The organism is Agromyces luteolus, from assembly GCF_009729855.1.
GTDB classification, from domain to species: domain Bacteria; phylum Actinomycetota; class Actinomycetes; order Actinomycetales; family Microbacteriaceae; genus Agromyces; species Agromyces luteolus.
Genome location: NZ_WODA01000022.1, coordinates 54,903 through 109,202, shown reverse-complemented (window position 1 = coordinate 109,202; position 54,300 = coordinate 54,903). Strand labels below are relative to the sequence as shown.

57 protein-coding genes and 1 tRNA gene (2 of these 58 running past the window's edge) are annotated in these 54,300 nt (G+C 72.3%); 40 read left to right on the top strand and 18 right to left on the bottom strand.

The annotated features are described in order from the left end of the window. Both radA and GLX25_RS11200 read right to left on the bottom strand, forming a co-directional pair. A protein-coding gene (gene radA, locus GLX25_RS11205; protein ID WP_155842542.1) for a DNA repair protein RadA crosses the window boundary here: on the bottom strand, positions 1 to 1,123 show its 5' portion. 245 nt of this gene lie to the left of the window's left edge; 1,123 of the gene's 1,368 nt are visible here — the first part of the coding sequence; its start codon is at positions 1,121 to 1,123; its stop codon lies beyond the left edge, outside the window. A gap of 9 nt (positions 1,124 to 1,132) precedes the next feature. Then, positions 1,133 to 2,005, bottom strand: coding sequence for an SGNH/GDSL hydrolase family protein (locus GLX25_RS11200; RefSeq protein WP_155842541.1), 873 nt, complete (start codon positions 2,003 to 2,005; stop codon positions 1,133 to 1,135). 116 nt (positions 2,006 to 2,121) lie between these two features. On the opposite strand from GLX25_RS11200, the gene GLX25_RS11195 reads away from it, so the two are divergent. Further along, positions 2,122 to 2,211: transfer RNA gene (locus GLX25_RS11195), tRNA-Ser, on the top strand. Positions 2,212 to 2,270: 59 nt separating this feature from the next. Here GLX25_RS11195 and GLX25_RS11190 read toward each other — a convergent pair. Then, positions 2,271 to 3,353 carry a DNA polymerase IV gene (locus GLX25_RS11190; protein ID WP_155842540.1) on the bottom strand — a complete coding sequence of 361 codons (1,083 nt, stop codon included), beginning with the start codon at positions 3,351 to 3,353 and terminating at the stop codon, positions 2,271 to 2,273. A 120-nt stretch (positions 3,354 to 3,473) separates the two neighbouring features. Between GLX25_RS11190 and GLX25_RS11185 the strand changes: the two genes are divergently transcribed. After that, entirely contained in the window at positions 3,474 to 3,740 is a 267-nt protein-coding gene (locus GLX25_RS11185) for a GlsB/YeaQ/YmgE family stress response membrane protein (RefSeq protein WP_155842539.1), read from the top strand. 128 nt (positions 3,741 to 3,868) lie between these two features. On the opposite strand, the gene GLX25_RS11180 is transcribed toward GLX25_RS11185, so the two are convergent. The 3 genes from GLX25_RS11180 to GLX25_RS11170 all read right to left on the bottom strand — a co-directional run bounded on the left by GLX25_RS11180 (position 3,869) and on the right by GLX25_RS11170 (position 6,268). Then, the gene (locus GLX25_RS11180) at positions 3,869 to 4,690 is read right to left on the bottom strand and encodes a universal stress protein (protein ID WP_155842538.1); all 822 of its coding nucleotides are present in this window, start codon (positions 4,688 to 4,690) and stop codon (positions 3,869 to 3,871) included. A 115-nt stretch (positions 4,691 to 4,805) separates the two neighbouring features. Continuing rightward, a complete protein-coding gene (locus tag GLX25_RS11175) occupies positions 4,806 to 5,558 on the bottom strand; it encodes a glutamine amidotransferase (protein ID WP_155842537.1) in 753 nt (250 codons plus the stop codon). Then, positions 5,555 to 6,268, bottom strand: coding sequence for a LysR family transcriptional regulator substrate-binding protein (locus GLX25_RS11170; RefSeq protein ID WP_155842536.1), 714 nt, complete (start codon positions 6,266 to 6,268; stop codon positions 5,555 to 5,557). Before GLX25_RS11170 ends, GLX25_RS11175 begins: the two co-directional genes overlap by 4 nt. A gap of 140 nt (positions 6,269 to 6,408) precedes the next feature. Between GLX25_RS11170 and GLX25_RS11165 the strand changes: the two genes are divergently transcribed. Continuing rightward, positions 6,409 to 6,810, top strand: coding sequence for a DUF5997 family protein (locus GLX25_RS11165; RefSeq protein WP_155842651.1), 402 nt, complete (start codon positions 6,409 to 6,411; stop codon positions 6,808 to 6,810). A gap of 31 nt (positions 6,811 to 6,841) precedes the next feature. Here the strand turns inward: GLX25_RS11165 and GLX25_RS11160 are convergent, their stop codons facing one another. Beyond that, on the bottom strand, positions 6,842 to 7,474 hold the full coding sequence (locus tag GLX25_RS11160) for an alpha/beta hydrolase (RefSeq protein ID WP_155842535.1): 633 nt from the start codon (positions 7,472 to 7,474) through the stop codon (positions 6,842 to 6,844). Between the two features lie 93 nt (positions 7,475 to 7,567). Between GLX25_RS11160 and GLX25_RS11155 the strand changes: the two genes are divergently transcribed. After that, on the top strand, positions 7,568 to 8,149 hold the full coding sequence (locus GLX25_RS11155; protein ID WP_155842534.1) for an NUDIX hydrolase family protein: 582 nt from the start codon (positions 7,568 to 7,570) through the stop codon (positions 8,147 to 8,149). A gap of 33 nt (positions 8,150 to 8,182) precedes the next feature. On the opposite strand, the gene GLX25_RS11150 is transcribed toward GLX25_RS11155, so the two are convergent. The 4 genes from GLX25_RS11150 to GLX25_RS11135 all read right to left on the bottom strand — a co-directional run bounded on the left by GLX25_RS11150 (position 8,183) and on the right by GLX25_RS11135 (position 11,712). After that, positions 8,183 to 8,686, bottom strand: coding sequence for a GNAT family N-acetyltransferase (locus GLX25_RS11150; RefSeq protein WP_155842533.1), 504 nt, complete (start codon positions 8,684 to 8,686; stop codon positions 8,183 to 8,185). Between the two features lie 96 nt (positions 8,687 to 8,782). Continuing rightward, positions 8,783 to 10,345 carry a DEAD/DEAH box helicase gene (locus GLX25_RS11145; protein WP_155842532.1) on the bottom strand — a complete coding sequence of 521 codons (1,563 nt, stop codon included), beginning with the start codon at positions 10,343 to 10,345 and terminating at the stop codon, positions 8,783 to 8,785. 210 nt (positions 10,346 to 10,555) lie between these two features. Further along, positions 10,556 to 11,185 (bottom strand): DUF1684 domain-containing protein, encoded by a 630-nt coding sequence (locus tag GLX25_RS11140; protein ID WP_155842531.1) that lies wholly within the window; start codon positions 11,183 to 11,185, stop codon positions 10,556 to 10,558. Further along, positions 11,182 to 11,712: a hypothetical protein gene (locus GLX25_RS11135; RefSeq protein WP_155842530.1), complete on the bottom strand. Its 531-nt coding sequence runs from the start codon at positions 11,710 to 11,712 to the stop codon at positions 11,182 to 11,184. The genes GLX25_RS11140 and GLX25_RS11135 overlap by 4 nt, the downstream gene beginning before the upstream one ends. 112 nt (positions 11,713 to 11,824) lie before the next feature. On the opposite strand from GLX25_RS11135, the gene GLX25_RS11130 reads away from it, so the two are divergent. Then, complete coding sequence (locus GLX25_RS11130; protein WP_155842529.1) at positions 11,825 to 13,090, top strand: hypothetical protein; 1,266 nt, start codon at positions 11,825 to 11,827, stop codon at positions 13,088 to 13,090. A gap of 17 nt (positions 13,091 to 13,107) precedes the next feature. Here the strand turns inward: GLX25_RS11130 and GLX25_RS11125 are convergent, their stop codons facing one another. After that, positions 13,108 to 13,872, bottom strand: coding sequence for an SDR family NAD(P)-dependent oxidoreductase (locus GLX25_RS11125; RefSeq protein ID WP_155842528.1), 765 nt, complete (start codon positions 13,870 to 13,872; stop codon positions 13,108 to 13,110). A gap of 51 nt (positions 13,873 to 13,923) precedes the next feature. Here GLX25_RS11125 and GLX25_RS19375 point away from each other — a divergent pair, with 51 nt between their 5' ends. After that, on the top strand, positions 13,924 to 14,526 hold the full coding sequence (locus GLX25_RS19375; RefSeq protein ID WP_166548736.1) for a 2-phosphosulfolactate phosphatase: 603 nt from the start codon (positions 13,924 to 13,926) through the stop codon (positions 14,524 to 14,526). Here the strand turns inward: GLX25_RS19375 and GLX25_RS11115 are convergent. The 3 genes from GLX25_RS11115 to GLX25_RS11105 form a co-directional block, all read right to left on the bottom strand. Then, positions 14,513 to 15,133: a CGNR zinc finger domain-containing protein gene (locus tag GLX25_RS11115; protein ID WP_271192417.1), complete on the bottom strand. Its 621-nt coding sequence runs from the start codon at positions 15,131 to 15,133 to the stop codon at positions 14,513 to 14,515. The two genes, GLX25_RS19375 and GLX25_RS11115, sit on opposite strands and share 14 nt — an antisense overlap. A gap of 17 nt (positions 15,134 to 15,150) precedes the next feature. Then, entirely contained in the window at positions 15,151 to 15,648 is a 498-nt protein-coding gene (locus GLX25_RS11110; protein ID WP_155842527.1) for a SprT-like domain-containing protein, read from the bottom strand. Between the two features lie 68 nt (positions 15,649 to 15,716). Continuing rightward, positions 15,717 to 16,886, bottom strand: coding sequence for a PQQ-dependent sugar dehydrogenase (locus tag GLX25_RS11105; RefSeq protein ID WP_155842526.1), 1,170 nt, complete (start codon positions 16,884 to 16,886; stop codon positions 15,717 to 15,719). Positions 16,887 to 16,959: 73 nt separating this feature from the next. Here GLX25_RS11105 and GLX25_RS11100 point away from each other — a divergent pair, with 73 nt between their 5' ends. The 3 genes from GLX25_RS11100 to GLX25_RS11090 are packed head-to-tail and all read left to right on the top strand — an operon-like array spanning position 16,960 to position 19,249. Beyond that, a complete protein-coding gene (locus GLX25_RS11100) occupies positions 16,960 to 17,721 on the top strand; it encodes a LamB/YcsF family protein (protein ID WP_155842525.1) in 762 nt (253 codons plus the stop codon). Next, the gene (locus tag GLX25_RS11095; RefSeq protein WP_155842524.1) at positions 17,718 to 18,392 is read left to right on the top strand and encodes a 5-oxoprolinase subunit B family protein; all 675 of its coding nucleotides are present in this window, start codon (positions 17,718 to 17,720) and stop codon (positions 18,390 to 18,392) included. Before GLX25_RS11100 ends, GLX25_RS11095 begins: the two co-directional genes overlap by 4 nt. Further along, positions 18,389 to 19,249, top strand: coding sequence for a 5-oxoprolinase subunit C family protein (locus tag GLX25_RS11090; protein ID WP_155842523.1), 861 nt, complete (start codon positions 18,389 to 18,391; stop codon positions 19,247 to 19,249). The genes GLX25_RS11095 and GLX25_RS11090 overlap by 4 nt, the downstream gene beginning before the upstream one ends. Positions 19,250 to 19,276: 27 nt before the next feature. Here GLX25_RS11090 and GLX25_RS11085 read toward each other — a convergent pair whose 3' ends face one another. Further along, positions 19,277 to 20,131: a spermidine synthase gene (locus GLX25_RS11085; RefSeq protein ID WP_166548735.1), complete on the bottom strand. Its 855-nt coding sequence runs from the start codon at positions 20,129 to 20,131 to the stop codon at positions 19,277 to 19,279. A gap of 24 nt (positions 20,132 to 20,155) precedes the next feature. Beyond that, entirely contained in the window at positions 20,156 to 20,911 is a 756-nt protein-coding gene (locus GLX25_RS11080; RefSeq protein ID WP_155842522.1) for a spermidine synthase, read from the bottom strand. A gap of 297 nt (positions 20,912 to 21,208) precedes the next feature. Here GLX25_RS11080 and rpoB point away from each other — a divergent pair, with 297 nt between their 5' ends. The 19 genes from rpoB to GLX25_RS10985 all read left to right on the top strand — a co-directional run bounded on the left by rpoB (position 21,209) and on the right by GLX25_RS10985 (position 47,984). After that, entirely contained in the window at positions 21,209 to 24,700 is a 3,492-nt protein-coding gene (gene rpoB / locus GLX25_RS11075) for a DNA-directed RNA polymerase subunit beta (protein WP_155842521.1), read from the top strand. A 44-nt stretch (positions 24,701 to 24,744) separates the two neighbouring features. Then, the gene (rpoC, locus tag GLX25_RS11070) at positions 24,745 to 28,647 is read left to right on the top strand and encodes a DNA-directed RNA polymerase subunit beta' (RefSeq protein ID WP_155842520.1); all 3,903 of its coding nucleotides are present in this window, start codon (positions 24,745 to 24,747) and stop codon (positions 28,645 to 28,647) included. Positions 28,648 to 28,809: 162 nt separating this feature from the next. Further along, entirely contained in the window at positions 28,810 to 29,484 is a 675-nt protein-coding gene (locus GLX25_RS11065; protein ID WP_155842519.1) for a hypothetical protein, read from the top strand. A gap of 127 nt (positions 29,485 to 29,611) precedes the next feature. Then, positions 29,612 to 30,760 (top strand): hypothetical protein, encoded by a 1,149-nt coding sequence (locus tag GLX25_RS11060; RefSeq protein ID WP_155842518.1) that lies wholly within the window; start codon positions 29,612 to 29,614, stop codon positions 30,758 to 30,760. Between the two features lie 119 nt (positions 30,761 to 30,879). Then, positions 30,880 to 32,085, top strand: coding sequence for an RDD family protein (locus GLX25_RS11055; protein WP_155842517.1), 1,206 nt, complete (start codon positions 30,880 to 30,882; stop codon positions 32,083 to 32,085). Then, positions 32,082 to 36,563, top strand: a complete 4,482-nt coding sequence (locus GLX25_RS11050) for an FtsK/SpoIIIE domain-containing protein (protein WP_155842516.1) — start codon at positions 32,082 to 32,084, stop codon at positions 36,561 to 36,563. The genes GLX25_RS11055 and GLX25_RS11050 overlap by 4 nt, the downstream gene beginning before the upstream one ends. 79 nt (positions 36,564 to 36,642) lie before the next feature. Then, entirely contained in the window at positions 36,643 to 36,948 is a 306-nt protein-coding gene (locus tag GLX25_RS11045; RefSeq protein WP_155842515.1) for a flagellar protein FlgN, read from the top strand. Between the two features lie 8 nt (positions 36,949 to 36,956). After that, entirely contained in the window at positions 36,957 to 38,219 is a 1,263-nt protein-coding gene (locus GLX25_RS11040) for a hypothetical protein (RefSeq protein WP_155842514.1), read from the top strand. Then, positions 38,216 to 38,836: a hypothetical protein gene (locus tag GLX25_RS11035; protein WP_155842513.1), complete on the top strand. Its 621-nt coding sequence runs from the start codon at positions 38,216 to 38,218 to the stop codon at positions 38,834 to 38,836. Before GLX25_RS11040 ends, GLX25_RS11035 begins: the two co-directional genes overlap by 4 nt. After that, positions 38,833 to 39,393, top strand: coding sequence for a hypothetical protein (locus tag GLX25_RS11030; RefSeq protein WP_155842512.1), 561 nt, complete (start codon positions 38,833 to 38,835; stop codon positions 39,391 to 39,393). Before GLX25_RS11035 ends, GLX25_RS11030 begins: the two co-directional genes overlap by 4 nt. Further along, on the top strand, positions 39,390 to 40,280 hold the full coding sequence (locus tag GLX25_RS11025) for a hypothetical protein (protein ID WP_155842511.1): 891 nt from the start codon (positions 39,390 to 39,392) through the stop codon (positions 40,278 to 40,280). The genes GLX25_RS11030 and GLX25_RS11025 overlap by 4 nt, the downstream gene beginning before the upstream one ends. Positions 40,281 to 40,388: 108 nt before the next feature. After that, complete coding sequence (locus tag GLX25_RS11020; protein WP_240898312.1) at positions 40,389 to 40,679, top strand: WXG100 family type VII secretion target; 291 nt, start codon at positions 40,389 to 40,391, stop codon at positions 40,677 to 40,679. Between the two features lie 79 nt (positions 40,680 to 40,758). Further along, positions 40,759 to 41,235, top strand: coding sequence for a hypothetical protein (locus tag GLX25_RS11015; protein ID WP_155842510.1), 477 nt, complete (start codon positions 40,759 to 40,761; stop codon positions 41,233 to 41,235). Positions 41,236 to 41,308: 73 nt separating this feature from the next. Next, positions 41,309 to 41,956 (top strand): spermidine/putrescine ABC transporter substrate-binding protein, encoded by a 648-nt coding sequence (locus tag GLX25_RS11010; RefSeq protein ID WP_166548734.1) that lies wholly within the window; start codon positions 41,309 to 41,311, stop codon positions 41,954 to 41,956. A 313-nt stretch (positions 41,957 to 42,269) separates the two neighbouring features. Continuing rightward, complete coding sequence (rpsL, locus tag GLX25_RS11005) at positions 42,270 to 42,644, top strand: 30S ribosomal protein S12 (protein WP_022889720.1); 375 nt, start codon at positions 42,270 to 42,272, stop codon at positions 42,642 to 42,644. After that, a complete protein-coding gene (gene rpsG, locus GLX25_RS11000) occupies positions 42,644 to 43,114 on the top strand; it encodes a 30S ribosomal protein S7 (RefSeq protein WP_121477586.1) in 471 nt (156 codons plus the stop codon). Before rpsL ends, rpsG begins: the two co-directional genes overlap by 1 nt. A 95-nt stretch (positions 43,115 to 43,209) precedes the next feature. After that, positions 43,210 to 45,324 (top strand): elongation factor G, encoded by a 2,115-nt coding sequence (gene fusA, locus GLX25_RS10995; RefSeq protein WP_166548733.1) that lies wholly within the window; start codon positions 43,210 to 43,212, stop codon positions 45,322 to 45,324. Positions 45,325 to 45,437: 113 nt separating this feature from the next. Beyond that, on the top strand, positions 45,438 to 46,631 hold the full coding sequence (gene tuf / locus GLX25_RS10990; RefSeq protein WP_166548732.1) for an elongation factor Tu: 1,194 nt from the start codon (positions 45,438 to 45,440) through the stop codon (positions 46,629 to 46,631). Positions 46,632 to 46,769: 138 nt separating this feature from the next. Then, on the top strand, positions 46,770 to 47,984 hold the full coding sequence (locus GLX25_RS10985) for an acyltransferase family protein (protein ID WP_155842509.1): 1,215 nt from the start codon (positions 46,770 to 46,772) through the stop codon (positions 47,982 to 47,984). Positions 47,985 to 48,009: 25 nt separating this feature from the next. Here GLX25_RS10985 and GLX25_RS10980 read toward each other — a convergent pair whose 3' ends face one another. Continuing rightward, positions 48,010 to 48,459, bottom strand: coding sequence for an OsmC family protein (locus GLX25_RS10980; RefSeq protein WP_155842508.1), 450 nt, complete (start codon positions 48,457 to 48,459; stop codon positions 48,010 to 48,012). A 518-nt stretch (positions 48,460 to 48,977) separates the two neighbouring features. Between GLX25_RS10980 and rpsJ the strand changes: the two genes are divergently transcribed. The 12 genes in view from rpsJ to rplN are tightly spaced (at most 33 nt apart) and all read left to right on the top strand, a layout consistent with a single transcriptional unit that may run on beyond the window. Further along, on the top strand, positions 48,978 to 49,286 hold the full coding sequence (gene rpsJ / locus GLX25_RS10975) for a 30S ribosomal protein S10 (RefSeq protein ID WP_017201594.1): 309 nt from the start codon (positions 48,978 to 48,980) through the stop codon (positions 49,284 to 49,286). An 8-nt stretch (positions 49,287 to 49,294) separates the two neighbouring features. Next, positions 49,295 to 49,951, top strand: coding sequence for a 50S ribosomal protein L3 (gene rplC, locus GLX25_RS10970; RefSeq protein ID WP_155052789.1), 657 nt, complete (start codon positions 49,295 to 49,297; stop codon positions 49,949 to 49,951). A 1-nt stretch (position 49,952) separates the two neighbouring features. Beyond that, positions 49,953 to 50,612, top strand: a complete 660-nt coding sequence (gene rplD / locus GLX25_RS10965; protein WP_155842507.1) for a 50S ribosomal protein L4 — start codon at positions 49,953 to 49,955, stop codon at positions 50,610 to 50,612. After that, complete coding sequence (gene rplW / locus GLX25_RS10960) at positions 50,609 to 50,911, top strand: 50S ribosomal protein L23 (protein ID WP_155052791.1); 303 nt, start codon at positions 50,609 to 50,611, stop codon at positions 50,909 to 50,911. The genes rplD and rplW overlap by 4 nt, the downstream gene beginning before the upstream one ends. A gap of 18 nt (positions 50,912 to 50,929) precedes the next feature. After that, positions 50,930 to 51,769, top strand: coding sequence for a 50S ribosomal protein L2 (rplB, locus tag GLX25_RS10955; RefSeq protein ID WP_155842506.1), 840 nt, complete (start codon positions 50,930 to 50,932; stop codon positions 51,767 to 51,769). Positions 51,770 to 51,781: 12 nt separating this feature from the next. Further along, entirely contained in the window at positions 51,782 to 52,063 is a 282-nt protein-coding gene (rpsS, locus tag GLX25_RS10950) for a 30S ribosomal protein S19 (protein WP_155052793.1), read from the top strand. A gap of 25 nt (positions 52,064 to 52,088) precedes the next feature. After that, on the top strand, positions 52,089 to 52,454 hold the full coding sequence (rplV, locus tag GLX25_RS10945; protein WP_154346541.1) for a 50S ribosomal protein L22: 366 nt from the start codon (positions 52,089 to 52,091) through the stop codon (positions 52,452 to 52,454). Further along, positions 52,454 to 53,200: a 30S ribosomal protein S3 gene (rpsC, locus tag GLX25_RS10940; protein ID WP_155842505.1), complete on the top strand. Its 747-nt coding sequence runs from the start codon at positions 52,454 to 52,456 to the stop codon at positions 53,198 to 53,200. The genes rplV and rpsC overlap by 1 nt, the downstream gene beginning before the upstream one ends. A gap of 2 nt (positions 53,201 to 53,202) precedes the next feature. Further along, the gene (gene rplP / locus GLX25_RS10935) at positions 53,203 to 53,622 is read left to right on the top strand and encodes a 50S ribosomal protein L16 (protein ID WP_129233336.1); all 420 of its coding nucleotides are present in this window, start codon (positions 53,203 to 53,205) and stop codon (positions 53,620 to 53,622) included. Next, the gene (gene rpmC / locus GLX25_RS10930; protein WP_155842504.1) at positions 53,622 to 53,942 is read left to right on the top strand and encodes a 50S ribosomal protein L29; all 321 of its coding nucleotides are present in this window, start codon (positions 53,622 to 53,624) and stop codon (positions 53,940 to 53,942) included. Before rplP ends, rpmC begins: the two co-directional genes overlap by 1 nt. Before the next feature lie 2 nt (positions 53,943 to 53,944). Continuing rightward, positions 53,945 to 54,247, top strand: a complete 303-nt coding sequence (gene rpsQ, locus GLX25_RS10925; protein ID WP_129233338.1) for a 30S ribosomal protein S17 — start codon at positions 53,945 to 53,947, stop codon at positions 54,245 to 54,247. A 33-nt stretch (positions 54,248 to 54,280) separates the two neighbouring features. Further along, a protein-coding gene (rplN, locus tag GLX25_RS10920) for a 50S ribosomal protein L14 (RefSeq protein ID WP_129233339.1) crosses the window boundary here: on the top strand, positions 54,281 to 54,300 show its 5' portion. The gene runs 349 nt beyond the window's last position; only the first 20 of its 369 coding nucleotides appear in the window; it begins with the start codon at positions 54,281 to 54,283; its stop codon lies off the right edge, out of view.

The following is a 54,300-nucleotide window of genomic DNA, read 5'->3' as shown; positions in this document are numbered from 1 at the left end:
CGATCGCGAGGTCGGCCGCGGGTTCGACCAGGCGCACGCCGCCGACCGTCGACACGTACACGTCGTGCTCGCCGAGCTGTCGGAGGCCGGCCCGGCGCTCGAGCACGGCGATGATCATGGCGACGCGCGACGGGTCGACGCCGTTCACCACCCGCCTCGGCTGCGGCGCCTTGGTGCCCACGACGAGGGCCTGCACCTCGACCGGTAGGGCGCGGCGACCCTCGAGCGCGACGGTCACGCACGTGCCGCTCACGGCGTTGCGCGAGCGGCTGAGGAAGAGCCCGGACGGATCGGGCACCTCGGCGATGCCGTCGCCCGTCATCTCGAAGCACCCGACCTCGTCGGTCGGGCCGAACCGGTTCTTCAGGGCGCGCACGAACCGCAGGGCGGTCTGCCGGTCGCCCTCGAACTGGCACACGACGTCGACGAGGTGCTCGAGGAGGCGCGGCCCCGCGATCGTGCCGTCCTTCGTGACGTGGCCGACGAGGAGGACGGGAAGCTGCCGCTCCTTCGCGACGCGGATCAGCGTCGACGCGACCTCGCGCACCTGGCTCGGCTGGCCCGGCAGCCCGTCGGAGAGGGCGCTCGACACGGTCTGGACCGAGTCGACGATGAGCAGTTCGGGGGAGACCTGGTCGACCTGGCCGAGGATCGTGGCGAGGTCGGTCTCGGACGCGAGGTAGAGCTCGTCGTGCACCGCGCCCGTGCGGCCGGCGCGCAGGCGGACCTGCGCGGTCGACTCCTCCGCGCTCACGTACAGCACGCGGCGGCCCGCGGCGGCCACCCGTGCCGCGACCTCGAGCAGCAGCGTCGACTTGCCGACGCCCGGCTCGCCCGAGAGCAGGATCGCGGCGCCCGCGACGATGCCCCCGCCGAGCACCCGGTCGAACTCGCCCACGCCGCTCGGGCGATGCGACGCGTCGTCGCTCTCGACGATGGCCGAGATCGGCCGCGCGGCGCGCCCGGCGCTCGGCGCCACGGGCTGGAGGCTGCGGACGATGCCGGTCTCGACGCCGGCCTCGACGACGGTGCCCCACTGCTGGCATTCGGCGCATCGGCCGACCCATTTGACGGTGCTCCAGCCGCACTCGGTGCAACGGAACGCGGTCGTGGATTTCGCCATGCCCCGAGACTAGGTCCGGCTCCCGACATCCGCCGTGTCCCGCGCCGCGGCGGTCGTCGCCGGCCCCGAGCCATCCGTCGCGGGGTCGACCGCAGGAGTCGGAGCGAGCCCCTCATCGACGGGGAACCGCGCCTCGAGCGACGCGAGCACCGCGGGCCGGAACGCGTCGGCCCAGACCTGGTACCCGTGGTCGTTCGGGTGGAACCAGTCGTTCGCGAAGTGCGTGAAGATGCGCCGCCACCCGCGGACGCGGGTCTCCCGGTGCAGCCGCACGACCTCCAGCCCGGACTCGGCGGCCACCCGGCGGAGGATCAGGTTCGCCACCGCGACCTTCCGCTCGTTGTGCGGGAAGTAGAAGAACGGCAGGTCCGCGACGAGCGCGTGCGACGGCACGGCGGCGAAGATGGTCCGGAGGTTCTGCTCGAAGGCCTCCGCGTCCCACTTCGCGATGTCGTTCGCGCCGATCGAGACGGTCATCACGTCGGGGCGGTACTTCGCGAGCTTCGGCAGCTGGTCCTGCACGGCGAGGGTCGTCGTCGCACCCGAGACGCTGAGGTTCACGACGCGCACCGTCCGGCGCGTCGTGTCGCGGATGAGCCGCGCGAGCAGGCCCACGTAGCTGTGGTCGGGGCGGCTGGCGCCGATGCCCTGCGCCGCGCTGTCGCCGAGCGCGACGTAGAGGATCTCGCCGCGGACCTTCGCGTGGTCGCGCCACCACTTCGAGTGCACGGGCAGCGTCTCGTTGAGGATCAGGCTGTTCGCGGTGACCCGCGCCCGGAACCGTCGCCAGGCCGCGCGGAGCGCGAGCACGACCCCCGCGACGAGCGCGATCGGCACGAGCGCCGAGATGACGGATGCCGCGGGCGGGGGTTCGTCGACCATGGCGCGACGCTATGGCCGGTGACTGAACGGGCGCTGAACGAGGCGGTCCGGACGGCCCGTGGCCGCGGCATCCGCTCGTTTTGGCACCTCGCGGCAAGCCCGCTATCATCGATCTCGGTACCGTGTCCGAGCGGCCGAAGGTGCAACTCTCGAAAAGTTGTGTGCGTGAAAGCGCACCGTGGGTTCAAATCCCACCGGTACCGCCAACCGAACGCCCCGCATCCGAACGATGCGGGGCGTTCGTCGTTCCGGGGTCGGCGCCGCGTCACCACCCGCCGCGCGTCGGCGTGTGGCCGTCGCGGGCGTCCTCCGGCATCGGCATCTCCGCTCGGACGCCGAGCAGGCGCACCGCACGGCTCGCGTCGCGCTTCGCCGAGAGCTCCAGCACGTGCGCGAGCACCACCTCCCGATCGCTGGTCGGCGGGCGGATGCGTCGGCTGAACGTCTTCGTCGTGAACGGCACGTAGCGCACCTTCAGCGTGAGCCCGATGACGGGCCGGCCCTCGGCGGCGACGTCGGCGAGCACCTGGTCGACGAGCTCGCGCAGGGCCCGCTCGACCTCCTCGGGCTCGGTGAGGTCCTGCTGGTAGGTCGTCTCGCGGCTGTGCCCGCGGGCGACCCACGGGGTGTCGTCGACCACGCGCGTGCCCTCGCCGCGACCGAGCTGCCGGTACCACGGCCCCATCCGCGGACCGAACTCGCCGACGAGCACGTCGAGGTCGGCGTCGGCGAGCTGCGCCACGGTCTCGATGCCGTGCGCGGCGAGCCGCCGCCCGACGCGCGAGCCGACCCCCCAGAGCGCGGTGGCCGGGCGGTCGCCCATCACGCTCATCCAGTTCGCGGCGGTGAGGCGGAACACGCCGCGGGGCTTGCCGAAGCCCGTCGCGACCTTCGCGCGGAGCAGCGTGTCGCCGATGCCGACGCTGCAGTGCAGGCCCGTGCGCTCGAGCACGGCGCGCTGGAGGTCGCGCGCGGTCGCCTCCGGGAAGGCCGCGTCGACGCCGACGAACGCCTCGTCCCAGCCGAGGACCTGCACGATCGCGCCCGGGTACGCGCGGAGCGTCTCCATGACCCGGGCGGATGCCGCGGTGTACGCGGGCGCGTCCACCGGGAGGATCACGGCGTCGGGCACCTTCCGGGCGGCGAGGCGCAGCGGCATCCCCGAGCCGACGCCGAACTCGCGCGCCTCGTACGAGGCCGTCGAGACGACCGCGCGCTCGGTGGGGTCGCCGCGCCCGCCGACGATGACGGGCCTGCCGGCGAGCTCCGGATGCCGCAGCACCTCGACCGCGGCGATGAACTGGTCGAGGTCGACGTGCAGCACCCACGCGTGCGTCCGCGGCCCCATGCAGGCCAGACTCGCGCCGCGGGGCGCGGCTCGCAAGTACAGCACGTGAACACACCTGCACAACCTCTTGCACTCAGGAAGCATTCAGGAGGACAGTTGGCACCAACGGAAGGAGAATCGATGAGTTTCCTCGCATTCCTGCTCCTCGGCCTGATCGCCGGGGCCATCGCCAAGCTGATCCTGCCCGGGAAGCAGGGCGGCGGCTGGTTCATCACCCTCCTGCTGGGCGTCATCGGCGCCCTGCTCGGCGGGTGGCTCGGGAGCGTGCTCTTCGGGGTCCAGCTCGGCGAGTTCTGGAACCTGACCACCTGGCTGCTCGCCATCGGCGGCTCGATCATCGTCCTGCTGATCTACGGACTCATCGTCGGCCGCAGGAAGGCCGCCTGATCATCGAGGCCTGACCCCAGGGGCACGACTCGATCACGGTGAACCGACACGGCGGCCGCGATCCCCGGCATCGGGGATCGCGGCCGTCGCACGTGTCCGGGTGCCGCCCGGGCGCCGCTCCGGTCCCGCTACGAACCGAGCGGCGGCGGCACGACGATCGTCGGGCAGCGCGCGTTCGTCACCATCGCGTGGCTCACCGAGCCGAGGAACAGGCGCCGGACGGCGCCGAGCCTCCGCGAGCCCACGATCACCGTGTCGTGGTCCTGCGCTCGCTGCAGCAGCGTCGGCGCCGTGGGCCCCGCCACCACGTGCGTGACGATCTCGAGGTCGGGCCGATCGTGCCGGGCCGGCGCGAGCGCATCCTCGAGCTCCTGGACGTCGGTGTCGATCGTGTGCGATCGCGATCCGACGTGGACGGCGTCGAGGCGCTGGCCGACGGACGCGGCGAACGCCGCGGCGAATCGGCAGAGGTGCTCGGCCGCCGGTCCGTGATCGACCGCGACGAGCACGCCCGAGCGAGTTCGGACGTCGCCGGACGGGATCACCGCGACCGGACCGACCGCCATGCCGCACAGCCGGACGCCCAGGCGGGAGCTGTGCCAGAACTCGTCCGTCCGCCCGTTCTCCGCTCCGACGACGACCAGGCTGTCATCGCCGGTGCGCTCGCACAGCGCGTCGCCGGGCTCGTCGCGCACGACCTCGAACTCGACCTCGAGCGAGGGATGCTCCGTGCGGACACGTGCGGCGGCCGCCTCGCCCTCCGACTCGGCCACTCGGACGAGTTCCGCGATCTCGCGGTCATCGCCCGCGATCGAGTGCGGGTCCACCGTGCGCACGATGCGGAGCGACCGCGCTCCGGCCGGCTGCCGCTCGGCGCGCGCCACGCCCCAGGCGAGCGCCGTCTCCGAGGTCCCGCCGCCGTCCCATCCCACCACCGTCTTCTCGTGCATGTCGCGCCTCCGATTCCGGTACGCGACGAGCCTGCCCGAATCGGCCGATCCGCGCAGGGCCGAAGGTCCGCCGGTGCGCGGCCGGCGCGCCGGCGCCCGGCCGGCTCGGCGGCGGTCAGCCCGCGTCGCGGGCGTCGGCGAGCTCCACGAAGCGGCGCAGCATCCGCTGCGGCTCCGTGACCGACGCCGAGTTCACCCGATCGCGCAGTGCCTCGAGCTCGTGCGCCGGGAAGTACCCGTGGTGACGGTACACGCGGGCGCGCGCGATGAAGTCGGCCGCCGAGACCTCGGGATGGAACTGCGTGGCGTAGACGTTCGACCCGGCACGGTAGACCTGCACCGGGCAACCCGCGGAGCGGGCGAGGTGGACGACGCCGTCGGGGAGCCGGCTCGTGGCCTCCTTGTGCCCGACCAGCGCGTCGAAGCGCACGGGCAGGCCGCCGAGGAGCGCGTCGGTCCGCCCGGCGTCGGTCAGCGTGATCTCGACCGGGGCGGCCGCCTCGCCGTGGAGCGTCCCGACCTCGCCGCCGAGGACCCGGGTCAGGATCCCGATGCCGTAGCACGTGAACAGCATCGGATGGTCGGCGGTCAGGGCGCGCTCGGCGAGGCGGGCGAGGTCGGCCTCGACCCGCAGCTGCGTGGCGTGCTTGCCGTGCTCGGGCGTCGTCACGTTGTACGGGCTGCCGCCCACCACGACGCCCGCGTAGCGGCGCGGGTCGAGGTCGCCGATCGACTCGACGTCGAGGCGGACGTGGTCGAGCCGGCCGGCATCCAGCCCGGAGGCGCGGCGCACCGACTCGTACTCCGGGCCGACGGCCTCGACCTCGGGACGCGCCGAGAGGAACAGGAAGTCGCGCTGGGCGGTCATCGCCGCTTGCCGCCCTTCCGTCGGCCGTGCGCTCCCGCCCGGCGGGAGCCCCTGCCGGTGCCGCCGGCACCGCGACCCGTGCGCGAGGCCGTCCCGGAGGAGCTGCGCTCGCCGCGGCCGGCAGCGGGGCGGCGCCGATCGCTCCGCTCGTCGTCGCCCGTGGCATCCGCCGGCCCGCCGCCCCGCGAGCTGCGCGCCGTGCGTCCGCGGACGACGCCGACGAACTCCTGGATCTCCTCGTCGTCGCGCTCGACGCGCCAGACGAGCGCGATGCGCGTGGTCGGGGCATCCGTCACCGGGATCGCGACGACGTCGCGGCGATGATGCAGGCGTGCGACGCCGTGCGGCATCATCGCCCAGCCCGTGCCCGCGGCGACGAGCTCGACGGTCATCGCCGGGTCGTCCTGCCCGGGTGCGCGCGCCTCGTCGGCGAGGTCGGCCAGCGCGAGCTCCTCGGCTTCGGCGAGCGCGTGATCCTTCGGGAGGACGGCGACCGCGACCTCCTCCCAGAGCGGGATGACGTGCAGGCCCTCGTCGTCGACGGGCAGACGCACGAACGCGAGGTCGGCCTCGCCGGTGCGCACCTCGGCGAGCTGTGCACCCTCGTCGACCCGGGTCGCCTCGAGCGGCAGATCGGGCCGCCGGTCGGCCCACGCCCTGAGCCACTTCGCGGGGCTCACCCCGGCGACGTACCTCAGCCGCAGCGACACGTCCGACCTCGTTCCCGCCGCGCGCGCGGCCCTCTCAGGCTAGCGCCGGGCCGCGCGACGCGACGTCCCGTTGCGCGGCGGGACGCGCACGCGACTAGCGTGGAGGGGTGAACGCCGACAAGTCCCGCCAGTCCCAGTCGATGAAGCCGGAGACGGCGGCCAAGAAACTCGGCGTCCTGCTCGACGCGACGCCCGACGAGTTCCGCGCGTCGCCGGTCACGCGCGACGAGCTCACCGCGCTGCAGGCCGACCCGCCCGAGTGGCTCGCGACCCTCCGCCGAGAGGGCCCGCACCCGCGGAGCGTCGTGGCCGCGAAGCTCGGCGTCTCGAACTCGGGGCTCGCCCGGGCCGGCATCACCGACCCGCTGACGACCGCCGAGATCAAGGCCCTGCTCGAGGCGCCGCCCGCGTGGCTCGTCGAGGAGCGCGCGCGGCAGGCCGGCGTGCGCGCCGAGAAGCGGCGCATCGCCGAGCGCGACGCCGAGCGCGCCGCGCGCGCCGACGACGGTCGCGGCGGCGGCGGAGGCGGCGCCGGCGTCTGAGCCGAGGCCGCGGCCCTCGGGCCGCGAGGCGTCAGGTCGCGTAGCGCGCGGCGAGGAAGGCCCGGACGTCCCCGATCTCGCGGTCGGACACCGAGTGGCCGAGTCCCTCGTACACGCGCTGGTCGAGCGACGAGTGCGTCGGCAGCCACTCCTGCGTCCGGACCACCGACATCGCGGGAATCACCTCGTCGGCCGTGCCGCGCCCCCAGAAGACGGGCGGCGCGAGCTCCGCCATCCGCTCGTCGCCCGCTCGCCTGCCGGGCAGCGCGAACCCGGCGAGGCTCACCGCGAACGCGAAGCGCTCGGGCGCCCGGCGCAGCAGCTCGAGCGCGATCGCGCCGCCCTGCGAGAAGCCGAGCAGCCCGACGGATGCCTCGCCCGGCGCGACCCGGTCGAGCCACTCGATCACCGCCGTCGTCGCCTCCTCGGCGCCGGTCATCGCGAACTCCTCGCCCTGCGCGAGGAGCGGGAACCAGGCGTGACCGTACCCCGTCGAGATCGGCGCGCGGAGCGAGGCGATCGCCGGTTCGAGGGGAAGGTACGGGCTCAGCCCGAACAGGTCGCCCTCGTGCGAGTTGTAGCCGTGCAGCAGCACCAGGAGGGGCCGCCCGGCCCGGTCGGCCGGCGAGGCCGACCACATCACCGCCTCGTCGTCGATCCGCATCCGGGCATCGTACCCCGCCGCGACGACCCCGCCCCTCGTCGCCCGGAGCGGTCGGTCGGGGCGCTCCGGCGGCACGTGGGGCAGAATCGAGCCATGGCCGTACGCACTCCGGACCCGGACTGGAACCCCGACGACGAACCGGTCGTCCAGCCTCCCGCGAACCCGGGCTGGCTCTCCGACCTCGAGCTCGCCGAGATCCGCGGCCGGCTGCCGCTGCTCTACGTCGAGGCCGTGCCCGTGCGCGTCGACGGCGTCGGCCAGGTCACCGAGGTGGGCGTGCTGCTGCGCGCGAACGCGGTCGGCGAGATGACCCGCACGCTCGTGTCCGGCCGCGTGATGTACGGCGAGACGATCCGCGACGCGCTCTTCCGCCACCTCGAGAAGGACCTCGGCCCGATGGCCTTCCCCCTGCTGCCGTCGAGCCCGGTGCCCGCGACGGTCGCCGAGTACTTCCCGCTGCCCGGCATCACGCCGTTCACCGATGAGCGGCAGCACGCCGTCTCCCTCGCCTTCGTCGTGCCGGTCACCGGCACGTGCGAGCCTCGCCAGGACGCGCTCGAGGTCACGTGGGTGTCGCCCGCCGAGGCCGCGAGCGACGCCTTCGGCTCCGAGATGGAGGGCGGGCGCGGCGTGCTGCTGCGTCGCGCGCTCGCCGCGGTGGGCGCGCTGGTCTGAGCTCCGGCCCGAGCGGATGCCGAGCGGTGCGCGTCAGCGCACCATCCGCACCTCGTGGATGCTCTCGCCGAGGAACGGCTCATCGTGCGAGACGCCGTCGGCCGTGAAGCCGTTGCGGTCGTAGAAGTGCACCGCGCGCTCGTTCGCCGACGGCACCCAGAGGTAGACGGCGGCGTCGCCGACGGCCGCGTCGAACAGCTTCTGCCCGATGCCCTTGCCGTGGTGCGCGTCGAGCAGGTGGATGAAGAAGAGCTCGCGCTCGCGCGGGGCGTCCTCGTCGCGCGCGGGGCCCGCTCCGGCGAAGCCGACGATCTCGCCGTCGACCAGGGCGGCGACGTGCGTGAACTCCTCGCCCTGGCTCATCCAGTGCGTCCAGAGCTCGGCCATGCGCCGCGGCGAGAGGTTCTCGAGCGTCGCGGCGCTCACCAGCTGGTCGTAGTCCTCGTGCCAGCACTGCGCGTGGACCCGGCCGAGCGCCTCGGCGTCGGAATCGCGGATGGGACGGATGACGACATCGGCAGCGACCTCGGTGCTCATGCGGCACAGGCTAACCCGGGGTGCTGTCGCGGGCGAAATCGACGACGGCCCCGCCACCCTCCTCGGGTGCGGGGCCGCCGGAGCCGTCGGCGGGCCTCAGCCCTGCGCGCGGCGGTTGGTGCGCGTGTTGCGGTTCGGCGAGACGAGGCTGCCGACGCGCAGCGGCTGCTTCTGCGAGCCGCGGGCGGACGACGCGCGCTGCGCGCCCGTGGTCTGCGCGCCGCGCGACTGGCCGCCGCCCTGCTTGGGTGCGTGCGCCTTCGCCTCGGCGGGGCGGCCCGAACGGTCGCGACGCGGCGTCGCGGGCGCGACATCCGCCTGCCCGCCGCGACCGCGACCGCGGCTGCGTCGGCCCTGGCCGGCCGGCTGCGCGCCGCCGGCCGCGAGCTCCTCGCGGGCGGCGCGCTTGCGCTGAGCGTTCGCACCCTGCGAGCGGCCGCCGCCCTGCTGCGGCTTCGCCTCGCGCGGTGCGGGCTTGACGTACGGCGCGACCTCGCCGACGAGCTGCACGACCTTCGGCGTGGTCGGCACGACCTTCTCGGGTGCGACCCGGATCTCCGCCTTGCGGAGGAGCTTGCCGAGGTCGTCCATCTGGCCGGGGAGCGCGATCGTCACGACGTCGCCCTCGCTGCCGGCACGTGCCGTGCGGCCCGAACGATGCAGGTACGCCTTGTGCTCCATGGGCGGGTCGACGTGGATGACGAGCTCGATGTCGTCGACGTGCACGCCGCGGGCCGCGACATCCGTCGCCACCATGACCTTGACGGAGCCGTCGCCGAACGCGGCGAGGTTGCGGTCGCGCTGCGGCTGCGAGAGGTTGCCGTGCAGGTCGACCGCGGGGATGCCCTGCTCGGTCAGCTTCTTGGCGAGCTTCTTCGCGTGGTGCTTGGTGCGCATGAACAGGATGCGGCGGCCGGTGCCGGACGCGAGCGCCTTCACGAGCTCGTGCTTGGCGTCGGTGTCGGCGACCTGGAAGACGTGGTGCGTCATCGCGGCGACGGGGGAGTGCGCCTCGTCGACCGAGTGCAGCACCTCGTTCTGCAGGTACCGCTTGACGAGCTTGTCCACGCCGTTGTCGAGCGTCGCCGAGAAGAGCAGGCGCTGCCCGCCGGTGGGGGTCTTGTCGAGGATGCGGGTGACGACCGGCAGGAAGCCCAGGTCGGCCATGTGGTCGGCCTCGTCGAGCACCGTGATCTCGACGGCGTCGAGGTGCGCGAAGCCCTGCTTCATGAGGTCCTCGAGGCGACCGGGGGTGGCGACGACGATGTCGACGCCCGCGCGGAGCGCCTCGACCTGGCGCTTCTGGTTGATGCCGCCGAAGATCGTGGTGACCTTCAGGTCGTAGGCCGCCGCGAGGGGAGCGAAGGTCTGGGTGATCTGGGTCGCGAGCTCGCGGGTCGGCGCGAGCACGAGGCCGAGCGGGCGGCCCGCGCGACGGCGGCCGCCGGCCAGCGAGGTGCCGAGGCGGGCGACCATGGGCAGCGCGAACGCGATGGTCTTGCCCGAGCCGGTCTTGCCGCGGCCGAGCACGTCGCGGCCCGCGAGCGTGTCGGGCAGGGTGTCGGCCTGGATGGGGAAGGGGGTGGTCTTGCCGTCGGCGGCGAGGGCCGCGACGAGGGGTGCGGGCACGCCGAGCGCGCCGAAGGTGATCTCGGTCAAGGGGGTCCGTTCCGGATGGCACGGCCGGGCGCGCCGGTGCACGATGCGGCAGCGGCGGATGGGCCCGGCGGTGGGTGATGGCGAAGACGCCGGTCGGCGAATCCGTTCGCCGTATGAAGTCAGTCGACGGGCACTCGGCCCGGAAGCGTGTCTACGACGCAGGCGGCGCGTTCGTCGCGCACGCCGCCGACCACCATAGCAGGGTCGACCTCAACGGGGCATCCGCTCGCCCACGGGGACGGGCTCGCGCAGCGTGTTGCCGGGAGGAGCGAGCGGGCACGACCACGACGGGTCGTAGGCGCACGACGGGTTGTAGGCGAAGTTGAAGTCGACCACGAGGCTGTCGTCGTTGCCGCCCGAGCCGAGGTCGGCGCCCTTGACGGTGTCGAGCAGGTACCGCCCGCCGCCGTAGGTGCCGCCCGGGGCCCCCGCGAGGCCGTCCTTGACCGGCAGGAACAGGCCGCCGCCGTAGGCGGTGAGGCGCCACACGTCGAGCGTGCCGAGGTACGGCACGCGCACGGTGCCGACCAGCGAGAACGGGATCCTCCCGTCGGAGGAGCTGTCCACGACCATCCGCTGCGGCTCGTCGGGCCGGCGCACCTCGAGCTCGAACCGCCAGTCCGGGTCGTACGGCGCCACGTCGAGCCCGGTGAAGAGCGCGCGGTCGTCGGGCAGGAGCGGGGACTGCGGATGCCCCGCGAACAGCTCGTCGCGGCCCGACCGCCACAGCTCGTGGCCCTGGGCCGGATCGTGCACGCTGAGGTGCCGGACGCCCGCGTAGAGGGCGAACACGTGCCGCCGCCAGTCGGCGAGCTGCAGCGCCCCGATGGACGCCGTCATGAGCGGGAGCTCCGGGCCGCCTCGGCGCGCTCGGCGTCCGCCGTGCCCGGCGGGTCGTAGGCCCAGGTGGGCGCGAGCTGCCGCAGCCGCTGCCCGCGGTACTGCCAGAACGCCCACGTCGGATACCAGTAGAGGGCGTCGAGCGCACCGGCGCTCGCGCGCAGCTGGTCGCGGTAGAGCGTCCGCCCGTCGGGCAGCGGCGAGATCGCCATGCGGTGGTCCCAGGACCGGAACGCCGACAGCGGCCCCGTCACCGCGCCGCCCCCGTCGCGGAGCATCCGCACGCCCGGCGGAAGCCCGCCGGGATAGGACACGTCGACGTACTCCTCCCCGCTCGGGGCGATGCCGAACGCGAGCGCGCGCATCCGGTGCGGCCCCTCGGGCCACGTCGCCGGGAAGCCCTCGGCCTCGAGCGACTCGAAGTCGAGCCACGGCGCGACGACCTCCCGCAGCACGGCCGGGCTGCGGATCGCACGCCACGCGGCATCCGCATCGCAGTCGAGGGTCAGCTTCAGCAGCACCCGCATGGCACGACCCTAGGGGCGACGGATGGCACGTCAAAGCATCCGCGCCGGATTCACCGGCGTCGCACGGCCGACGCCCGGTCCGGTCCCGGCCGATCAGGCTAGGCTCCGGGTCATGGCCGACGCTGCCGATTGGCTGCCCTCCCTCGTCGTGTTCGGCGCCGCGGCGTTCGCGTTCGCCGCGGGCGTGATCGGCTTCCGCCGGCTCGGCCGTCGGCGCGAGGCGCGCGATGCCGACGCGGCGCGCGAACTCGAGACGTCCGCCAAGACGCGCCTCGTCGGCGCCGACGAGGCCGTGCGCGACGCGATGCAGGAGATCCGCTTCGCCGAGGCCCAGTTCGGTCCCGAGACGGCGCGGACGCTCGGCGAGACGGTCGACCGCGCGCGCGGATGGCTGCGCGAGGCGTTCCTGCTGCAGCAGCGCCTCGACGACGCCGGCCCGGCCACGGCGGCGGAGCGCCGCAGCTGGAGTTCGCGCATCGCCTCGCTCTGCGACTCCGTCGAGCGCGCGCTCGCCGACGCCGAGACGGAGCTCTCGACGCGGCGGGCGGCCGAGCGCGGCGCGGTCGACGACACCCCGGCGCTGCGCGACCGCGAGCAGCGGCTCGTCGCCAGGCGCGCGGATGCGGCATCCGCCCTCGAACGCCTCGGCAGCCGGTTCTCGGCGTCGGCGCTCGCCGGGGCGCACGGATCGCTCGCGCGGGCGGAGCACGACCTGGCCGCCGCCGGCGCCGCGCTCGACGAGGCCGCCCGACGGATCGCCGAGACGCCGGGGGCGCCGGTCGCGGGCCTCCTCGACCGTGCCGCGCACGCCCTCCAGCGGACCGAGGGCGAGCTCGAACGGGTGGAGCACGTCGAGCTCGACCTGGCCCGCGCCGCGGAGGACGCCGGTCGCGAGGCGGCCGACCTCGACGCCGAGCTCCTCGCCGCGCGCCGGGAGCGCGACCTCGCCGCGGACCCCGACTCGGGCGCGGCCCTCGCGGTCGCGATCGGCGAGCTCTCGCCGCTGCTCGTCGGCCGGGAGCATCGTGCCGACGATCCGTTCGCGGAGCGGGACCGGCTGCGGGCGGCCCGCGACCGGCTCGAGGCCGCGCGCGCGACGGCCCGCCGCGCCCAGGACCGGCTCGACGGCGCCCGCGGCGCGCTTCCGGGTGCCATCGCGATCGCCGAGAGCCAGATCCGCGTCGCGGGCGAGGCGCTCGAGCGGGCTCGCGCGTTCGCCGGGGCCGACGCGCGCACGCGGCTCGCCGAGGCGGAACGCCAGCTCGGCATCGCCCGGCGCGAGTCCGACCCGGTCGCCGCGCTCGACGCGGCCCGGCGCGCGGCGTCGAGGGCGAGCGACGCCGAGGCGCTCGCGCACTACGCGGCGCTGCACCGCTGAGCCCGCGGCGCGACCGCCTACTTGCCGCCGGCGATCAGGATGTCGGCGCCCGACGTGTACGACGCGTCGTCGGAGAGCAGGTACGCGACGGCGCCGGCGATCTCGTGCGGCTCGCCCGGGCGGCGCATGGGGATGTTGCCCGCGCGTTCGTCGGGCGCGTTCGGGCGGCCCGCCGCGGCGTGGATCCCGGTGCGGGTCGTGCCCGGCGAGACCGTGTTCACGCGCACGCCGGCCGACCCGAACTCCTTCGCCAGCCCCATGGACATGGTGTTGAGCGCGGCCTTGCTCGCGGCGTACGGGATGTACGTGTGGGGTGCCCCGTGCGTGGCCGCGCCGGACGAGATGTTCACGATCGACCCGCCCTCGCCGCCTCGATCGGTGGACATGTGCGCGATCGCCGCCCGGCACAGCACCATGGGGGCGAGCACGTTGATCCGGAACACCGACTCGGACTCCTCGATCGACGCGTCGAGGAACGGCCCGATCAGGCCCGTGATGCCCGCGTTGTTCACGAGCCCGGTCACGCGCCCGAACAGGCGGACGGCCTCGGGGACGATCTCGGCCGCACGGTCGAGGTCGGCGAGGTCGAGCTGCAGGAGCTCGACGCGCGCCCCGGCGCCGCGGCATCCGTCGGCCACCGCCTCGGCCTCGTCGCGCCGCTCGCGATAGGTCAGGACCAGGTCGTGCCCCTCGGCCGCGAGCCGCTCGGCGATCGCGCGGCCGATGCCCCGGCCGCCGCCGGTGACGATCGTGACGGGACGGGCGTCGACATCCGAGGTCATGCACCCACCTTACGAGTGGGCGGCCCGGCCGCCGTCGCGTAGCCTGACGCGGTGAGCACGACGACCACCGACTCCGCCGCCACGGATGCCGCGCCTGCGGCCCAGTCGAAGTACCAGGTCCGGTTCGACCAGGGTGCCGAGGGGGTGCGCCGGATCGCGCCGGACGCCGACGTGCTCGTCTGGGTCGACCAGGTGACGGATGCCTCGGGCGAGGGGGTCGACGACGGCTCGTCGCCCGGCGCCGGCGTGCCCGACGAGGCCCTCGCCGGCACGACCGCCGCGGTGCTCGCGGCATCCGTCGCCGACGCCGCGGCCGCCGCCGCGTGGATGCTGGCCGAGCAGGAGCGCCTCGGCCGGCGCGCCTTCCTCGCGATCGTCGCCGCCGGGCGCTCCGACGGCGGCTTCGCCGCCGACGACGTGCTCGCCGCTGGCGCCGTCATCGACGCGCTGGCCGACCTCGGCATCGACGACACCTCGCCCGAGGCGGCCGTCGCGTGCGCCTCGTACACGGGGCTCCGGCGCGCGGTCGCCCATCTCGCGACAGCGTCGGTCGGCGGACGCGAGGCGATCGCCGCGGGCATCGACCCCGCCGCGATCCGGCGCGCCTCCAGCCGTGATCCGGAGGCGGCCGCGCGGGTCGTCAGGCGGCGCTGAGCGCGACCTTCCCCGCCTTGCGGGCGCGGTGCGCGCGCACCTTGGCGCGGTTGCCGCAGCGCTGCATCGAGCACCAGCGCCGGCTCGCGGCACGCGAGGTGTCGAGGTAGACGATGCCGCAGTCGCCGGCGCAGATGCGGACGCGGCCGTGGTTCGCCTCGCCGAAGCAGTCGACCGCGTCGCGCGCGATGGTGGAGAGCGCCTGGCCGACCGTCTGCACCGACCGGCCGGCCTGCCGGGAACCGCCGTCGAGCGTCGGCGGGATGTCGGGCGTCGCGGCGTACAGGTTCACCACGTCGATGTCGGAGGTGGCGAGCGACTCGCCGCGGCCGGCGGCGAGGGCCAGCCGCGCGATCGCGTCGCGCAGCGACGTCGCGTCGAACAGGTCGCGCGAGCGCGCGGGCGCGACGGGCATCGGGAAGCGCTCGCGCATCCACGAGGTGAGGTCGTCGGGGGAGTTCAGCCGTGCGGGGGCGACGGCGACGGCGACGGGGATCCCCCCGGTGTAGGCGAAGTCGAGCGCGAACGAACCGGAGTCGAACCACCACCGCCCGCTGTCGTCGGTGAACCACTGGCCGACGGGGATCGAGACGGTCGAGACGGGCACCGGACCAAACTACCGGTTCAGTCGGCGGCCGCGCTCGCGGCCGCGCGCCGCATGGCCGCGGTGATCTCGCGGCGGCTCCACACGATGAGGTTGCGCCGGTCGAAGCCCCGGCGGCACAGCCCGCAACTGAGCGGACGGCTCGGCTCGCGGTAGCGGAAGTGCTCATGCCCGACGGGGCATCGGCCGACCCACGGCGCGAGCTCGTCGGCGACCGCGCCGTCGTGCGTGCGCCGCCCGACGTAGCCGATGTCGGCGGCGATGGTCGCCCACCTGGGTCCGTGGCCCGCACGCGGGCCGGCCATCGCGTGGGCGACCTCGTGCAGCAGGATCTGGTGGATCTCGTCGTCGTCGTAGCGCGCGGCGAGGTACCGCGAGACGGAGATGCGCTTGGCGGTGTAGTTGCAGAGGCCCGCGCGCTTCTTGGCGTTGTCGTACGCGAAGCTCCACACGGCGGGGTCCAGGTGCAGGGCGATGAGCGCCTCAGCCCAGATCCGAACCCTCGCGAGATCCGCCATGCGATCGAGGATATCCCCGGGAGTACTGCCTGCAACCGTTTCCGGGGTCCCCCGAACGGGGGACCGAGTCAGTCGGCGTCCGCGAGGCGGATGCGCAGGAGCCGGTCGTCGCCGTCGCGCGGGGACCCCCGCCCGTCGGTGTTGCCGGTGAGCGCCCACAGCTCGCCGTCGGGTCCGGGGACCACGTCGCGCAGCCGCCCGAGCTCGCCCGCGAACGCGTCGTCGACCTCGGTCGGGGAGGTGAGCGCGGGTGACGCGAACCACAGCCGCTCGCCGCGGAGCGCGGCCAGGACGATCGTGTCGCCGACGATCGCGATGCCGCTCGGGCTCGCCTCGGAGGTCGGCCACTGCACGGCCGGATCGCGGAACCGGTCGTCGCCGGCGCGCCCCTCGACGACCGGCCACCCGTAGTTCCCGCCGGGTTCGATGCGATTGAGCTCGTCCCAGGTGTTCTGGCCGAACTCCGCCGCCCACATGCCGCCGGCGGCATCCCATGCGATCCCCTGCGGATTGCGGTGCCCGAGGCTCCACACGAGCGAGCCGGAGGGGTTGCCCGGTGCCGGGTCGCCGTCGGGCGTCATGCGCAGGATCTTCCCGGCGAGCGAGTCCGGGTCCTGCGACAGCTCGCGGGAGCCCGCGTCGCCCGTGGTGGCGTACAGGAACCCGTCGGGGCCGACGGCGAGCCGCCCGCCGTTGTGGCGGCCGCCGCGCGGGATGCCGTCGAGCACGGTCTCCGGGTCGCCGAGCCCCAACTCGCCCGGTTGGCCGGTGAGCGGCATCCGCACGATGCGGTTGTCGGCATCGGTCGAGAAGTAGGCGAAGACGGATGCCGCGTCCGCGCCGTCGCCCGGGAGGAACGCGAGCCCGAGCAGCCCGCCCTCGCCGCCCGCGACCACGTCGGGGAGCACCGCGACCTCGCGGAGGCGGCCGTCCGCGAGCACCTCGACGATCCGTCCGCGATCGCGCTCGCTCACGAGCACGCCGCCGTCCGGCAGGCGCAGGATCGACCAGGGCGCCTCGAGGCCGCTCGCGAGGGTCTCCGGCTCGCCGACGGGACGCAGCACGGGCGGGGCCGAGACGGCGGGCGTCGTCGAGGTCGGCGCGGACGGTGCGACCACGACCGGACCGGAGCGCGCGTCGGGTGCGCAGCCGCCGAGCATCGCGCTCGCGGCGACGAGGAGCGCCGCGGTTCCGGTGGTCGCGGCACGTGCTCGCGATCGGCCGCCCCGACTGCGCATGTCCACCTCCGCCGACCCGACGGGTCGTCATCCGTCCGACCCAGTCTGCGGGAGGTCGCGGGAGAATGGGAGCATGCAGCGCGCGATCGACCTGAACGCCGACCTCGGCGAGTCGTACGGCGCCTGGAGCATGGGCGACGACGAGGCGATGTTCGAGGTCGTCTCGAGCGCGAACGTCGCGTGCGGGTTCCACGCCGGCGACCCGCTGACGATGCTGCGCAGCGCACGCCTCGCCGTGCGGCACGGGGTCGTGCTCGGCGCGCACCCCGGCTACCGCGACCGTGCCGGGTTCGGCCGGCGTGCGCTCGACGTCTCCGTCGACGAGCTCGCGGCCGAGGTCGTCTACCAGCTGGGCGCGCTCGACGGCGTCGCCCGCACGGTCGGCGCGACGGTGGCCTACGTGAAGGCGCACGGCGCGCTCTACCACCGCCTCGGCGCCGATGCGGCCGCCGCGGCGGCCGTCGCCGACGCGCTCGCCGCGGCCGTCCCGGGCGTGGTGGTGCTCGGACCGCCCGAGAGCGAGCTCGAACGTGCGGCGGCGGGAGCCGGCATCCGCTTCGCCCGCGAGGCCTTCATCGACCGCGGCTACCTCGCCGACGGGCGCCTCGTCCCGCGGGAGCACCCCGACGCGCTCGTCCGCGACCCGGGCCGGGCGGCCGACCGGGCGCTCGAACTCGTCGAGACCGGCGGCATCGCGGCCGCCGACGGGGCGCGCGTCGAGCTCGCACCCGATTCGCTCTGCCTGCACGGCGACACGCCCGGATCGGTCGGCATCGCGAGGGCCGTCCGCGCCGCGCTCGCGGGCGCGGGCCACGACGTGCGGCCGTTCGCATGACCGGCCGCGAGCCGCGACTGCTGCCGTCCGGCCGTTCGGCGATCCTCGTCGAGTGCGTCGGGCTCGACGAGGTGCTCGCGCTCCACGACGCGCTCGCCGCCGACCCGCCCGAGGGCGTGGTCGAACTGGTCCCCGCGGCCCGGACGCTCCTCGTCGCGGTCGACCCGGACGTCCTCGCCCTCGAGTCGGCCGCCGGCTGGGTCCGTCGGGCGGCCCGCGACGGGCCGCCAGCCGACGGGCGCGCGACTCGCGACGGCCGTGCGGACCCGACCGGCGAGGCGTCGACCGACGACGTCGTCATCGAGGTCGACTACCGCGGCGAGGACCTCGCCGGACTCGCCGACCACCTCGGCGTGAGCCCGGAGCACCTCGTCGCCCGCCACGTCGCGGCGCGGTGGCGCGTCGCGTTCATCGGCTTCGCGCCCGGGTTCGGCTACCTCGTGGCCGACGACTGGCCCTTCGACGTGCCGCGCCTCGACGTGGCGCGCACGCGCGTGCCGCCCGGAGCGGTGGGCGTCGCCGGCGCGTTCTCCGGCGCCTACCCGCGCGAGAGCCCGGGCGGATGGCGCCTCATCGGGAGCACCGGCGTCGCGCTCTGGGACCCGCTCGCCGACCCGCCGGCCCTCCTCGTGCCGGGCCGCGGCGTCCGCTTCCGGGAGGCACGCGCATGACGCTGCTCCGCGTCGAGGCCACCGGCGGACTCGTGCTGGTGCAGGACCTCGGCCGCCCGGGGCGCGCGCACCTCGGCGTCGCGCCGTCGGGTGCGCTCGACCGGGGCGCGCTCGCGCTCGCGAACCGGCTCGTCGGCAACCCCGACGGGGTCGCCGGACTCGAGGTCGTGCTCGGCGGGCTCCGGTTGGCGCCAGACCGCGACCTCTGGTTCGCCGTGACGGGAGCCTGGGGGTCGGTGCGCGTCGCGGGCCGCGAGGTCGGGCCGTACCGTGCCGCGCGCGTGCGGGCCGGCGAGGCAGTCGAGCTCGGCTCGGCCGAACGGGGGCTCCGCTACCTCGTCGCCGTGCGCGGCGGGATCGACGAGCCCATGGTGCTCGGGTCGCGGAGCCGCGACACGCTGGCCGGCATCGGACCGGAGCCCGTCGGGCCGGGGCGCGTGCTCGCCGTGGGCCGCGAGCCCGCGGCATCCGTGCCCCTGCTCGACGACGACGCCGCCTACCCGCCCCCGGGCGGGCCGGTCGCGCTCGCCCTGCTGCCCGGCCCGCGCGCCGACTGGGTGACGGATGCCGCGCTCGCCGCGTTGCACGAGTCGCGCTGGCGCGTCTCCGCGTCGGCCGACCGCGTCGGGGCGCGGCTCGAGGGCCCGACGCTCGAGCGTCGCGTGCCGGGCGAGCTCGTGAGCGAGCCGACCGTCGCCGGGGCGATCCAGGTGACCGGCGCGGGCGTGCCGACCGTGCTCCTCGCCGACCGGCCCGTCACCGGCGGGTACCCGGTCGTCGCGATCGTCGATCCGGGATCGCTCGACCTGCTCGCGCAGGTGCGGCCCGGACAGGAGGTCCGGTTCCGGCACGCCTGAGCCGGGAGGCGCAGGCGGCCCGCGCGGCTACGGCCGGGACAGGAACACCGACCGCGCCGGCGGCGGCGACGGCACGGCCGTGGCATCCGTCACGATCGGCGCGCCCGCGATGAAGCGCACCAGCTCGTCGCCCTCGACGAGCTTCGCCGGAGCCGGGTCGCTCGCGAGCCGCCGTGGCATGCCGTCGAACGGGAGCGGGTCGTGCGACGCGTACATGACGACGTTGCCGAACCGGCGGCCCTTCAGCATGCCGGTGTCGGCGGCGATCGCGACGTTCGCGTAGACATGCGCGAGCGTCGCCGCCTGCGACCGGGCGAACGCGAGCCCGGCGCCGTCGGCGACGTTCACCGCGACGATGCCGCCCGGCGCCAGCCGTGGCGAGACGAGCCCGTGGAACTCGGCGCTCGTGACGTGGGCGGGCGTGCGGGCGCCCGAGAAGATGTCGACGACGGCGAGGTCGACCGCGCCGTCGAGCCCCGCCGGCAGCTTCGCGAGCACCTCGCGGGCGTCGCCGTGCCGGACCCGGACCTGCGCGCCGCGCGGGAACGGCAGGTTCGCGCGCACGAGCTCGACGAGGTCGGACTCCAGCTCGATCACCTGCTGGCGCGACCCCGGCCTCGTCGCGATCACGTACCGGGGGAGCGTGAACGCGCCGCCCCCGAGGTGCAGCGCCGTGATCGGCCGGCCCGCCTCGCGCACGAGGTCGACGGCGTGGCCGATGCGGCGCACGTACTCGAACCCGAGCCAGTCGGGCTGCTCGAGGTCGACGTGCGACTGCGGCGTGCCGTCGACCGTGAGGGTCCACGACCCGGGTCGCGTACGCGACTGCTCGAGGCGGGCGAGGTGACCGCTCACGGCGAGGCGACGTTCGAGTTCCGGCACGGATGCCACGCTACCCGCGCCGCATCAGCACGCGCCCCACAGCACGGCGTCCAGGCGCGCTCCCTGCAGCACCTCGACGGGGAACGGGCCGGCCTCGCGGAGGCGCTCGACGACCCGCGCCGGGATCGCGGGACCGGCGACGATCACGGCGTTGCCCTCCTCGGCGCCCGCGAGGACGGCCGGCGGGCCGGCGACCAGGAGCTCGGCGGCGGGGTCGGCGCGCGCGATGCCCCGGGCCTGGGCGGCCAGGCGCGGGCCGCCGGCGGCATCCGCCACGTTCACGACGACGGCCCCGACCCGGGCGAGCCGGTCGAGGCACGCTCCGAGGAAGGACGGATCGTCGACGAACGCGGGCGCCTCGACACGTGCGTAGAGGTCGACGATCACGAGGTCGAAGCGCAGCTCAGGGTCGAGGCGCGCGAGCGCGTCGCGCGCGTCGGCGACCATGATCGAGATGCGCTCGCCCTCGGGGAGCGGCAGGCGCTCGGTGACGAGCGACACGAGGCGGGCGTCGGCGTCGACCACGACCTGGGTCGAGTCGGGGCGGGTCGCCGCGACGTACCGTGCGAGGCTCATCGCACCGCCGCCGAGGTGGAGCACCGCGATCGGCGCGCCGGGGTCGGCGACGGCGTCGATCACGTTGCCGATGCGGCGCACGTACTCGAAGAACAGCCGCGTCGGCTGTTCGGCGTCGACATGCGACTGCGCGGCGCCGTCGACGAGCAGCGTCCAGCCACGCGACGAGAACACGTCGCGCTCGAACTCGATGCGGGGGGCCATGCGGGCATCGTCGCACTCGGAGCGACGCGCGGGCCAGTCGTCGGACCGTCCGATCGGCACCACGGCGCGGTTCGCGCGGGGTTATACCGGAGATGCGCACGCATTGCAAGAATCCGACTGGACATGGCGCGCCATCCGGTCTATGCTTGACCTTTGCGCTCCCAGACCCACTATGCCTTCATATTGCGGTCGGCTTCTGCGTGTCGGGTCTCCCGGCATCCGCACCACGTCTGAGGGGTCAACTCCACCACCACCGACAGTGAACCGGCCCCCGACGGGGCCATGGAGGTCATTTCCTTGGCTGCTGCGCGCAACGCATCCACGCCCACCCCCAAGAACGGACGCGGTGCAAGCCGCCTCTCGTTCGCGAAGGTCACCGACACCCTCACCGTACCCGATCTGCTCGCCCTCCAGACCGAGAGCTTCGACTGGCTCGTCGGCAACGAGGCGTGGCGGGCCCGCGTCGAGGAGGCCATCGAGTCCGGCCGTCAGGACCTTCCCGAGGCCACCGGCCTCGAGGAGATCTTCGAGGAGATCTCGCCCATCGAGGACCTCGGCGAGACCATGCAGCTCTCGTTCTCCAACCCCGAGCTCGAGCCGCCGAAGTACACCATCGACGAGTGCAAGGAGAAGGGCAAGACCTACTCCGCTCCGCTGTACGTCAACGCGGAGTTCATGAACCACCTCACCGGTGAGATCAAGACCCAGACGGTCTTCATGGGCGACTTCCCGCTCATGACCCCGAAGGGCACGTTCGTCATCAACGGCACCGAGCGCGTCGTCGTCTCGCAGCTCGTCCGCTCGCCCGGCGTCTACTTCGAGCGCACGCCCGACAAGACCTCCGACAAGGACATCTACTCGGCGCGCGTCATCCCGAGCCGCGGCGCCTGGCTCGAGTTCGAGGTCGACAAGCGCGACCAGGTCGGCGTCCGCATCGACCGCAAGCGCAAGCAGTCGGTCACCGTCTTCCTGAAGGCCCTCGGCCTCACCTCCGAGGAGATCCTCGAGGAGTTCGCCGGCTACGAGTCGATCGCGCTCACCCTCGAGAAGGACAACATCCTCACCAAGGAGGAGGCGCTCAAGGACATCTACCGCAAGCTCCGTCCGGGCGAGCAGGTGGCCGCCGAGGCCGCGCGTGCGCTCCTCGACAACTTCTACTTCAACCCGAAGCGCTACGACCTCGCCAAGGTCGGCCGGTACAAGATCAACAACAAGCTCGGCCTCGAGGCGCCGCTCACCGACTCGGTGCTGACGGTCCAGGACATCGTCGCCACGATCAAGTACCTCGTCGCCCTGCACGAGGACCGCCCGACCCTCCCGGGTCGCCGCGGCGGCAAGGCGGTCGACATCCGCCTCGACGTCGACGACATCGACAACTTCGGCAACCGCCGCATCCGCGCGGTCGGCGAGCTGATCCAGAACCAGGTCCGCACGGGACTCTCGCGCATGGAGCGCGTCGTCCGCGAGCGCATGACCACGCAGGACATCGAGGCGATCACGCCGCAGACCCTGATCAACGTCCGCCCCGTCGTGGCCGCGATCAAGGAGTTCTTCGGAACGTCGCAGCTCTCGCAGTTCATGGACCAGAACAACCCGCTGGCCGGCCTCACGCACAAGCGCCGTCTCTCGGCGCTCGGCCCCGGCGGCCTCTCGCGCGACCGCGCGGGCGTCGAGGTCCGCGACGTGCACCCCTCGCACTACGGCCGCATGTGCCCGATCGAGACCCCGGAAGGCCCGAACATCGGCCTCATCGGCTCGCTCGCCTCGTTCGCGCGCATCAACTCGTTCGGCTTCATCGAGACGCCGTACCGCAAGGTCGAGGGCGGGAAGGTCACCGACCGGATCGACTACCTCACCGCGATGGAGGAGGACGACTACATCGTCGCCCAGGCCAACGCGCCGCTCGACGGCAAGGGCCACTTCGTCGAGGAGCGCGTCCTCGCGCGTCGCAAGGGCGGCGAGGTCGACCTGTTCCCGGCCGAGGAGATCGGCTACATGGACGTCTCGCCGCGCCAGATGGTGTCGGTCGGCACGTCGCTCATCCCGTTCCTCGAGCACGACGACGCGAACCGCGCCCTCATGGGTGCGAACATGCAGCGCCAGGCCGTGCCGCTGCTGCGCAGCGACTCGCCGTTCGTCGGCACGGGCATGGAGGGCTACGCCGCGATCGACGCCGGCGACGTGATCACCGCAGACCGAGCGGGCGTCGTCGCCGAGGTCTCGGCCGACGCCGTCACGCTGCAGCTCGACGAGGGCGGCACGCAGACCTACTACCTGCGCAAGTTCGACCGCTCGAACCAGGGCACGTCGTACAACAACCGCGTCGTCGTCTCCGCGGGCGACCGCGTCGAGGTCGGCGAGGTCATCGCCGACGGTCCCGCGACCGACGACGGCGAGCTCGCGCTCGGCAAGAACCTCCTCGTCGCGTTCATGCCGTGGGAGGGCCACAACTTCGAGGACGCGATCATCCTCAGCCAGAACCTGGTGAAGGACGACGTCCTCTCCTCGATCCACATCGAGGAGTACGAGGTCGACGCCCGCGACACCAAGCTCGGCAAGGAGGAGATCACCCGCGACCTCCCGAACGTGAGCCCCGACCTGCTGGCCGACCTCGACGAGCGCGGCATCATCCGCATCGGCGCCGAGGTCCGCCCCGGCGACATCCTCGTCGGCAAGGTCACGCCCAAGGGCGAGACCGAGCTCTCGGCCGAGGAGCGCCTGCTCCGCGCGATCTTCAACGAGAAGAGCCGCGAGGTCCGCGACACGTCGCTGAAGGTCCCCCACGGCGAGCAGGGCACGATCATCGGCGTCAAGGTGTTCGACGCGCAGGACGGCGACGACGAGCTCGGCTCGGGCGTCAACCAGCGCGTGGTCGTCTACATCGCCCAGAAGCGCAAGATCACCGAGGGCGACAAGCTCGCCGGCCGCCACGGCAACAAGGGCGTCATCTCGAAGATCCTGCCGGTCGAGGACATGCCGTTCCTCGCCGACGGCACTCCCGTCGACGTCATCCTGAACCCGCTCGGCATCCCCGGTCGAATGAACTTCGGCCAGGTGCTCGAGACCCACCTCGGCTGGGTCGCCAAGCAGGGCTGGAAGGTCGAGGGCAACCCCGAGTGGGCCAAGCGCCTGCCCGAGGTCGCCCGCGAGGCCGCGCCCGGCACCAAGGTGGCCACGCCCGTGTTCGACGGCGCGCTCGAGGAGGAGATCGCGGGTCTGCTCGACTCGACGCTCCCGAACCGCGACGGCGAGCGGCTCATCGACTCCAGCGGCAAGACGCAGCTGTTCGACGGCCGTTCGGGCGAGCCCTTCCCGTACCCGGTGTCCGTGGGCTACATGTACATCCTGAAGCTCCACCACCTCGTCGACGACAAGATCCACGCGCGTTCGACCGGTCCGTACTCGATGATCACCCAGCAGCCGCTCGGTGGGAAGGCGCAGTTCGGCGGCCAGCGCTTCGGCGAGATGGAGGTGTGGGCCCTCGAGGCCTACGGCGCCGCGTACGCGCTGCAGGAGCTCCTCACGATCAAGTCCGACGACATCCTCGGCCGCGTCAAGGTGTACGAGGCCATCGTCAAGGGCGAGAACATCCAGGAGCCCGGCATCCCCGAGTCCTTCAAGGTGCTCATGAAGGAGATGCAGTCGCTGTGCCTGAACGTCGAGGTCCTCTCGGCCGACGGCACCGCGGTGAGCCTCCGCGACACCGATGACGAGGCCTTCCGCGCAGCGGAGGAGCTCGGCATCAACATCTCCGCGCGCTTCGAGTCGTCGAACATCGACGAGATCTGATCCGCCAGGCACACGAGAACGACTTCAGGAATCTAGGAGAGAAATTGCTCGACGCAACGACGTTCGATGAGCTCCGTATCGGCCTGGCGACCGCCGAGGACATCCGCAAGTGGTCCTACGGCGAGGTCAAGAAGCCCGAGACCATCAACTACCGCACGCTGAAGCCCGAGAAGGACGGGCTCTTCGGCGAGCAGATCTTCGGACCCAGCCGCGACTGGGAGTGCGCCTGCGGCAAGTACAAGCGCGTCCGCTTCAAGGGCATCGTCTGCGAGCGATGCGGTGTCGAGGTCACCAAGTCCTCGGTCCGCCGCGAGCGGATGGGCCACATCGAGCTGGCCGCGCCCGTGACGCACATCTGGTACTTCAAGGGCGTGCCCTCGCGCCTCGGGTACCTGCTCGACATGGCGCCGAAGGACCTCGAGAAGGTCATCTACTTCGCCGCCTACATGGTGATCGACGTCGACGACGAGGGTCGTCACGCCGACATGCCCGGCCTCGAGAACGAGCTCCGGCTCGAGATCAAGGCCATCGGCGACGCCCGTGACGCTCGCATCGCCGAGCTCATGCAGCGCAAGGAGGAGGAGCTCGCGGCACTCGAGGCCGAGGGCGCCAAGTCCGACCAGCGCAAGCGCGCCGAGGCCGCGGCCGACAAGGAGATGGCCGGCGTCCGCAAGTCGGGCGACGAGCAGATCGCGCACCTCGAGCGCGTGTGGGAGGACTTCCGCACGCTGAAGGTCGGCGACCTGAAGCCCGAGGACTCGGTCTTCCAGGAGCTCCAGGACCGCTTCGGCATGTACTTCGAGGCCTACATGGGCGCCGAGGCGATCAAGAAGCGCCTCGAGTCGTTCGACCTGGCCGCCGAGGCGGAGGACCTGCACCTGCAGATCGCCGAGGGCAAGGGCCAGAAGAAGATCCGCGCCATCAAGCGGCTCAAGGTCGTCAACTCGTTCCTGCAGACCGGCAACTCGCCGGCCGCCATGGTCCTCGACGTCGTCCCGGTGATCCCGCCGGAGTTGCGCCCGATGGTCCAGCTCGACGGCGGTCGCTTCGCGACCTCCGACCTGAACGACCTCTACCGTCGCGTGATCAACCGCAACAACCGCCTCCGTCGCCTGCTCGACCTCGGCGCGCCCGAGATCATCGTGAACAACGAGAAGCGGATGCTCCAGGAGGCCGTCGACGCGCTGTTCGACAACGGCCGCCGCGGCCGCCCCGTCACGGGCACCGGCAACCGCGCCCTGAAGTCCCTGAGCGACATGCTCAAGGGCAAGCAGGGCCGCTTCCGCCAGAACCTGCTCGGCAAGCGCGTGGACTACTCGGGCCGTTCGGTCATCGTCGTCGGTCCGCAGCTCAAGCTGCACCAGTGCGGCCTGCCGAAGCAGATGGCGCTCGAGCTGTTCAAGCCGTTCGTCATCAAGCGCCTGATCGACCTCAGCCACGCGCAGAACATCAAGGCCGCCAAGCGCATGGTGGAGCGTTCGCGTCCGCAGGTGTGGGACGTGCTCGAGGAGATCATCCGCGAGCGCCCCGTGCTGCTGAACCGCGCGCCCACGCTGCACCGCCTCGGCATCCAGGCCTTCGAGCCGCAGCTGGTCGAGGGCAAGGCCATCCAGCTCCACCCGCTCGTCTGCGCCGCGTTCAACGCGGACTTCGACGGCGACCAGATGGCCGTGCACCTGCCGCTGTCGGTCGAGGCGCAGGCCGAGGCCCGCATCCTCATGCTGGCGTCGAACAACATCCTCAAGCCGTCGGACGGCCGTCCGGTGACCCTGCCCTCGCAGGACATGATCATCGGCCTGCACCACCTGACGACGGTCATCGAGGGTGCGGCCGGTGAGGGCCGTGCGTTCTCGTCGATCGCCGAGGCGATCCTCGCGTTCGACCAGAACCGTCCGGGCGAGCTCGTGCTCGACCTGGGCGCCACGGTGAAGATCCGCCTCGAGGGGCTGCACTTCGCCGAGGGCCAGGAGCCCGAGGGCTTCGTGGCGGGCGAGCCGTTCCTGATGGAGACGACCCTCGGTCGCGCCCTCTTCAACGAGGCGCTCCCGGCGGACTACCCGTTCTTCAACGCGCAGGCCGGCAAGTCGCAGATCTCGCAGATCGTCAACGACCTCGCCGAGCGCTACCCGAAGACCGAGGTGGCCGCGACGCTCGACCGGATCAAGGACGCCGGCTTCCGCTGGGCGACCCGTTCCGGCGTGACCGTCGCGCTCTCCGACATCGTCGAGCTGCCGCAGAAGCGGGAGATCGTCTCGAAGTACGAGAAGCAGGCCGCGAAGGTCCAGTCGCAGTTCGAGAAGGGTCTCACGACCGACCTCGAGCGCCGTCAGGAGCTCATCCAGATCTGGACCAAGGCGACCGACGAGGTCGCGAAGGCCATGCAGGAGGAGTTCGCCGCGAACCAGGGCAACACCATCAACCGCATGGTGACCTCGGGCGCTCGAGGCAACTGGCTGCAGGTGCGCAACATCGCCGGCATGCGAGGCCTCGTGAACAACCCGAAGGGCGAGATCATCCCGCGCCCGATCATCTCCTCGTACCGCGAGGGGCTGTCGGTGGCGGAGTACTTCATCGCCACGCACGGCGCCCGCAAGGGCCTGGCCGACACGGCCCTCCGTACGGCCGACTCGGGCTACCTCACGCGTCGTCTGGTCGACGTCTCGCAGGACGTCATCATCCGCGAGGACGACTGCGGCACGTCGAAGGGCCTCGAGCTCCCGATCGCCACGGTCGACTCGACGGGTGCGCTCGTGCGCGACCCGAACGTCGAGAACTCGGTGTTCGCCCGGTCGCTCGCGACCGACGCGGTGAACGCCAAGGGCGAGGTCGTCGCCGAGGCCGGCGACGACGTCGGCGACGTGCTCATCGACAAGCTCGTCGCGGCGGGCGTCGAGTCGATCAAGGTCCGCTCGGTGCTCACCTGCGAGTCGGCGGTCGGCGTCTGCGCGAAGTGCTACGGCCGTTCGCTCGCGACCGGCAAGCTCGTCGACATCGGCGAGGCCGTCGGCATCATCGCGGCGCAGTCGATCGGCGAGCCGGGCACCCAGCTCACGATGCGCACCTTCCACACCGGTGGCTCGGCCTCGGCCGACGACATCACGCAGGGTCTTCCCCGCGTGCAGGAGCTCTTCGAGGCCCGCACCCCCAAGGGTGCGTCGCCCATCGTCGAGGCCCCCGGTCGCATCACGATCGACGAGACCGAGAAGCAGCGCAAGGTCATCCTCACGCCCGACAACGGCGACGAGCCGATCGCGTACAACGTGCTCAAGCGCTCGACGCTGCTCGTCGAGGACGGCCAGCACGTCGAGCTCGGCCAGCAGCTGATCGTCGGCACGGTCGACCCGAAGGAGGTCCTCCGGGTCAAGGGCGTGCGCGAGGTGCAGAAGCACCTGGTGAACGGCGTGCAGGACGTGTACCGCTCGCAGGGCGTGCCGATCCACGACAAGCACATCGAGGTCATCGTCCGCCAGATGCTGCGCAAGGTGACCGTGGTCGACCACGGCGACACCGAGCTGCTTCCGGGCGAGCTCGTCGACCGCTCGCGGTACAACGAGATCAACCGGGCCGCGCTCACCGAGGGCAAGCGGACGGCGTCGGCGCGCCAGGAGGTCATGGGCATCACCAAGGCCTCGCTCGCGACCGAGTCGTGGCTGTCGGCCGCGTCCTTCCAGGAGACGACCCGCGTGCTCACGCAGGCCGCCATGGAGGGCAAGTCCGACCCGCTCGTCGGCCTCAAGGAGAACGTGATCATCGGCAAGCTGATCCCGGCCGGTACGGGCCTCGCCAAGTACCGGAACGTCACCGTCGAGGCGACCGAGGAGGCGAAGGCGGAGCGGTACCCGAACCGCATCTTCGCCGACGACGCGTCGTTCACCGAGGGCGACCTCAGCTTCGTCGACTTCGACTCGTTCTCGAGCGACGACTTCACCCCCGGCAACTACAGCTGATCCCCGCGGGCGGCGGCCTCGCCGCCGCCCGCGCACCACGACGGGCCCCGGAGCGATCCGGGGCCCGTCGTCGTCCGATCGCCCCCACCTGATGACGGCACTCAGGTGCGCGGGCTAGTATCTCGGGCGGTCGCCCCCATCCGATTCCGACCCGGAGCCCACATGCCAGACGCTGCCCCCGCCACCCGCCGATCGAGGACGCTGCTCATCGTCGCCGCATCCGCGCTGGTGATCGCGGTCGTCGCGCTCGTCGTGGTCCTGGCCCTGCCCGCACCGGGCAGCGAGAACGCCGAGTCGACGGCGCAGTCGCGTCCCGCGCCGTCCGCCGAGGCGGCGCCGGCACCGGTCGCGGTCCCGACTCCGGAGCCCGTGCGCGACGAGCGCATCCCGACCGACTGCGCGGCGATCTACACGTTCGACTGGTCGAGCACCTTCGCGCCCGAGTACGTCCTGAACCCGGAGTGGTCGACCGCAGACGGGGCACCCGCCCTCTACGGCACGGATGACGCGGGCGCCCTGCCGGTGCTGCAGGAGACCTCGCAGCTCACCTGCTCGTGGCTTCCCCCCGAGGGCGGCGACGGACGCGTGGGCCTCGTGACGAACGTCGCGAGCGTCGACGAGGCCCAGACCGCGGCGGCGATCGCCGCGTTCCAGGCGGCCGGCCAGGAGTGCTACCAGGAGGAGGGCGGCACGCGCTGCATCCTCGAGTTCGAGGGCGTCGCCGGCTCGGCCGGCGAATCGCACTTCATCCGCGAGGGCCTGTGGATCGCCACGCGCTGGGACGGCCCCGCCGTGAGCGGCTACACCCTCGACATCGTCTCGCAGCTCTTCGCCTGAGACCCCGGCCGGGGCGGGCACGTCGACGCGCGGGCGACGTCCCGCGCGCGCTTCCCGGCCGCGCGGCGGCGCGTTGCTAGAGTGAGCCGCACCACGGGCGGCCGATGCTGCCCGGAAGGAGCGGACGATGAGCAGCACGACCCCCGGATCCGAGCCCGGCCGCGGCGACCTCGACCGTGACGGCCTGCCCGACGGGCCCGCCGCGGACGATGCGCCGACGACCGCCGACGCCGGCGACTCGTCGCCGGCGGACGCCGCCACGAGCGACGACGTCGCAGCCGAGCAGGCGCAGGTCGACCCGACGGCTCCCGACGCGGAGCACGTCGATCGCGTCGAGCAGCCGGTCGCCGCTCCCGACCCGACCTCGTCCGCCGACGAGCACGACTTCACCGGGAGGGAGGGGGCGGAGGAGACCGCGCCCGCCGAGCCCACTGCGGCTGCGGCGACCGCACCGGTCGCGTCGGCGGACGCCGACGCGCCCGCCGAGCGTTCCGAGCTCGACGCCGCCGTCGAGCGGGCCCGGACGGATCACCCGCCCGTCGCCGACGAGACCGCGACCATCGAGGAGCACCCCGAACCGGTGCGCGCCGAGGCGGTCCGCCGCGAGACCGGGGTCCCCGAGACGGTCGGCGCCGCAGGCGTCGGGGCCGCAGCGGGCGTCGGTGCGGCCACGGCCGCGCCGGAGGCGCCGGCCCCCCCGCTGCCGCAGACCATCTACGTCCAGGCCCCCACCCCGCCGAAGGAGAAGGGCAACCGCGGCTTCGGCGTGCTCGTCGGCCTGATCGCGACGGTCGCGTTCGCCCTGCTGTACGCGGGCATCTCCTACCTCGTGATCACGTGGTACGGAGCCGGCCGCGGCGACGGCATCCGCGTCTACACGGAGTTCCTGGCGCAGCCGGTGTTCTGGGTCCCGGTCGTCTTCTTCTTCCTCGCCTTCGCACTGCTCGCGGCGATCCTCAACCGCGCCGCGTGGTGGACCTGGGCCGTCTTCGGCCTCGCGGTCGGCATCGTCGTCTACTTCTCCTACATCGGCGGTTCGCTCCTCACGGTCGCGGCGTGGCAGTTCACGCCGCAGCAGGCCGCGGAGTTCGTCGCGGAGCGCTGGGTCGACCCGTTCGCGATCATCGCGTTCATCGTCGCCCGCGAGCTGCCCATCTGGTTCGGCGGGTGGATCTCCGCGCGCGGGCGCGCGGTCGCCGAGCGGAACGTCCGGGCTCGCGAGGAGTACGACCGGCAGCTCGCGGCCGGGCCGCAGCCGGTGACGACCTCGCGCTAGCGGAGGCGATCGTCCGGGTACCCTCGTCTGGGGTGCGCTCATGGTGAGCGCTCCCCATCGACCTGGCGCACCCGGCCTGCTTGGGTGGCTCCCTGACCCTGCACACCCGAGGAGCGCTGTTGAGCATCACGATGCGGACCGCCGATGCCGTCCCCGGCACCGCGACCGACGGCCGGCCCGATCCCGCGTACGCGGCGGCGCTCGGGCTCGTGGCCGCTCCGAACGGTCGTCGGTCCGCCGCGTTCGCGATCGACGCGGCCGTGTGGGTGCTGGTCGCGGTGCCGGCGGTCATCGGTTGGCTGCAGCTCGTCGTCGCCCTGACGGCGACCGGGGCCGGGGCGATCGAGGCGACGGCGGATGTCGCGGCGCTCGTCGGCCCCCTGGTCCTCGTCGGCGTGGGACAGGTCCTCCTCGGCGTGCTCGGGATCGTCCAGCTCGCGCTCCACGGCCGTCGCGGCGTCACGATCGGCAAGGCGTCGTTCGGACTCCGGTCGGTGAACGTCGCGACGTTCGAGCGGCCGGGGTTCTGGCGGGTCGCACTGCGGGCGCTCGTGCTGTGGGCGTCCCAGGTCGTCCTGCCCCTCGGCGGCCCCGCGATCTGCTTCGCATCCGGCCTGTGGGACCCCGGGCGTCGCGGCCGCAGCTGGCTCGACCGGATCGGCCGCTGCTGGCTCGTCGACGCCCGCAACGGCCTGGATCCGTTCGACGCCAAGGCGCTCCGCCACGCGCGGCGGCGGGTCGAGTCCGAACCGCTCGCGCAGCGAGCGACGCTGCCCTCGCTCGCGTCCGAGCGCGGGATCGACGAGCGCACGTTCATCCCCGCCGCGCGGTCGAGCTCGGGCGTCGTCGCCGCGGCTCCCTCGCTCGCGGGCGTCCCCGACGCCGGGGCGGGCGGGTGGACGCCGCCGCCGCTGGGGGCGGCATCGGTCGCGGCGTCCCCGACCCCCGCCCTCGACGCGAGGCCCGGGCCCGCGACCGCGCCGGCACCCGCCGTCACGCTCGTCTTCGCGGACGGCGCGCGGATCGCGGCATCCGGCACCACCCTGCTCGGACGCGGACCCGCGCGGGCCGACGCCGATCCGGTCGACGTCGCGCTGGTCCCGCTCGCGGACGCGAGCATGGGGCTGTCGAAGACGCACGCCGCGGTGGAGGTCGATGCCCGCGGCATCCGCGTCACGGACCGCTGGTCGAGCAACGGCACGTCCGTCGTCGATGCGGCCGGGGTCGAGCGCGACCTCGAGCCCGGCGTGCCGTGCGCCGTCGCCCCGGGCACGGCCGTCCGCCTCGGCGGGCTCGAGTTCCGCATCGAGGCGGTCGGCGCATGAGGCTCAAGCTCGGACTCCGCCGGCAGTCGGGCGCGGGCGTCGACGTCGTCGTCACGGCCGACGCGACCGCGACCGTGGGCGACGTCGCGCGCGCGGTGGCCGACACCGACCCCGCGTCGGCGCACCTTCCCGTGCATCCCGGGCCGTTGACGCTCGCCGTCGCTCCGCCGACGTCGTCGGAGCCCGTGGTGCTCGACCCCGACACGCTCGCGGCCGACGCCCCGATCGGGTCGGGCTTCAACGCGGCCGTCGTCTCGCCGGCGGCGCGCAGCGCGGCCGCGGACGCGCCGGTCGCGATCATGCACGTCCACTCCGGGCCGGACGCGGGGCGCGAGTTCCCGCTCCGCCGCGGCCACGGGGTGATCGGGCGCGCGGCCGATGCCGACGTGGTGCTCGCCGACCCCCTCGTCTCGAAGCGGCACGCACGCGTCGAGGTCGACCAGGTCGTCGAGCTCGTCGACCTGAACTCGGCCAACGGCCTCCTCGTCGACGGCGGCCAGGTCGCGCGCGTGCGGGCCCTCCCGGGCGTCCGCGTCACGATCGGCGACACGGTCGTCTCGTTCAGCGCGGTGGCCGGCACGGATGCCGCGGCCGACCCGGTGCTCGAGCGCGGCGGTGCGCTCATGTTCAACCGGTCGCCCCGGGTCGAGGCTCGCTACCCGGGCACCGCCCACCCCGAGCCCCGCGTGCCGAGCGAGGAGACCCCGCGGCTCTTCCCGTGGCCGATGATCGCCTCGCCCATCCTCATGGGCCTCGGCATCTTCGCGATCACGCAGCGACCGGCGTCGCTGCTCATCGTCGTGCTGACCCCGGTCATGCTGCTCGGCAACTACCTCGGCCAGCGCATGGGCAGCGGGAAGAAGCTGCAGCGCGAGGTCGAGACGTTCGAGGTGCGGCTCGAGGAGCTCGAGGAGACGCTCGAGCGCGAACGGCACGTGGAACGCGAGCGGCGGCACGACGAGACGCCTCCCGTCGCGACGGTGTACGAGCAGGCGATGCGCCTCGGTCCGATGCTCTGGACGCGGCGTCCCGAGCACTGGAACTTCCTGGCGCTGCGCCTCGGCGTCGGGCGGGCGCGCAGCCGGAACTCGATCCGCGACTCGGAGGGTGCGAGCGAGGGCATCCCGACGTACGCGCGACAGGTCGACGTGCTCCGCGACCGCTACCGCGACATCGACGACGTGCCCGTCATGGAGCTGCTGGCGAGCTCGGGCGCGCTCGGCATCGCCGGCCCGGCGAACCTCGCGGCGGACGCGCTGCGCGGCATCGCCGTGCAGCTCTTCGGCCTGCACGCGCCGAACGACGTCGTCGCCGCCGCGATCGTCGACCCGGCGTGGAGCCGCGAGCTCGACTGGCTGAAGTGGCTGCCGCACACGTCGGGGGAGCGGAACCCGGTCGCGGGCGCGCCGCTCGCGGACAGCGCCTCGGCGGGCGCGGCCCTCCTCAGCTCGCTCGAGGAGCTCATCCTGCAGCGGCTCTCGGCGCCGCCGGTGCGCCGAGGCCCGCTCGCCGACGAGGACGGCTCGATGGCACGGGGCTCGCGCATCGGCACGCCGGGCGGCGTCCGCGAGGAGTCCCGGCCCGACTCGGCGCTCGTCCTCATCGTCTCGGCCGAGGCGCCCGTCGACCGGCCGCGCCTCGTCCAGCTCATCGAGCGCGGCGCCGAGGTCGGCATCCACGCCGTGTTCGTCGCGCCCACGGTCGAGTCCCTGCCCGCCGCCTGCCGCACCTTCGTCGACGTGACCGCCGGGCTCGAACGCGGGCGCGTCGGCGTCGTGCGCTCGGGCCTCGAGTACGAGGACGTCGCGGTCGAGGGCGTCTCGCTCCGCTACGCCGAGGTGTTCGCCCGCCGGCTCGCGCCCGTCGTCGACGCGAGCACCGTCGTCGAGGACGCGAGCGACCTGCCGCGCAGCGTCTCGATGCTCTCGCTCATCGGCGGCGAGATGGCGCGCGACGCCGAGAGCGTCGTCGAACGGTGGCGGCAGAACGCGTCGGTCGTCGACCGCTCCGGCGTCAGGCTGCCGCGCCTGAAGCGCGCCGGGACGCTGAAGGCGTTCGTCGGCCAGGGCAGTCCGGATGCCATGACGCTCGACCTGCGGACCCAGGGCCCGCACGCGCTCGTCGGCGGGACGACCGGCGCCGGCAAGTCCGAGTTCCTGCAGGCGTGGGTGCTCGGGATGGCGGCCGAGTACAGCCCCGACCGGGTGACGTTCCTGTTCGTCGACTACAAGGGCGGGTCGGCCTTCGCCGACTGCGTCGAGCTGCCGCACTGCGTGGGCCTCGTGACCGACCTCAGCCCGCACCTCGTGCGGCGCGCGCTCACGAGCCTCCGGGCCGAGCTGCACCACCGCGAGCACCTGTTCAACCGCAAGAAGGCCAAGGACCTGCTCGAGCTCGAGAAGCGGCAGGACCCCGAGACCCCGCCCGCGCTCGTCATCGTGATCGACGAGTTCGCCGCGCTGGCCGGCGACGTGCCCGAGTTCGTCGACGGCGTCGTCGACATCGCGCAGCGCGGGCGCTCGCTCGGCATCCACCTCATCATGGCGACGCAGCGTCCGGCCGGCGTCATCAAGGACAACCTGCGAGCGAACACCAACCTGCGCGTCGCGCTCCGGATGGCCGACGAGTCGGACTCGCGCGACGTCGTCGGCGACGCGGTCGCGGCGGGCTTCGACCCCGGCATCCCCGGTCGCGGCATCGCGAAGACCGGACCCGGGCGTCTCGTGCCGTTCCAGTCCGCGTACGCCGGCGGCTGGACGAGCGACGAGCCGGAGGTCGCGGACGTGCGCCTCGCCGAACTGCGCTTCGGATCCACCGTCGTGTGGGAGCGCGACGGCGTGGCCGATGCCGACGTGCACGAGGGCGACCCGGGCCCGAACGACCAGAAGCGCATGGTCGACGCGTTCATCCGCGCGGCGGCGGCGGCCGGCATCCCGGCGCCTCGGCGCCCCTGGCTCGACGACCTCGCGACGACCGTCGCCGTCGAGGACCTGCCGATGCGCGGCGACGGCGAGGTCGTGTTCGGCCTCGCGGACGTGCCCGAGCGCCAGGTGCAGTCGCCCGTGGCGTTCGCCCCCGACCGCGACGGCGCCATGCTCGTCTTCGGCACGAGCGGGTCGGGGAAGTCCACGCTGCTGCGCACGCTCGCCGTCTCGATCGGCCTGCGACCCGAGCTCGGCGGTGCGGCGGTGTACGGGCTCGACTTCGGCTCCGGCGCGCTGCGCTCGCTCGAGGCGCTGCCGCACGTCGGATCCGTCATCGCGGGCGACGACCCCGAGCGCATCCAGCGACTGCTCCGCACGCTCGACGAGCTGCTCGACCGTCGCGGCCGCGCGTTCAGCGCCGCGAACGCGGCGAGCCTCAGCGAGTACCGCGAGCTCACCGGCATCCGCGAACCGCGCGTGCTGCTCGTCATCGACGGCTTCGCGCAGTTCAAGGCCGACTGGGACTCCACGACCGTGCGCATGCCGTTCTACAACGTCGTCATGCGGCTGCTGGCCGAGGGTCGCCCGCTCGGCGTGCACGTCGTCGCGACCGCCGACCGGTCGGGCGCCGTGCCGACCGCGGTGAGCGCCAACGTCACCAGGCGCATCGTGCTGCGGCTCTCCGACGACGGGGGCTACCAGGTGCTCGGCGTGCCGAAGGACGTGCTCGACGATCGCTCGGCGCCCGGACGCGCGATCGTCGACGGCCTCGAGTCGCAGGTCGCCGTGCTCGGCGGCACCGCGAACGTGGCCGAGCAGACCAGGGCGCTCGAGGCGCTCGCCGGCCGGCTCCGCGCCGCCGGCGCCGACGAGGTGTCCCCGATCCGCTCCCTTCCCGCGTCGTTCGGGGCGCGGGAGCTCCCCGACTCGGTCGAGGGCGAGCCCGCGCTCGGTCTCTCGGATGACACGCTCGCGCCGATCGGCTTCGAACCCGTGGGCACGTTCGCGATCACCGGTCCGCCGCAGAGCGGCAAGACGACCGCGATGCGCGCCGTCATCGACGCCGTGCGCCGGCACGACCCGGACGTGCGGCTGTTCCACATGGCCGGACGTCGGGCGGCGCTCACCGGGCACGCGGACTGGATGCGGAGCGCCACGAGCGTCGACGACGTCAAGGCCCTCGCCCGTGAACTCCTCGACGTGATCGGCGACCCGGCCGTGCCGGGCCGCTACCTGATCGCGGTCGAGAACGTCACGCAGTTCGCCGACTCCGAGGCCGAGCGCCCGCTCAAGGAGCTCTTCCAGGCGGTCAACCGCAGCGAGCACTTCCTCGTCGGGGACGCCGACGTGGCGAACCTGTCGAGCGGGTTCGGCTTCGTGGGCGACTTCAAGGCGGGCCGTCGCGGCGTCGCCCTGAAGCCCGACGCGTACGACGGCGACTCGGTGTTCAAGACGCCGTTCCCGAAGGTCAAGCGCTCCGACTTCCCGGAGGGACGCGGGTTCTTCGTGCAGGACGGCCGGGCCACGCTCGTGCAACTGCCGCACGGCGGATGATCGCGCGGCCGGTGGGCAGCGCTCCCCATGTCGCGGCGACGCCGGCCGAGGCTAGCGTGACGGGGTCGAGAGGAGAACGATGAGCGACGAGGTGCTGATCCCGCTCGCGTCGATGGCCGAACTGGACCGGGCGCTGAAGGACATCGTCATCGAGTTCGAGGACGCCGGCTCCCGCACGGACCCGCTGCTCGAGGCGATCGGGCGCCCGTTCGGGCGCACGGGTCTCCGCGACGCGGCCGACGCGTTCGAGGGCGCGTGGGACGACAAGCGCGAGACCCTGAGGAACCACCTCGTCGAGCTGCAGGAGCGGGTCGAGGGCGTCAGGGACGCCTGGCAGCAGCTCGACCTCGACCTGCAGTCCAGCCTCGAGCAGAACGGCGGTTGACGAGCGACATGGGGAACACCGCCTACTTCCACCGCACCATGCCCGAGTCGCCGAAGGGCCGGGACATCGACCGGATCGCCGACACCGGCTCGACCATCGTCGCGCGCGGCGGGCAGGTCGAGAGCCTCGGCGAGCGGATGCTGCGGGCTGCCGACACGCTCAAGCTGATGGTCGACGGGCAGGTCGGAACCGGCCTCTCGCTCGACGAGGTCCGCGACCAGGGCGAGGAGGTGCACGCCGACCTCAGGAAGGCCGGGGAGCGGTACGCCCCGAGCGGCACCGCGCTGAAGGCGTACGGGCAGGTCGTGGCCGACATCGCCCCCGGACTGAACCGGGCCGCGGGCGACTGCGAGTCGCTCTGGGAGGCCGTGCGCTCGCGCGCGTCCGACGTCGACGACGCGGAGCGCACTCCCGAGGGCGCGGACGGGAGCACCGACGCCCGCGACACTGCCACCGCCTCGGCGACCACGTCGCTCACGACCGCGAAGGAGGAGTGGGAGGAGGCCGCCCGCCGGTTCGACGGGTACTACGACACGTGGGACGCGGCGTACGACACCGCGCTCAGCGGCCTGCGCGACGCCAACGAGGACGGCGTGAAGGACGGCTTCTGGGACGACGTCCTCCCCTTCGTCGAGGGGCTCGTCACGGTGCTCGAGTTCGTCGGGATCGCGCTGGTGCTCGCGGCGCTCATCGTCGGCGGTCCGCTCATCGCGGCGCTCGCGACGATCGTCGCGATCCTCACGCTGCTCGGCACGGTCGTGCTCTTCGCCAAGGGCCGGAAGGACGGCAAGGATCTGGCGATGGCGATCATCGGGGTCATCCCGTTCGGCAAGCTCGGCAAGCTCGCCGACCTCGGTTCGGTCGCGAGCGCGGGTTCGCGCTTCCCCCGCCTCTCCGGGTTCCGCAACGTGATGCTCGCGGGGGAGGACTTCGCCGCGCTGCGCACCCACCTCGGCCGCATCGACGACCTCGCGCGCGCCGACTGGGGCAGCGCGGGCGTCGGCTTCGACGCCGCCACGGGCGGCTCCCGCTTCATCCAACGGATCATCTCGGGCGCGCCCTACGTCGGCGAGCAGGTGCAGGTCACGCGTGGGGCGGACATGTTCTTCGGCCGACTGCTCGGGGTCGGCGACTCCGCGACCGGCGCCGGCGCGTGGGACCTCCACTGGGGGTACCGGCAGGCGCAGGTCACGGCCTACTCCGTGTACGACTGGGCGAGCGAACAGGTGAGCACCTTCCAGCAGGACCGGACCGTAGACTCGTGGCGATGATCCCGAGCCTGCGCGACGAACTCACCGGCGCATCGAGACCCGGACTCCCGCCCTTCGTGCTGCTTCTGCCGCGCGGCTGGGCGTCGGTCCCGCCCACGCGGGAGGCGTTCTCCGACCTCGCCGCACGGACGTCCGCGGTCCTCCGATCCGCCCATCGCCCCGACCTCGACGCGCAGTTCCGGTCGATCCTCGACCGCGCCGCCGAGGAGTTCCTCCGCCGCGAGCCGGTCCGGCTGATCTACCCGGCGGACGTTCCCGCCGACGAGCTGTTCCCGCTGTCGATCACCGCGATCCGGCTCACGGCGCCCGGCGGCGGTCCGCTCGACCCGCACGTCGTCGCCCTGCGACGCGACCGCGGTGCGCGCACCCTCGGCGACGACGGCGTGCTCCTGCGCTGGGAGGAGGAGCACACGCACCGCGTGCCGGGCGGCGAGGTCTCGGTCCGGTCGTTCGACTACCTCGTCGCGGTGCCCGGAACCCAGCGGTGCGAGGCGCTGCTGTTCAGCGCGGTCGTGCCGTCCGCGGCGGCCGGCGAGCGCCTCGACGACGAGACCGTGCGCGCCGCCGGCGTGCTCGCCGACGCGATCATGTCGACCTTCCGCTGGAGCGGCGCATGAGGTACGAGGTCGCCCACCCCGGCGACACGTGGTCGATCATGCCCGCCGCCGGAGCCGGTGCCGACGGAATGTGGGTCGCCGAGCAGCGCGCCGCGTACGCGCAGGGCCCGCTCGCGGGCCTCGCCGACGAGCTCGAGGCGGCCGCGCGGGAGGCGCTCGGCCGACGTCGCGAGGGGATCGACACGTCGCTGTACTTCCGCCCGTCGACGATGCCGATGACGGGCGTGCTGCACGCGTCGTTGCGGGTGCTGCCGGAGGGCGTCGATTCCGAGGCGATCGCCTCGGCGTCGATCGAGTGGATGCTGCCCGACGACGGCCTGCTCGGCGAGCCCGTGGTCGAGGAGTTCGAGACGGAGTCCGTGCCGCACGGCTACCGCGTGGCGTACGTCACCACCCGGCCCGACGGTGCGGGAGCGACGCTCGCCGGCATCTCCTACGGCCTCGTGCTGCCGGGGATGATCGGCCTGGTGTTCTCGGAGCTCGCCCATCGCGAGGTCGTCGGCACGATGCAGCGCTTCGCCGATCCGGTCGTCGGCTCGCTCCGGGTGGTCCCGTGAGCGCGGACGGACCCGCGACGTCGTGGGCCCGCACGGCGAGCGGCGCGGACGTCGCCTACCGGCTGAGCCGGCTCGACCGCGCGGCGGTCTCCGCCGTTCCGCGCTACGCGGACCAGGTCGACGCCTGCGTCTCCGAGACCGTGGCCGGCCTCCGCACGGCGCGCGCCGAGGGCCTCGTCGAGCTCCGCGCGCGCGACGGCAGCGCGGGCGCCGAGCTCGGTCGGTCGGGCGCGCGCACCGCCGCGCTCGTCGGCGGGGTGCTCGCGGCCTGCTTCGCCGCGGCGTTCCACCTCGGCCGCGCGGTGTTCGACGCCCCCGACGTGCTGCCGTGGATCACGGGTCTCGTCTGGACGGCGGCGATCCTGATCGCCGCCGCGCTCCTGCCCCTCCGGCGCGCCGCCGCGCCGACGACCGGGGTGGTGGCGACCGTGTGGAGCGCCGCGGCGCTCTGCCTCGCCGCGCTCGTCATGAGCGCCGTCCTCGGCGGCCTCGTCGCGGCCACCGCCGGCACGTTCGTCGCCGCGGTCGCCGGCCTGGCCGTGCTCGTCGGCGTCGCGTCGGCCGCCACCGTCGTGGCGCTCGGCGCCTCGCCGGCGGAGCGCGCGGCGACCCGTCGGCGCATGGACGAGTTCGCGCGGGCGCAGGCCGACCTCGGCGGCTCCGTCCTCGCCGACGCGATCGCGCGGCTCGGTTCGGCGTGGGCCGCGGTCGACCCGGCCGTGCGCGCGCGCGTCGAGGACGACCTGGCGAGCGCCCACCGCATCCTCGACGAACGCGGGATGCCCCCGCGCGACCGACCCGGCCTTCCGGGCGAACTGGTGCTCACCTCGACCGCGGTGGCCGCCTCGCCCGAGCTCGCCGCCGCGTTCGCGACAGGGGAGCGCTGACGAGTCCGTGGGGAGTGCTCCCCATGTCCGGCCGGTGGTGCCGTCCGTAGGCTGGGGGCACCGGCTCGCAGTCGCGGGCGATGATCCCGAACGAAGGAAGGTTCCACGATGGCCGCAGATTTCGGCGCCTCGTACGGCGAGATGGAGGCGATGGCGAGCAAGCTGTCGGACGCACGCGACGACATCCAGTCGCAGCTCGACCAGCTGAAGGCGTCGGTCGACAACCTGCTCGGCAACGACTTCAAGACCCAGCACGCCTCCGGCAAGTTCGGCCAGGGCTACGAGGAGCTCACGACGGGCCTGAAGTCCGCCGTCGACGGCATCGGCGAGATGGGCGAGGCCCTCCGCGGGATGATGCAGGCCATCCAGGACCTCGACCAGCAGCTCGCCGGGCGCTGATCCGACCCGGTTTCGAGAGGTGGGCGGGACCGCACGGTCCCGCCCACCTCTCGTCGTCGGGGCGGCGTAGGCTCGGAGCATGGCGTCGAACCCGACCTCGGCGTGGGCGGTCGCCGGCTTCGCGGCCGCGCTCGACGTCGCGCTGATCGTGGCGGCGTTCGGGTTCACGAGCCTGCTCGCCGACCTCGAGCCGATCGCCGATCCCGCGGCCGGCCGCCTCGTCGGACCGATCACGATCGGCGCCGCCGTCGGTGCGCTCCTGCTCCTCCTCGGAGCGAGCCTGACGCGCGGGATCCGCGCGTGGTCGCTCGCGGGCCTCGCGTTCCTCCTCACGTGGGCGACGGGCGTCGTCGCGGCGACGATCGCGTACGCGGCGTCGACCGGGACGATCCTCGCGGCGTTCCTGTTCGCCCTGTCGTTCATGTCGGTCGGGTTCGGGCTCATCATCCCGGTCGCGAGCGCCCTCGTCGCGCTCCTCGCCGCGGTGACGGTCCGTGCCGAGGAGGGCGGGGTCGAACGGCCCCGGTGGCCCTGGGAGCGCGACGACGACGAGTGACCCGCCGCCCGCGGCGGGACATCCGTTCACCGGTTCGCGGGCGCGCACCGCCCCCCGCAGTAGGGTGAACCGCGTGGAGGGATCGGTCGAGGCCCGGGTGAGCCACGAGGTCGACCGCTGGCTGGCGTGGCTGCCGCGGTGGCGGCCGGGCACGCACCGCGGACGGGTGCGCCTCTGCACGCGCTGCTTCGGCTCGCCGATCCTCGCCGCGGCCGGGCTCGACGTCGACGTGCCGCACCCGGTGCAGCACGCGTTCTCGATGCGCATGAAGGGCATCATCGACGTCGCGGTCGACGACTACACCGCGCGCAACCTCCCCATGCTGCACCGTGAGATCCGCCTCGCCGAGGAGCGCAAGGCGCGGCGGCCCTACCGGGCGGGCGAGGGCCTCGATCCGGAGTTCCTCGGGCTCGAGCTCGATCCCGACCCGACGCCGGGCGAGCCGTTCCTCTTCACCCTGCAGGGGCTCGAGGCGGATGCCGCGGCCGAGGCCGCCGAGCCGGCGCCGCGTCCGTTCACCCCGCAGGAGAAGGAGGCGCTCCGCGAGGAGGTCCGCCTCGCCGACGACTTCGCCAAGCAGCTCGGCCGCCGCATCTGCGCGGAGCTCGCGCGGCACCGCCAGCGCATCGCCAATGCGGTCGAGCGGCTCGTCGAGCCGCAGGTGGCCGAGCTGCTCGCCGACCTCGATCGCGAGCTCGACGCTCCCGGATGGGCGAACTGAGCCCGCGGTCTCCGCACCGGCGGTCGAGTGGGACGCGAAGCGCCCCGTCGAGACCCATTTGACCGCATCGTGACGCCGCATTACCATTGATCGGGTGTGCGCGTTGCCGCGCGCTCGTGCTGTGCCCGCGGGCCCTCGGGGTCCACGGAGACGGCGCGGGTTCTCGCAGTGCGCGCACCAGGGCGGCGGTCGAACGGCCGGAAGCCCCCACGGCATACCCACCACTGAAAAGGCAGCGCCGCTCGGCGGTGCCGGTGGGTCGTGATGTGAAATCCATCAACGCTGTCACCGTGCAGCACAACAAGGAGAAGCAGTGCCAACCATTCAGCAGTTGGTCCGCAAGGGTCGCTCGCCGAAGGTCACCAAGACCAAGGCTCCCGCCCTGAAGGCCAACCCCCAGCAGCGCGGCGTGTGCACGCGTGTGTACACCACCACCCCGAAGAAGCCGAACTCGGCGCTCCGCAAGGTCGCCCGCGTGAAGCTCTCGAACGGCACCGAGGTCACCGCCTACATCCCCGGTGAGGGCCACAACCTGCAGGAGCACTCGATGGTGCTCGTGCGCGGCGGTCGTGTGAAGGACCTCCCGGGTGTCCGCTACAAGATCATCCGCGGCGCGCTCGACACGCAGGCCGTGAAGAACCGCAAGCAGGCTCGTAGCCGCTACGGCGCGAAGATGGAGAAGAAGTAATGCCTCGCAAGGGTCCCGCTCCGAAGCGCCCCGTCGTCGCCGACCCGGTCTACGGTTCGCCGGTCGTCAGCCAGCTCGTCAACAAGATCCTCATCGACGGCAAGAAGGACCTCGCGCAGCGCATCGTCTACGAGGCGCTCGAGAACGTCGCGAACAAGTCCGGCCAGGACGCCGTCGCGGTCCTGAAGAAGGCCCTGGACAACGTGCGCCCGACCCTCGAGGTCCGGTCGCGCCGCGTCGGCGGCTCGACCTACCAGGTCCCCGTCGAGGTCAAGCCGCACCGTGCGAACACCCTGGCGCTCCGCTGGCTCACCAGCTACGCCAAGGCCCGCCGCGAGAAGACCATGACCGAGCGTCTCACCAACGAGATCCTCGACGCCTCGAACGGCCTGGGTGCCGCGGTCAAGCGCCGCGAGGACACCCACAAGATGGCCGAGTCGAACCGCGCGTTCGCCCACTACCGCTGGTAGCGGGCCGAGCGGATGCCGCGGGCCGTGCGCTCGCGGACGCCACGCGGCATCCGCTCACCCCCACCCTTCCCTTCCTGACCATCCGGAGGAACCCCGTGGCACTTGACGTGCTCACCGACCTGAACAAGGTCCGCAATATCGGCATCATGGCGCACATCGATGCCGGCAAGACCACCACGACCGAGCGCATCCTGTTCTACACGGGCGTCAACCACAAGATCGGCGAGACGCACGACGGCGCGTCGACCACCGACTGGATGGAGCAGGAGAAGGAGCGCGGCATCACCATCACGTCCGCGGCGGTCACCTGCTTCTGGAACAAGAACCAGATCAACATCATCGACACGCCCGGCCATGTCGACTTCACCGTCGAGGTGGAGCGCTCGCTGCGCGTGCTCGACGGCGCGGTCGCCGTCTTCGACGGCAAGGAGGGCGTGGAGCCCCAGTCCGAGACCGTGTGGCGCCAGGCCGACAAGTACAACGTCCCCCGCATCTGCTTCGTCAACAAGATGGACAAGCTCGGCGCGGACTTCTACTTCACCGTCGACACGATCATCAAGCGCCTCGGCGCGAAGCCCCTCGTGCTCCAGCTCCCGATCGGCGCCGAGAACGACTTCGTCGGCGTCATCGACCTCATCGAGATGCGCGCCCTCGTGTGGCCCGGCGACGCCAAGGGCGACGTGACCATGGGCGCCAAGTACGAGGTCCAGGAGATCCCGGCCGACCTGAAGGACAAGGCCGACGAGTACCGCCAGCAGCTGCTCGAGACCGTCGCCGAGACCAGCGACGAGCTGCTCGAGAAGTTCTTCGGCGGCGAGGAGCTCACGGTCGCCGAGATCAAGGGCGCGATCCGCAAGCTCACCGTCAACTCCGAGATCTACCCCGTGCTCTGCGGCTCGGCGTTCAAGAACCGCGGCGTGCAGCCCATGCTCGACGCGGTCATCGACTTCCTGCCGTCGCCGCTCGACGTGCCCGCCGTCCAGGGCCACGACGTGCGCGACGAGGAGAAGATCATCGAGCGCCACGCCGACGCGACCGAGCCGTTCTCGGCGCTCGCGTTCAAGGTCGCGGTGCACCCGTTCTTCGGTCGCCTCACCTACGTGCGCGTCTACTCGGGTCGTCTCGACTCCGGCGCCCAGGTCATCAACTCGACCAAGGGCAAGAAGGAGCGCATCGGGAAGATCTTCCAGATGCACGCCAACAAGGAGAACCCGGTCGACTCGGTCACGGCGGGCAACATCTACGCCGTCATCGGCCTGAAGGACACCACCACCGGCGACACCCTGTGCGACCCGGACAACCAGGTCGTCCTCGAGTCGATGACCTTCCCGGACCCCGTCATCGAGGTCGCCATCGAGCCGAAGACCAAGGCCGACCAGGAGAAGCTCGGCACGGCGATCCAGAAGCTCGCCGAGGAGGACCCGACCTTCCGCACCGAGCTCAACCCGGAGACCGGCCAGACGGTCATCAAGGGCATGGGCGAGCTGCACCTCGACATCCTCGTGGACCGCATGAAGCGCGAGTTCAAGGTCGAGGCCAACGTCGGCAAGCCGCAGGTGGCCTACCGCGAGACGATCCGCCGCGCGGTCGACCGCCACGACTACACCCACAAGAAGCAGACGGGTGGCTCGGGCCAGTTCGCGAAGATCCAGTTCAAGCTCGAGCCGCTCGAGGTCGAGGGCGACAAGACCTACGAGTTCGAGAACGCCGTCACGGGTGGTCGCGTCCCGCGCGAGTACATCCCGTCGGTCGACGCGGGCTTCCAGGACGCGATGCAGGTCGGCATCCTGGCCGGCTACCCGATGGTGGGCGTCAAGGCGACCCTCACCGACGGTGCCGCCCACGACGTCGACTCCTCGGAGATGGCGTTCAAGATCGCCGGTTCGATGGGCTTCAAGGAGGCCGCTCGGAAGGCGAACCCCGTCCTGCTCGAGCCGCTGATGGCCGTCGAGGTCCGTACTCCCGAGGAGTACATGGGCGACGTCATCGGCGACCTGAACTCGCGCCGCGGCCAGATCCAGTCCATGGAGGACGCCGCCGGCGTGAAGGTCGTGCGTGCGCACGTCCCGCTCTCGGAGATGTTCGGCTACATCGGAGACCTGCGGTCCAAGACCTCGGGCCGCGCGGTGTACTCGATGGAGTTCGAGAGCTACGCGGAGGTCCCGAAGGCCGTGGCCGAGGAGATCGTCCAGAAGAACAAGGGCGAGTAGCGCCCGAACGCACGGACCGACAGGTTCGCGTAACATAACAACACAACCCCAGTAGCACACCGGTCGCAATCCGGCGCCCGGTGCTGCTACACGGATCCTGAGGAGGACCCACAGTGGCTAAGGCCAAGTTCGAGCGGACCAAGCCGCACGTCAACATCGGAACGATCGGTCACGTCGACCACGGCAAGACCACGCTCACCGCAGCGATCTCCAAGGTGCTCGCCGACAAGTACCCGTCGGCCACCAACGTGCAGCGCGACTTCGCGTCGATCGACTCCGCTCCCGAGGAGCGCCAGCGCGGCATCACGATCAACATCTCGCACGTCGAGTACGAGACGCCGAAGCGCCACTACGCGCACGTCGACGCCCCGGGTCACGCCGACTACATCAAGAACATGATCACCGGTGCCGCACAGATGGACGGCGCGATCCTCGTGGTCGCGGCGACCGACGGCCCGATGGCCCAGACGCGTGAGCACGTGCTGCTCGCCAAGCAGGTCGGCGTGCCCTACCTGCTCGTCGCGCTGAACAAGGCCGACATGGTCGACGACGAGGAGATCCTGGAGCTCGTCGAGCTCGAGGTCCGCGAGCTGCTCTCGTCGCAGGGCTTCCCCGGCGACGACGCCCCGGTCGTCCGCGTCTCGGGCCTCAAGGCGCTCGAGGGCGACGAGAAGTGGGTCAACTCGGTCCTCGAGCTCATGGAGGCCGTCGACGACTCGATCCCCGACCCCGTGCGTGACAAGGACAAGCCGTTCCTCATGCCGATCGAGGACGTCTTCACCATCACCGGTCGTGGCACGGTCGTCACGGGCCGCGCCGAGCGCGGCACGCTGAAGATCAACTCCGAGGTCGAGATCGTCGGCATCCGCCCGACGCAGAAGACCACGGTCACGGGCATCGAGATGTTCCACAAGCAGCTCGACGAGGCCTGGGCCGGCGAGAACTGCGGTCTCCTGCTCCGCGGCACCAAGCGCGAGGACGTCGAGCGCGGCCAGGTCGTCGTGGCCCCGGGCTCGGTCACCCCGCACACGAACTTCGAGGGCACCGCCTACATCCTCTCGAAGGACGAGGGCGGCCGTCACAACCCGTTCTACGCGAACTACCGTCCGCAGTTCTACTTCCGCACCACCGACGTCACCGGTGTCATCACGCTGCCCGAGGGCACCGAGATGGTCATGCCCGGCGACACCACCGACATGACGGTCGAGCTCATCCAGCCGATCGCCATGGAGGAGGGCCTCGGCTTCGCCATCCGCGAGGGTGGCCGCACCGTCGGCGCCGGTACCGTCACGAAGATCATCAAGTAATCTTCGCGATCGCGACCTGCAAGGGGTCGGGCCTTCGGGCCCGGCCCCTTCGTCGTCCCGCTAGCACAGTCGTGCACGGTCGTCCAGATCCGGGCGGGGCGTCCCTCTTCGAGGAGACCTCGGGTTAGCCTTGACCGGATGGTTCCCCCGTCGACCCGAACGCGTGCCGCCGTGCGGCCCGAGATCCAGGCGCTCCGCGCGATCGCGGTGTGCGCCGTCGTGCTGCACCACGGCTGGCCCGCGGTCGCACCCGCCGGCTACATGGGCGTCGACGTCTTCTTCGTCGTGTCGGGCTTCCTCATCACGGCGCTCCTGCTCCGCGAGCACGCCCGCACCGGGCGCATCTCGCTGAAGGACTTCTACCTGCGCAGAGCGCGGCGGATCCTGCCGGCGGCCATGGCGGTGCTCGTCGCGGTCACCGTGCTGACGTACCTCGTCGTGCCGAGGTTCGAGTGGCGCTCGTACTTCCGCGAGGTCATCGCGAGCGCGCTCTACTTCGAGAACTGGCTGCTCGCCGCCGACTCGCAGGACCCGGCGCGCGACGACCTCGCCTCCACCCCCGTGCAGCACTTCTGGTCGCTCTCGGTCGAGGAGCAGTTCTACCTCGCGTGGCCGCTGCTGATCATCGTCGCCGTCGGGTTCGCCGTCCGTCGTGCGAGGGACCCGCGTCGCGCCCTGCTCGTCGTCCTCGGTGTCGCGACCGTCGCGTCGTTCGCCTGGAACGTCGTGCTCACCGCTCAGGACCACAACCTCGCGTACTTCTCGACGTTCACGCGGGTGTGGGAGTTCGGGGTCGGCGGCATCCTCGCCGTCCTCGTCCCCGAGGTCGCAGCCGGGCGCGAACGGCTCAGGGCGGCCGCCGGATGGATCGGGCTCGCGCTCATCGCGGTGCCGGTCTTCACGTTCCGCACGCCCGAGGCGTTCCCGGGTCTCGTCGTGCTCGTCCCGGTCGCGGGTGCGCTCGCCGTGATCTGGGCCGGGATGCCGGACGCGAGGTGGTCGCCGGCGCGAGCGACCGGGCTGGCCCCGGTCCAGTGGACGGGCGACATCTCGTACTCGCTCTACCTCTGGCACTGGCCGATCTTCATGTTCGTGCCGTTCGTCACGGGCGTGCCGAGCCCGCCCTGGCTCATGGTGCTGCTCGTGGTCGCGGCGTTCGCGGTCGCCGCCGCGTCGAAGCGATGGATCGAGGACCCCGCGCGATTCGGCGCCGCCGGGGCGCGGCGGCCGCGATCGGCGCTCCTGCTCGGCTCGGTCGCCACGCTCGCGGCGCTCGTCGTCGCCGCGGGGATCGTCGGGCCGAGCGCTGCCGGCGCCGAGGCGTGCGAGCGCCCCGCGCACACGGGGGAGTGAGGTCGGCGGCGAACGCCGCGCCGGCTCAGATCTCGATGCCGTCGATCGTGGTCCGGAGGTCGATCGACCCCTCGACGCTCCGAGCCACGGTGCACGCCTTCGCGATCGCCCGAGCCATGATGGCCGCGAGCTGCTCGCGATCGGCGAGCTCGAGGGCCGAGAGGTCGACGACGATCTCCTCGTCGATCTCGCGGTAGCGGTTGCCGTCCTTCGAGGTGCCGTGCGCCCAGACCGTGATCGCGACGTCGTCGCCGAGGCGTCGCGCGGCGACGGAGTCGGCGCTCATGCCCGCGCAGCCCGCCAGCGCGAGCTTGAGCAGCTCGCCCGGGGTGAAGTGGCCCGGGGCCTCGACGGGCCCGATGAGCACCGTCGATCCGCGCTCGTTGAGGCCCTCGTAGGTGCGGCGGCCCGTGCGGGTCACCGACACGCTCCCCGGTCCGATCCGTTTGCCGACCGCGTGCGCGTGCTCCGTCATCGAGTCCTCCCTCGGCTTGCCGTGCCCCGATTCCATCACGACGACGGAGGCCGCGGCATCCGCTTGACTGGGAGGATGCGGTGAGCCTCGCTGCCGCGACACGCCCGGGTTGCACGGAGGCGCCCCGATGTGGCAAACTCGTTGAGTTCAACATTCCGAACGGCGTGCCTTGCTGCGCTCCGTGCGGATCACTGCCAGGCAGTGCATAGCCACCGGAAGCTCCGACGGAGCCCCACGGGTCAGGCTAGGCCGCGGGCAGCAGGACGACACAACCGACCACCACCATTCGAGCATGGGCGATGTCCCATGCCCGTTTTCGCGAGTGCGACACGCCCGAGCGCGGGGGTCGGCCAGGGCTCGAAGGTCGAGCGTGTCGAGACCACCGCGACGCGGGGTGGTTTCGACAGGCTCGATCACCGGCCTTTGACAGAAGAACAGTGGTGCTTCACACGAAGTGGCTACGCGGCGTCCGATGCCCTCGGAAGGGGTAAGACGCCTTGACAGAGAGAGAGTCAGCAATGGCGGGACAGAAGATCCGCATTCGACTGAAGTCGTACGACCACGAGGTCATCGACACCTCGGCGCGCAAGATCGTCGACACGGTGACCCGCGCGGGCGCCACGGTCGTCGGCCCCGTGCCGCTTCCGACCGAGAAGAACGTGGTGTGCGTCATCCGTTCGCCCCACAAGTACAAGGACAGCCGCGAGCACTTCGAGATGCGCACCCACAAGCGCCTGATCGACATCGTGGACCCGACGCCCAAGGCCGTCGACTCGCTCATGCGTCTCGACCTTCCGGCCGACGTCAACATCGAGATCAAGCTCTGAGGTACGACATGTCCACCACTGCAAAGAACGTGAAGGGTCTGCTCGGCACCAAGCTCGGCATGACCCAGGTGTGGGACGAGAACAACAAGCTCATCCCGGTCACCGTCATCGAGATCGCCCCCAACGTGGTCACCCAGCTCCGCACCCCGGAGCGCGACGGCTACGCGGCCGTCCAGATCGCCGCGGGCGCCATCGACCCCCGCAAGGTCACCAAGCCCCTCACCGGTCACTTCGAGGCCGCCGGCGTCACGCCGCGCCGCCACGTGACCGAGGTGCGCACCGCCGACGCCGCGGACTACGCGCTCGGCCAGGAGCTCACCGTCGACGGCACCTTCGAGGCCGGCCAGCTGGTCGACGTCGTCGGCACGTCGAAGGGCAAGGGCTTCGCCGGTGTCATGAAGCGCCACAACTTCGCGGGCGTCTCCGCGTCGCACGGTGCCCACCGCAACCACCGCAAGCCCGGTTCGATCGGCGCGTCGTCGACCCCGAGCCGCGTCTTCAAGGGCATGCGCATGGCCGGCCGCATGGGTGGCGAGCGCGTCACCGTCCTGAACCTCCGCGTGCACGCCGTCGACGCCGAGAAGGGCCTGCTGCTCGTCAAGGGCGCGGTCCCCGGTGCTCGCGGCCGTCTCGTGTTCGTCCGCAACGCTGTGAAGGGGGCCTGAGATGGCTACCGCTGACACCATCGACGTCCTCGACGTCACCGGCAAGAAGTCCGGCTCGATCGAGCTGCCCGCCGAGATCTTCGACGTGCAGACCAACGTGCCGCTGCTCCACCAGGTCGTCGTCGCCCAGCTCGCCGCGGCGCGCCAGGGCACGCACAAGACCAAGACCCGCGGCGAGGTCTCCGGCGCCGGCCGCAAGCCCTTCAAGCAGAAGGGCACGGGCCGCGCCCGCCAGGGCTCGATCCGCGCGCCGCACATGACCGGCGGCGGCGTCGTCCACGGCCCGCAGCCGCGCGACTACTCGCAGCGCACCCCCAAGAAGATGATCGCCGCAGCCCTGCTCGGCGCGCTCTCCGACCGCGCTCGCGGCGGCCGCATCCACGCGGTCGAGTCGCTCGCCAACGGCGAGGCCCCGAAGACGAAGGACGCCGTCGCGCTCCTCGCCTCGGTCGCGCCGTCGAAGCACCAGCTCGTCGTGCTCACCCGCGACGAGGAGCTCTCGGAGCGTGCGGTCCGCAACATCCCGACCGTGCACGTCCTGCCGGTCGACCAGCTGAACGCCTACGACGTGCTCGTCTCCGACGACATCGTCTTCAGCAAGGCCGCGCTCGAGGCGTTCATCGCCGCGAAGCAGGCGAAGAAGGAAGAGGTCTCCGCATGAGCGCCGCGCACAACAAGGACCCCCGCGACATCATCATCGCGCCGGTGGTCTCGGAGAAGAGCTACAACCTGATCGACGAGGGCAAGTACACGTTCATCGTGGACCCCCGCTCGAACAAGACCGAGATCAAGCTCGCCATCGAGAAGATCTTCAACGTCCAGGTCGCCTCGATCAACACCCTCAACCGTCAGGGCAAGACGCGTCGCACCCGCTTCGGCATGGGCAAGCGCAAGGACACCAAGCGCGCGATCGTCACCCTCAAGTCCGGCTCGATCGACATCTTCACGAACGTCGGCTAAGGAGCAGAGGAACTCACCATGGCTATTCGCAAGTACAAGCCCACGACCCCGGGTCGTCGCGGTTCGTCGGTCGCCGACTTCGCCGAGATCACGCGCTCGACGCCCGAGAAGTCGCTGCTCCGCCCGCTGTCGAAGTCCGGTGGCCGCAACAACCAGGGCCGCATCACCACCCGCCACGTCGGCGGCGGCCACAAGCGCCAGTACCGCGTCATCGACTTCCGTCGCAACGACAAGGACGGCGTGCCCGCCAAGGTCGCGCACATCGAGTACGACCCGAACCGCACCGCGCGCATCGCGCTGCTGCACTTCGTGGACGGCACCAAGCGCTACATCATCGCTCCCGACAAGCTCAAGCAGGGCGACCTCGTGGAGTCGGGTCCGGCGGCCGACATCAAGCCCGGCAACAACCTGCCGCTGCGCAACATCCCGACCGGTACGGTCATCCACGCCATCGAGCTCCGCCCCGGCGGCGGCGCGAAGATGGCCCGTTCGGCCGGCGCCTCGGTGCGCCTGGTCGCGAAGGACGGCCCCTACGCGCAGCTGCGCCTGCCGTCGGGCGAGATCCGCAACGTCGACGCGCGCTGCCGCGCGACCGTCGGCGAGGTCGGCAACGCCGAGCAGTCGAACATCAACTGGGGCAAGGCCGGCCGCAAGCGCTGGAAGGGCGTGCGCCCGACCGTCCGCGGTGTCGCGATGAACCCGATCGACCACCCGCACGGTGGTGGTGAGGGCAAGACCTCCGGTGGTCGCCACCCGGTCAGCCCGTGGGGTCAGCCCGAGGGACGCACCCGTCGCCCCAACAAGGAGAGCGACAAGCTCATCGTCCGTCGTCGCACCGTCGGCAAGAAGCGCAAGTAGGAGTAAGAGAAGATGCCTCGCAGCCTCAAGAAGGGCCCCTTCGTCGACGAGCACCTGCTTCGCAAGGTCGCCTCGCAGAACGAAGCGGGTTCCAAGAACGTCATCAAGACGTGGTCGCGTCGCTCGATGATCGTCCCGGCCATGCTCGGCCACACGATCGCCGTGCACGACGGCCGCAAGCACATCCCGGTGTTCGTCACCGAGACCATGGTGGGCCACAAGCTCGGCGAGTTCGCGCCCACCCGCACCTTCCGTGGACACGTGAAGGACGACAAGAAGGGCCGCCGCCGCTGACGCGGTGGCGTGAAGGAGGAGAGAAATGGTGGAGTCGATCGCCCGCGTGCGTCACATCCGCGTGACCCCCATGAAGGCCCGCCGCGTCGTCAACCTGATCCGCGGCAAGCAGGCACAGGAGGCCCTGGCCATCCTGAAGTTCGCCCCGCAGGGTGCGAGCGAGCCGGTGTACAAGCTCGTCGCCTCGGCCATCGCGAACGCTCGCGTCAAGGCCGATGCCACGAACACCTACCTGGACGAGCAGGACCTCTACGTGAAGACGGCGTACGTCGACGAGGGCACCACCCTCAAGCGTTTCCAGCCGCGCGCGCAGGGTCGTGCCTTCCGCATCAACAAGCGCACGAGCCACATCACCATCGTGCTCGGCACGCCCGAGGAGGGTACGAAGTAATGGGTCAGAAGGTCAACCCGTACGGCTTCCGTCTCGGCATCACCACCGACCACGTGTCGCGGTGGTTCTCCGACTCGACGAAGCCCGGACAGCGCTACGCCGACTACCTCGCCGAGGACGTCAAGATCCGTCGCCTGCTCCAGACGTCGCTCGACCGTGCCGGCGTGAGCCGCATCGAGATCGAGCGCACCCGCGACCGCGTCCGCGTGGACATCCACACGGCTCGCCCGGGTATCGTGATCGGCCGCCGCGGCGCCGAGGCCGAGCGCATCCGCGCCGACCTCGAGAAGCTCACCGGCAAGCAGATCCAGCTCAACATCCTCGAGGTGAAGAACCCCGAGGCCGACGCCCAGCTCGTCGCGCAGGGCATCGCCGAGCAGCTCTCCGCCCGCGTGGCCTTCCGCCGCGCGATGCGCAAGGGCCTGCAGGGCGCGCAGCGCGCCGGTGCCAAGGGCGTCCGCATCCAGGTCTCGGGCCGCCTCGGCGGCGCCGAGATGAGCCGCTCGGAGTTCTACCGCGAGGGCCGTGTGCCGCTGCACACGCTCCGCGCGAACATCGACTACGGCTTCTACGAGGCGAAGACCACGTTCGGCCGCATCGGCGTGAAGGTCTGGATCTACAAGGGCGACATCACCAACAAGGAGCTCGCCCGCGAGCAGGCCGCCCAGAAGCCGTCGCGTGACCGTAACGACCGTCGCCGCGGGCCCCGCGCCCAGGAGACGGCCGCAGCAGGAGTTGAGGCATAACCATGTTGATTCCCCGTCGAGTCAAGTACCGCAAGCAGCACCACCCCGGCCGTTCGGGCCAGGCCACCGGCGGCACGAAGGTCTCCTTCGGCGAGTACGGCATCCAGGCCCTGAGCCCCGCCTACGTGACGAACCGTCAGATCGAGTCCGCTCGTATCGCCATGACGCGTCACATCAAGCGCGGCGGCAAGGTGTGGATCAACATCTACCCCGACCGTCCGCTCACGAAGAAGCCCGCCGAGACCCGCATGGGTTCCGGTAAGGGTTCGCCCGAGTGGTGGGTCGCCAACGTCAAGCCGGGTCGCGTCCTCTTCGAGGTCTCGGGCGTCTCCGAGGAACTCGCTCGCGAGGCCATGACCCGTGCAATCCACAAGCTGCCCCTCAAGGCACGCATCATCAAGCGCGAGGAGGGCGACGCATAATGGCCGTCGGTTCCAAGGAGCTCGCTGTGACCGAGCTCGACACCTTCGAGGACGAGCGTCTCGTCGACGAGCTGAAGAAGGCCAAGGAGGAGCTGTTCAACCTCCGCTTCCAGTCGGCCACCGGCCAGCTCGAGAGCCACGGCCGCCTGAAGGCCGTCAAGCGCGACATCGCCCGCATCTACACGGTCATCCGTGAGCGCGAGCTCGGCATCCGTGCCACGCCCGCCCCGGTCGAGGCTCCGGCCAAGGCCGAGAAGAAGACGAAGAAGGCCAAGGCCGAGGCATCCGCCGACGCCGAGGCCGAGACGAAGGAGGCCTGATCATGGCTGAGACCAAGAAGGCTGCGGCCGAGGTCGCCGAGACGGCCGAGCTCGTCCGCGGATACCGCAAGGTCCGTCGCGGCTACGTCGTCAGCGACAAGATGGACAAGACCATCGTCGTCGAGGTCGAGGACCGCGTGAAGCACCCGCTGTACGGCAAGGTCATGCGCCGTACGTCGAAGGTCAAGGCGCACGACGAGCAGAACACCGCCGGCATCGGCGACCTCGTCGTGATCTCCGAGACCCGCCCGCTCAGCGCCACCAAGCGCTGGCGCCTGGTCGAGATCGTCGAGAAGGCCAAGTAAGCCCCCGGGCTTGCTTCCCAGAAGGAGTACGAAGTGATTCAGCAGGAATCCCG

Excerpts from the sequence above, each read along its gene's own strand:
- GLX25_RS11045 (WP_155842515.1), top strand. The coding sequence starts at position 36,643 with ATGAGCGACGAGGTGCTGATCCCGCTCGCGTCGATGGCCGAACTGGAC.
- GLX25_RS11020 (WP_240898312.1), top strand. The coding sequence starts at position 40,389 with ATGGCCGCAGATTTCGGCGCCTCGTACGGCGAGATGGAGGCGATGGCG.
- rplC (WP_155052789.1), top strand. The coding sequence starts at position 49,295 with ATGTCCACCACTGCAAAGAACGTGAAGGGTCTGCTCGGCACCAAGCTC.
- GLX25_RS10980 (WP_155842508.1), bottom strand. The coding sequence starts at position 48,459 with ATGACGGAGCACGCGCACGCGGTCGGCAAACGGATCGGACCGGGGAGC.
- GLX25_RS11155 (WP_155842534.1), top strand. The coding sequence starts at position 7,568 with ATGGCCGTACGCACTCCGGACCCGGACTGGAACCCCGACGACGAACCG.
- GLX25_RS11065 (WP_155842519.1), top strand. The coding sequence starts at position 28,810 with ATGCCAGACGCTGCCCCCGCCACCCGCCGATCGAGGACGCTGCTCATC.
- GLX25_RS11175 (WP_155842537.1), bottom strand. The coding sequence starts at position 5,558 with ATGACCGCCCAGCGCGACTTCCTGTTCCTCTCGGCGCGTCCCGAGGTC.
- rpsC (WP_155842505.1), top strand. The coding sequence starts at position 52,454 with ATGGGTCAGAAGGTCAACCCGTACGGCTTCCGTCTCGGCATCACCACC.
- GLX25_RS11105 (WP_155842526.1), bottom strand. The coding sequence starts at position 16,886 with ATGCGCAGTCGGGGCGGCCGATCGCGAGCACGTGCCGCGACCACCGGA.
- rpmC (WP_155842504.1), top strand. The coding sequence starts at position 53,622 with ATGGCCGTCGGTTCCAAGGAGCTCGCTGTGACCGAGCTCGACACCTTC.
- rplP (WP_129233336.1), top strand. The coding sequence starts at position 53,203 with ATGTTGATTCCCCGTCGAGTCAAGTACCGCAAGCAGCACCACCCCGGC.
- GLX25_RS11200 (WP_155842541.1), bottom strand. The coding sequence starts at position 2,005 with ATGGTCGACGAACCCCCGCCCGCGGCATCCGTCATCTCGGCGCTCGTG.
- GLX25_RS11095 (WP_155842524.1), top strand. The coding sequence starts at position 17,718 with ATGACCGGCCGCGAGCCGCGACTGCTGCCGTCCGGCCGTTCGGCGATC.
- GLX25_RS11125 (WP_155842528.1), bottom strand. The coding sequence starts at position 13,872 with ATGACCTCGGATGTCGACGCCCGTCCCGTCACGATCGTCACCGGCGGC.
- GLX25_RS11150 (WP_155842533.1), bottom strand. The coding sequence starts at position 8,686 with ATGAGCACCGAGGTCGCTGCCGATGTCGTCATCCGTCCCATCCGCGAT.
- GLX25_RS11015 (WP_155842510.1), top strand. The coding sequence starts at position 40,759 with ATGGCGTCGAACCCGACCTCGGCGTGGGCGGTCGCCGGCTTCGCGGCC.
- GLX25_RS10985 (WP_155842509.1), top strand. The coding sequence starts at position 46,770 with ATGGTTCCCCCGTCGACCCGAACGCGTGCCGCCGTGCGGCCCGAGATC.
- GLX25_RS11135 (WP_155842530.1), bottom strand. The coding sequence starts at position 11,712 with ATGCGGGTGCTGCTGAAGCTGACCCTCGACTGCGATGCGGATGCCGCG.
- rpsJ (WP_017201594.1), top strand. The coding sequence starts at position 48,978 with ATGGCGGGACAGAAGATCCGCATTCGACTGAAGTCGTACGACCACGAG.
- GLX25_RS11130 (WP_155842529.1), top strand. The coding sequence starts at position 11,825 with ATGGCCGACGCTGCCGATTGGCTGCCCTCCCTCGTCGTGTTCGGCGCC.
- rplW (WP_155052791.1), top strand. The coding sequence starts at position 50,609 with ATGAGCGCCGCGCACAACAAGGACCCCCGCGACATCATCATCGCGCCG.
- rpsQ (WP_129233338.1), top strand. The coding sequence starts at position 53,945 with ATGGCTGAGACCAAGAAGGCTGCGGCCGAGGTCGCCGAGACGGCCGAG.
- GLX25_RS11050 (WP_155842516.1), top strand. The coding sequence starts at position 32,082 with ATGAGGCTCAAGCTCGGACTCCGCCGGCAGTCGGGCGCGGGCGTCGAC.
- rpsG (WP_121477586.1), top strand. The coding sequence starts at position 42,644 with ATGCCTCGCAAGGGTCCCGCTCCGAAGCGCCCCGTCGTCGCCGACCCG.
- GLX25_RS11190 (WP_155842540.1), bottom strand. The coding sequence starts at position 3,353 with ATGGGGCCGCGGACGCACGCGTGGGTGCTGCACGTCGACCTCGACCAG.
- GLX25_RS11180 (WP_155842538.1), bottom strand. The coding sequence starts at position 4,690 with ATGCACGAGAAGACGGTGGTGGGATGGGACGGCGGCGGGACCTCGGAG.
- GLX25_RS11140 (WP_155842531.1), bottom strand. The coding sequence starts at position 11,185 with ATGACGGCGTCCATCGGGGCGCTGCAGCTCGCCGACTGGCGGCGGCAC.
- GLX25_RS11160 (WP_155842535.1), bottom strand. The coding sequence starts at position 7,474 with ATGCGGATCGACGACGAGGCGGTGATGTGGTCGGCCTCGCCGGCCGAC.
- GLX25_RS11040 (WP_155842514.1), top strand. The coding sequence starts at position 36,957 with ATGGGGAACACCGCCTACTTCCACCGCACCATGCCCGAGTCGCCGAAG.
- GLX25_RS11110 (WP_155842527.1), bottom strand. The coding sequence starts at position 15,648 with ATGGCGGATCTCGCGAGGGTTCGGATCTGGGCTGAGGCGCTCATCGCC.
- GLX25_RS11035 (WP_155842513.1), top strand. The coding sequence starts at position 38,216 with ATGATCCCGAGCCTGCGCGACGAACTCACCGGCGCATCGAGACCCGGA.
- GLX25_RS11100 (WP_155842525.1), top strand. The coding sequence starts at position 16,960 with ATGCAGCGCGCGATCGACCTGAACGCCGACCTCGGCGAGTCGTACGGC.
- GLX25_RS11030 (WP_155842512.1), top strand. The coding sequence starts at position 38,833 with ATGAGGTACGAGGTCGCCCACCCCGGCGACACGTGGTCGATCATGCCC.
- rpsS (WP_155052793.1), top strand. The coding sequence starts at position 51,782 with ATGCCTCGCAGCCTCAAGAAGGGCCCCTTCGTCGACGAGCACCTGCTT.
- GLX25_RS11090 (WP_155842523.1), top strand. The coding sequence starts at position 18,389 with ATGACGCTGCTCCGCGTCGAGGCCACCGGCGGACTCGTGCTGGTGCAG.
- rplB (WP_155842506.1), top strand. The coding sequence starts at position 50,930 with ATGGCTATTCGCAAGTACAAGCCCACGACCCCGGGTCGTCGCGGTTCG.
- GLX25_RS11185 (WP_155842539.1), top strand. The coding sequence starts at position 3,474 with ATGAGTTTCCTCGCATTCCTGCTCCTCGGCCTGATCGCCGGGGCCATC.
- GLX25_RS11165 (WP_155842651.1), top strand. The coding sequence starts at position 6,409 with ATGAAGCCGGAGACGGCGGCCAAGAAACTCGGCGTCCTGCTCGACGCG.
- GLX25_RS11080 (WP_155842522.1), bottom strand. The coding sequence starts at position 20,911 with ATGGCCCCCCGCATCGAGTTCGAGCGCGACGTGTTCTCGTCGCGTGGC.
- GLX25_RS11060 (WP_155842518.1), top strand. The coding sequence starts at position 29,612 with ATGAGCAGCACGACCCCCGGATCCGAGCCCGGCCGCGGCGACCTCGAC.
- rplV (WP_154346541.1), top strand. The coding sequence starts at position 52,089 with ATGGTGGAGTCGATCGCCCGCGTGCGTCACATCCGCGTGACCCCCATG.
- rplD (WP_155842507.1), top strand. The coding sequence starts at position 49,953 with ATGGCTACCGCTGACACCATCGACGTCCTCGACGTCACCGGCAAGAAG.